This window comes from Novosphingobium sp., from assembly GCF_031424035.1.
Classification (GTDB): domain Bacteria; phylum Pseudomonadota; class Alphaproteobacteria; order Sphingomonadales; family Sphingomonadaceae; genus Novosphingobium.
In genome coordinates, this window is sequence record NZ_JANPGP010000006.1 from 1 (window position 1) to 56,813 (window position 56,813).

General features: G+C 64.4%; 51 protein-coding genes and 1 tRNA gene (1 of these 52 running past the window's edge). 19 read left to right on the plus strand and 33 right to left on the minus strand.

The window, feature by feature from the left end:
• Positions 1-128: 128 nt before the first annotated feature.
• The 13 genes from RMO89_RS00145 to RMO89_RS00205 form a co-directional block, all read right to left on the minus strand.
• Positions 129-1,508, minus strand: a complete 1,380-nt coding sequence (locus RMO89_RS00145; RefSeq protein ID WP_310530477.1) for an efflux transporter outer membrane subunit — start codon at positions 1,506-1,508, stop codon at positions 129-131.
• The gene (locus tag RMO89_RS00150) at positions 1,505-4,675 is read right to left on the minus strand and encodes a multidrug efflux RND transporter permease subunit (RefSeq protein WP_310530479.1); all 3,171 of its coding nucleotides are present in this window, start codon (positions 4,673-4,675) and stop codon (positions 1,505-1,507) included. The genes RMO89_RS00145 and RMO89_RS00150 overlap by 4 nt, the downstream gene beginning before the upstream one ends.
• A 6-nt stretch (positions 4,676-4,681) precedes the next feature.
• Positions 4,682-5,875: an efflux RND transporter periplasmic adaptor subunit gene (locus tag RMO89_RS00155; RefSeq protein WP_310530481.1), complete on the minus strand. Its 1,194-nt coding sequence runs from the start codon at positions 5,873-5,875 to the stop codon at positions 4,682-4,684.
• A 108-nt stretch (positions 5,876-5,983) separates the two neighbouring features.
• A complete protein-coding gene (locus RMO89_RS00160; protein ID WP_310530482.1) occupies positions 5,984-6,268 on the minus strand; it encodes a hypothetical protein in 285 nt (94 codons plus the stop codon).
• A complete protein-coding gene (locus tag RMO89_RS00165; protein ID WP_310530483.1) occupies positions 6,265-6,705 on the minus strand; it encodes a chemotaxis protein CheW in 441 nt (146 codons plus the stop codon). Before RMO89_RS00165 ends, RMO89_RS00160 begins: the two co-directional genes overlap by 4 nt.
• A gap of 30 nt (positions 6,706-6,735) precedes the next feature.
• On the minus strand, positions 6,736-7,107 hold the full coding sequence (locus RMO89_RS00170) for a response regulator (protein ID WP_310530484.1): 372 nt from the start codon (positions 7,105-7,107) through the stop codon (positions 6,736-6,738).
• Positions 7,108-7,127: 20 nt separating this feature from the next.
• Positions 7,128-7,679: a chemotaxis protein CheD gene (locus tag RMO89_RS00175; protein ID WP_310530485.1), complete on the minus strand. Its 552-nt coding sequence runs from the start codon at positions 7,677-7,679 to the stop codon at positions 7,128-7,130.
• A gap of 4 nt (positions 7,680-7,683) precedes the next feature.
• On the minus strand, positions 7,684-8,709 hold the full coding sequence (locus RMO89_RS00180; protein ID WP_310530486.1) for a chemotaxis response regulator protein-glutamate methylesterase: 1,026 nt from the start codon (positions 8,707-8,709) through the stop codon (positions 7,684-7,686).
• The gene (locus RMO89_RS00185; RefSeq protein ID WP_310530487.1) at positions 8,706-9,575 is read right to left on the minus strand and encodes a protein-glutamate O-methyltransferase CheR; all 870 of its coding nucleotides are present in this window, start codon (positions 9,573-9,575) and stop codon (positions 8,706-8,708) included. The genes RMO89_RS00180 and RMO89_RS00185 overlap by 4 nt, the downstream gene beginning before the upstream one ends.
• The gene (locus RMO89_RS00190; RefSeq protein ID WP_310530488.1) at positions 9,572-11,692 is read right to left on the minus strand and encodes a chemotaxis protein CheA; all 2,121 of its coding nucleotides are present in this window, start codon (positions 11,690-11,692) and stop codon (positions 9,572-9,574) included. The genes RMO89_RS00185 and RMO89_RS00190 overlap by 4 nt, the downstream gene beginning before the upstream one ends.
• Positions 11,692-11,949 (minus strand): STAS domain-containing protein, encoded by a 258-nt coding sequence (locus RMO89_RS00195; RefSeq protein WP_310530489.1) that lies wholly within the window; start codon positions 11,947-11,949, stop codon positions 11,692-11,694. The genes RMO89_RS00190 and RMO89_RS00195 overlap by 1 nt, the downstream gene beginning before the upstream one ends.
• Positions 11,950-11,971: 22 nt before the next feature.
• Positions 11,972-13,513, minus strand: a complete 1,542-nt coding sequence (locus RMO89_RS00200; RefSeq protein WP_310530490.1) for a methyl-accepting chemotaxis protein — start codon at positions 13,511-13,513, stop codon at positions 11,972-11,974.
• Between the two features lie 39 nt (positions 13,514-13,552).
• Positions 13,553-15,379: a methyl-accepting chemotaxis protein gene (locus tag RMO89_RS00205; protein WP_310530492.1), complete on the minus strand. Its 1,827-nt coding sequence runs from the start codon at positions 15,377-15,379 to the stop codon at positions 13,553-13,555.
• 305 nt (positions 15,380-15,684) lie between these two features.
• Between RMO89_RS00205 and RMO89_RS00210 the strand changes: the two genes are divergently transcribed.
• Positions 15,685-16,710 (plus strand): chemotaxis protein CheB, encoded by a 1,026-nt coding sequence (locus RMO89_RS00210; protein ID WP_310530493.1) that lies wholly within the window; start codon positions 15,685-15,687, stop codon positions 16,708-16,710.
• Positions 16,711-16,826: 116 nt separating this feature from the next.
• Here RMO89_RS00210 and RMO89_RS00215 read toward each other — a convergent pair whose 3' ends face one another.
• Genes RMO89_RS00215 through RMO89_RS00240 form a run of 6 tightly spaced genes read right to left on the minus strand, consistent with a single transcriptional unit; the run spans position 16,827 to position 21,979 of the window.
• Positions 16,827-17,207 carry a GtrA family protein gene (locus tag RMO89_RS00215; RefSeq protein WP_310530494.1) on the minus strand — a complete coding sequence of 127 codons (381 nt, stop codon included), beginning with the start codon at positions 17,205-17,207 and terminating at the stop codon, positions 16,827-16,829.
• Entirely contained in the window at positions 17,201-18,346 is a 1,146-nt protein-coding gene (locus RMO89_RS00220) for an FAD-dependent oxidoreductase (RefSeq protein WP_310530495.1), read from the minus strand. The genes RMO89_RS00215 and RMO89_RS00220 overlap by 7 nt, the downstream gene beginning before the upstream one ends.
• Complete coding sequence (locus RMO89_RS00225; protein WP_310530496.1) at positions 18,346-19,182, minus strand: glycosyltransferase family 2 protein; 837 nt, start codon at positions 19,180-19,182, stop codon at positions 18,346-18,348. Before RMO89_RS00225 ends, RMO89_RS00220 begins: the two co-directional genes overlap by 1 nt.
• Complete coding sequence (locus tag RMO89_RS00230; RefSeq protein ID WP_310530498.1) at positions 19,175-20,173, minus strand: hypothetical protein; 999 nt, start codon at positions 20,171-20,173, stop codon at positions 19,175-19,177. The genes RMO89_RS00225 and RMO89_RS00230 overlap by 8 nt, the downstream gene beginning before the upstream one ends.
• Complete coding sequence (locus RMO89_RS00235; protein ID WP_310530499.1) at positions 20,166-21,020, minus strand: sugar phosphate isomerase/epimerase family protein; 855 nt, start codon at positions 21,018-21,020, stop codon at positions 20,166-20,168. Before RMO89_RS00235 ends, RMO89_RS00230 begins: the two co-directional genes overlap by 8 nt.
• Complete coding sequence (locus tag RMO89_RS00240) at positions 21,017-21,979, minus strand: hypothetical protein (RefSeq protein ID WP_310530500.1); 963 nt, start codon at positions 21,977-21,979, stop codon at positions 21,017-21,019. The genes RMO89_RS00235 and RMO89_RS00240 overlap by 4 nt, the downstream gene beginning before the upstream one ends.
• Before the next feature lie 205 nt (positions 21,980-22,184).
• Here RMO89_RS00240 and RMO89_RS00245 point away from each other — a divergent pair, with 205 nt between their 5' ends.
• Positions 22,185-23,810 carry a hypothetical protein gene (locus RMO89_RS00245; protein ID WP_310530501.1) on the plus strand — a complete coding sequence of 542 codons (1,626 nt, stop codon included), beginning with the start codon at positions 22,185-22,187 and terminating at the stop codon, positions 23,808-23,810.
• Positions 23,811-23,995: 185 nt separating this feature from the next.
• On the opposite strand, the gene RMO89_RS00250 is transcribed toward RMO89_RS00245, so the two are convergent.
• The 3 genes from RMO89_RS00250 to yghU form a co-directional block, all read right to left on the minus strand.
• Positions 23,996-24,070: transfer RNA gene (locus RMO89_RS00250), tRNA-Gln, on the minus strand.
• 64 nt (positions 24,071-24,134) lie between these two features.
• Positions 24,135-25,118, minus strand: coding sequence for an alpha/beta hydrolase (locus RMO89_RS00255; protein WP_310530502.1), 984 nt, complete (start codon positions 25,116-25,118; stop codon positions 24,135-24,137).
• Positions 25,118-25,957, minus strand: a complete 840-nt coding sequence (gene yghU, locus RMO89_RS00260; protein WP_310530503.1) for a glutathione-dependent disulfide-bond oxidoreductase — start codon at positions 25,955-25,957, stop codon at positions 25,118-25,120. The genes RMO89_RS00255 and yghU overlap by 1 nt, the downstream gene beginning before the upstream one ends.
• An 87-nt stretch (positions 25,958-26,044) precedes the next feature.
• On the opposite strand from yghU, the gene RMO89_RS00265 reads away from it, so the two are divergent.
• Both RMO89_RS00265 and RMO89_RS00270 read left to right on the plus strand, forming a co-directional pair.
• The gene (locus tag RMO89_RS00265; RefSeq protein ID WP_310530505.1) at positions 26,045-26,983 is read left to right on the plus strand and encodes a VOC family protein; all 939 of its coding nucleotides are present in this window, start codon (positions 26,045-26,047) and stop codon (positions 26,981-26,983) included.
• 55 nt (positions 26,984-27,038) lie between these two features.
• Positions 27,039-27,620 carry a hypothetical protein gene (locus RMO89_RS00270; protein WP_310530507.1) on the plus strand — a complete coding sequence of 194 codons (582 nt, stop codon included), beginning with the start codon at positions 27,039-27,041 and terminating at the stop codon, positions 27,618-27,620.
• Here RMO89_RS00270 and RMO89_RS00275 read toward each other — a convergent pair.
• Complete coding sequence (locus tag RMO89_RS00275) at positions 27,614-28,879, minus strand: L,D-transpeptidase family protein (protein WP_310530508.1); 1,266 nt, start codon at positions 28,877-28,879, stop codon at positions 27,614-27,616. The two genes, RMO89_RS00270 and RMO89_RS00275, sit on opposite strands and share 7 nt — an antisense overlap.
• Positions 28,880-28,994: 115 nt before the next feature.
• Complete coding sequence (locus tag RMO89_RS00280) at positions 28,995-30,098, minus strand: branched-chain amino acid aminotransferase (RefSeq protein WP_310530510.1); 1,104 nt, start codon at positions 30,096-30,098, stop codon at positions 28,995-28,997.
• A 277-nt stretch (positions 30,099-30,375) separates the two neighbouring features.
• On the opposite strand from RMO89_RS00280, the gene RMO89_RS00285 reads away from it, so the two are divergent.
• Together RMO89_RS00285 and RMO89_RS00290 are read left to right on the plus strand one after the other, a co-directional pair.
• Positions 30,376-31,182: an SDR family NAD(P)-dependent oxidoreductase gene (locus RMO89_RS00285; protein WP_310530511.1), complete on the plus strand. Its 807-nt coding sequence runs from the start codon at positions 30,376-30,378 to the stop codon at positions 31,180-31,182.
• Positions 31,183-31,312: 130 nt separating this feature from the next.
• Positions 31,313-32,365 (plus strand): hypothetical protein, encoded by a 1,053-nt coding sequence (locus RMO89_RS00290; protein ID WP_310530512.1) that lies wholly within the window; start codon positions 31,313-31,315, stop codon positions 32,363-32,365.
• A 569-nt stretch (positions 32,366-32,934) separates the two neighbouring features.
• On the opposite strand, the gene RMO89_RS00295 is transcribed toward RMO89_RS00290, so the two are convergent.
• Positions 32,935-33,459, minus strand: coding sequence for a hypothetical protein (locus RMO89_RS00295; protein ID WP_310530513.1), 525 nt, complete (start codon positions 33,457-33,459; stop codon positions 32,935-32,937).
• Between the two features lie 48 nt (positions 33,460-33,507).
• Between RMO89_RS00295 and RMO89_RS00300 the strand changes: the two genes are divergently transcribed.
• The 8 genes from RMO89_RS00300 (at position 33,508) to RMO89_RS00335 (ending at position 40,740) form a co-directional block, all read left to right on the plus strand.
• Positions 33,508-34,287 (plus strand): TlyA family RNA methyltransferase, encoded by a 780-nt coding sequence (locus RMO89_RS00300; protein ID WP_310530514.1) that lies wholly within the window; start codon positions 33,508-33,510, stop codon positions 34,285-34,287.
• 129 nt (positions 34,288-34,416) lie between these two features.
• A complete protein-coding gene (locus RMO89_RS00305; protein WP_310530515.1) occupies positions 34,417-34,977 on the plus strand; it encodes a TspO/MBR family protein in 561 nt (186 codons plus the stop codon).
• A gap of 31 nt (positions 34,978-35,008) precedes the next feature.
• On the plus strand, positions 35,009-35,281 hold the full coding sequence (locus RMO89_RS00310) for an accessory factor UbiK family protein (RefSeq protein ID WP_310530516.1): 273 nt from the start codon (positions 35,009-35,011) through the stop codon (positions 35,279-35,281).
• A 48-nt stretch (positions 35,282-35,329) separates the two neighbouring features.
• Complete coding sequence (locus RMO89_RS00315) at positions 35,330-35,611, plus strand: hypothetical protein (protein ID WP_310530518.1); 282 nt, start codon at positions 35,330-35,332, stop codon at positions 35,609-35,611.
• A 48-nt stretch (positions 35,612-35,659) separates the two neighbouring features.
• Complete coding sequence (locus RMO89_RS00320) at positions 35,660-36,271, plus strand: DNA repair protein RecO C-terminal domain-containing protein (protein WP_310530519.1); 612 nt, start codon at positions 35,660-35,662, stop codon at positions 36,269-36,271.
• 2 nt (positions 36,272-36,273) lie between these two features.
• Positions 36,274-37,332, plus strand: coding sequence for a 3-isopropylmalate dehydrogenase (gene leuB / locus RMO89_RS00325; protein ID WP_310530520.1), 1,059 nt, complete (start codon positions 36,274-36,276; stop codon positions 37,330-37,332).
• 50 nt (positions 37,333-37,382) lie between these two features.
• Complete coding sequence (locus tag RMO89_RS00330) at positions 37,383-38,555, plus strand: glycosyltransferase (protein WP_409035493.1); 1,173 nt, start codon at positions 37,383-37,385, stop codon at positions 38,553-38,555.
• 91 nt (positions 38,556-38,646) lie between these two features.
• Complete coding sequence (locus tag RMO89_RS00335) at positions 38,647-40,740, plus strand: prolyl oligopeptidase family serine peptidase (protein WP_310530522.1); 2,094 nt, start codon at positions 38,647-38,649, stop codon at positions 40,738-40,740.
• Positions 40,741-40,765: 25 nt separating this feature from the next.
• On the opposite strand, the gene RMO89_RS00340 is transcribed toward RMO89_RS00335, so the two are convergent.
• On the minus strand, positions 40,766-42,055 hold the full coding sequence (locus RMO89_RS00340) for a phospholipid carrier-dependent glycosyltransferase (protein WP_310530523.1): 1,290 nt from the start codon (positions 42,053-42,055) through the stop codon (positions 40,766-40,768).
• Positions 42,056-42,363: 308 nt separating this feature from the next.
• Between RMO89_RS00340 and RMO89_RS00345 the strand changes: the two genes are divergently transcribed.
• Together RMO89_RS00345 and RMO89_RS00350 are read left to right on the plus strand one after the other, a co-directional pair.
• Positions 42,364-43,572 (plus strand): aminotransferase class I/II-fold pyridoxal phosphate-dependent enzyme, encoded by a 1,209-nt coding sequence (locus tag RMO89_RS00345; protein WP_310530524.1) that lies wholly within the window; start codon positions 42,364-42,366, stop codon positions 43,570-43,572.
• A gap of 79 nt (positions 43,573-43,651) precedes the next feature.
• Positions 43,652-44,977, plus strand: a complete 1,326-nt coding sequence (locus tag RMO89_RS00350) for a PAS domain S-box protein (RefSeq protein WP_310530525.1) — start codon at positions 43,652-43,654, stop codon at positions 44,975-44,977.
• On the opposite strand, the gene RMO89_RS00355 is transcribed toward RMO89_RS00350, so the two are convergent.
• Positions 44,974-45,423, minus strand: coding sequence for a DUF6628 family protein (locus RMO89_RS00355; protein WP_310530526.1), 450 nt, complete (start codon positions 45,421-45,423; stop codon positions 44,974-44,976). The genes RMO89_RS00350 and RMO89_RS00355 overlap by 4 nt on opposite strands.
• A gap of 142 nt (positions 45,424-45,565) precedes the next feature.
• On the opposite strand from RMO89_RS00355, the gene apaG reads away from it, so the two are divergent.
• Together apaG and RMO89_RS00365 are read left to right on the plus strand one after the other, a co-directional pair.
• Positions 45,566-45,985, plus strand: coding sequence for a Co2+/Mg2+ efflux protein ApaG (gene apaG, locus RMO89_RS00360; protein WP_310530527.1), 420 nt, complete (start codon positions 45,566-45,568; stop codon positions 45,983-45,985).
• 49 nt (positions 45,986-46,034) lie between these two features.
• Positions 46,035-46,820 (plus strand): LysR family transcriptional regulator, encoded by a 786-nt coding sequence (locus tag RMO89_RS00365; protein WP_310530528.1) that lies wholly within the window; start codon positions 46,035-46,037, stop codon positions 46,818-46,820.
• Positions 46,821-46,837: 17 nt separating this feature from the next.
• On the opposite strand, the gene RMO89_RS00370 is transcribed toward RMO89_RS00365, so the two are convergent.
• From RMO89_RS00370 to RMO89_RS00395, 6 genes are all read right to left on the minus strand, one after another.
• Entirely contained in the window at positions 46,838-47,305 is a 468-nt protein-coding gene (locus RMO89_RS00370; RefSeq protein ID WP_310530529.1) for a VOC family protein, read from the minus strand.
• Positions 47,306-47,410: 105 nt separating this feature from the next.
• Positions 47,411-47,683, minus strand: coding sequence for a glycine zipper 2TM domain-containing protein (locus RMO89_RS00375; protein ID WP_310530530.1), 273 nt, complete (start codon positions 47,681-47,683; stop codon positions 47,411-47,413).
• Between the two features lie 122 nt (positions 47,684-47,805).
• On the minus strand, positions 47,806-49,914 hold the full coding sequence (locus RMO89_RS00380) for a hypothetical protein (protein ID WP_310530531.1): 2,109 nt from the start codon (positions 49,912-49,914) through the stop codon (positions 47,806-47,808).
• Between the two features lie 147 nt (positions 49,915-50,061).
• On the minus strand, positions 50,062-53,613 hold the full coding sequence (locus tag RMO89_RS00385; protein ID WP_310530532.1) for a hydantoinase B/oxoprolinase family protein: 3,552 nt from the start codon (positions 53,611-53,613) through the stop codon (positions 50,062-50,064).
• Positions 53,614-53,652: 39 nt separating this feature from the next.
• Complete coding sequence (locus RMO89_RS00390; RefSeq protein ID WP_310530534.1) at positions 53,653-54,948, minus strand: cytochrome P450; 1,296 nt, start codon at positions 54,946-54,948, stop codon at positions 53,653-53,655.
• A 10-nt stretch (positions 54,949-54,958) separates the two neighbouring features.
• Entirely contained in the window at positions 54,959-56,416 is a 1,458-nt protein-coding gene (locus RMO89_RS00395) for an aldehyde dehydrogenase family protein (RefSeq protein ID WP_310530535.1), read from the minus strand.
• A gap of 289 nt (positions 56,417-56,705) precedes the next feature.
• On the opposite strand from RMO89_RS00395, the gene RMO89_RS00400 reads away from it, so the two are divergent.
• A protein-coding gene (locus RMO89_RS00400) for a TonB-dependent receptor domain-containing protein (protein WP_310530537.1) crosses the window boundary here: on the plus strand, positions 56,706-56,813 show its start. The gene runs 2,430 nt beyond the window's last position; only the first 108 of its 2,538 coding nucleotides appear in the window; its start codon is at positions 56,706-56,708; its stop codon lies beyond the right edge, outside the window.

Below are 56,813 nucleotides of genomic sequence, written 5' to 3' on the forward strand. Positions count from 1 at the left end.
TTTTCTTTTAATCTTAACCTGGCGCGCCCCCGGCCCGCCCCCCCCCCCGGCCACCCAGAGAATACAATCTGGTTGTTTGGCGGGGCGGGGGAGCGGGCCGGTCCCGCTTCCGCGTGAGCGGAAAACACTCAGATCGACCCATCACCCCCGACCGCGCGGTAAAGCGCGACGCGGTTGCTGGCGGCAAGTTGCTTGGTCCGCACCAGCGTCCGCCCGGCGTTATAGCTGGCAAGGCGGGCGGTGAGGTCTTGCAGGTAATTGTCGATCCCGCCGCGATAGCGCATTTCGGCCAGCCTCAGGTTGTCGTTCGCGGCGAAGCTGCCGGCTTTCGATGCGGCCAGCTGCGCATCGATCGTGCCGCGCCGCGCGAGGACATCGGCGACATCGGCAAAGGCGGTCTGGATCGCCTTGCGATAGCCTGCCAGCGAGGCATCGCGCTGGGCTTCGCTCACCCGGACATTGGCCTTGCCCGCGCCGCCCGAGAAGATCGAATAGCCGGCATTGGCCCCTGCCGACCACGAAAATGCGCCGCCCGAGAACAGCCCGCCCAGCGCGTTCGAGGCAAGGCCGAGAACCCCGGTCAGGCTGATGCGCGGAAACAGCGCCGCCCGCGCCGCGCCGATCTGGGCATTGGCGGCGCGCAGTTGCCATTCCGCCTCGACCACGTCAGGCCGGCGCAGCAGGACTTCGGAACTCAGCCCGGCGGACACCTCGGCGATCCGGCCAGAGGCAGCGTCGATCGATTGCGGCAGGTTCTCACCCGCCACCTCCGCGCCGACCAGCAGCCGCAGCGCGTTGAGGTCCTGCGCCACCAGCGTCGTCTGGTTGGCGACATCAGCCTCGGCAGTGGTCAGCGCAATCTCGGCCTGCCGCACGTCGGACAGCGGGGCGATTCCGCCCTGGTAGCGCAGATTGGCGAGGCGCCGGCTTTCGCGTGAGGCGGCGGCGGTGTCCCTGGCCAGCGCCAGCAGGCTGGAGTCGGCACCATAGGCAAGCCATGCCTCGGCCACGTCGGCGACCAGCACCAGCTTGGTCGCCCGGGCCGCAGACTCGCTGGCGAGGTAGCGGTTCTTGGCGGCATCACTCAGCGACTTGATGCGGCCGAACAGGTCGATCTCGTAACCGGTGATGGAAAGTTCGGCCCGCGCCTGGGTGGAAGCCCCCGAACCATTGTCGCTGCGCGACAGGCCGGCCCCGGCATCGAGCGTCGGCAGCAGCTCGGCGCGCTGGACCTGATACTGGCCCCGCGCCAGCGCGATGTTGGCAGCGGCAATCTGGACGTCCTGATTGTTGGACAGGGCCTGTGCGATCACCGCCTGCAAACGCGGGTCGGTGAACACGGTGCGCCACTGATAGTCGGGCAGCGCCGCCTCGCTCTGGCGAAGATAGGCGTCTCCGGCCGGCCAGGTGGGCGGCACAGTCGTTGCAGGGCGGTTGTAAGCCGGTTGCAGTGAGCAGCCAGCCAGCGCGGCAATCGCCAGCAGCGAGGTGCAATGGCGCAGGATCATGACGGCACCTCGTCGCTCGGCGCATCGTATTTCTTGCGCAGACCGCTCACCCCGTCGCGCGTTACCCGGCGGACCATGACGAAGAACAGCGGGATATAAAGCACGGCCAGCACCGTCGCCGTCAGCATCCCGCCGATCACCGCCGTACCGATGGCAATCCGGCTGTTCGCCCCGGCCCCGCTGGCAATCGCGAGCGGCAGGACGCCGAAAATGAAGGCGGCGCTGGTCATCAGGATCGGCCGCAGGCGGACCCTTGCGGCTTCCAGCGCGGCGTCGATAATGCGCTTGCCCTTCTTCACTTCCTGTTCGGCAAATTCGATCATCAGGATGGCGTTTTTCGCCGCCAGCCCCATCGTGGTGAGCAGGCCGATCTGCATGTACACGTCGTTCTGCAGCCCGCGCAGGGTCACCGCCAGAATCGCGCCGATCAGGCCGAGCGGGATCACCAGCAGCACCGCAAGCGGCACAGTCCAGCTTTCGTAAAGTGCTGCAAGGCATAGGAAAACCACCAGCAGCGATAGCGCATAGAGGATCGGTGCCTGCCCGGAAGACAGCCGCTCCTGATAGGAAATGCCCGACCAGTCTAGCGAAACGCCGCTGAACCCGTCGACGATTTTCTGGATCGCATCCATCGCCTCGCCCGACGAAGCCCCCGGCGCGGCCTGACCGTTGAGCGAGTAGTTCGACACGCCGTTGAACCGGCCGAGCGAGGTGGGCGCAACATCCCACGAGATGGTTGAAAAGGCTGAGAACGGCACCATCTGGCCCGAAGATCCGCGCACCTGCCACTGCGCCATGTCTTCCGGCTTGGCACGATATTGCGCGTCGCCCTGGACATAGACCCGCTTCACCCGGCCGCGGTCGATGAAATCGTTGACGTAACGCCCGCCCCAGGCCGCTGACAGCGTCGTGGTTACATCGCTCTGCGTCAGGCCCAAAACCGCCAGTTTCTGGGTATCGATATCGATTTTGAGCGTCGGCTGGTCGGGCAGCGAGGCGAGGCGGACATTGGCCAGCGCTGGGTCCTTGCGCGCTGCCTCGACAATGTCTTCCTGGGCCTTCTGGAATTCCGCGCGGGACAGTCCGCCGGAATTGAGCAGTTCGCCTGAAAAGCCCGATGACTGGCCGAGCCCGCGAACAGAAGCGGGGACAGTGGCGAAGAATTCCACGTCGCGCAGTCCCGAAAGCGCCTGGGTAGCGCGGCGGGCGATGGCATCGGCAACGTTCTCGGCGCCCTTGCGATCATCCCAATCAGCCAATGCCATATAGCCGCGGCCGTTGTTCTGGCCGCCCGCGCCCTGCCCGCCGCCGCCAGCTACGACCATCAGCGTGTCGATGTTCTTGCCCTCGGTTTCGCGCAGGGTCTTCTCGATCTCAAGCTGGGCGGCGCGGGTCCGTTCGATCGTGGCACCAGCGGGCAGCTGGAACTGGATCTGGATCATGCCCTGATCCTCGTTGGGCAGGAAGCCGGTCGGCAGGCGCAGGAACAGCAGTCCCATGGCAACGACGATGCCGGCGAAGACGCCCAGCCACAGCCGCTTGCGTTCGACCACTCTGACCGCGCGGACGTGGTACCAGCCCACCAGCTTGGCGAAATCGCGCTCGAACCAGATCCGCATCCGGGCCATGTTGCGGCCAACGAAGCCGTCCTTGTCCTCGTCCTCGTGGCGTTTCAACAGTGTGGAGGTCAGCGCCGGGCTGAGGATCAGGGCCACGCCGACCGACAGCGCCATGGCGACAACGATGGTCAGCGAGAACTGGCGATATATCACGCCTGTAGAGCCGCCGAAAAACGCCATTGGCAGGAACACGGCGGAGAGCACCAGCGCGATGGCGACGAGCGCCGTGCTGATCTCGCGCATCGATTCGATCGTTGCCTCGCGCGGGGTCATGCCCGGGTTTTCGGCCATCAGGCGCTCGACATTTTCGACCACGACAATGGCGTCGTCGACCAGCAGGCCGATCGCCAAGACCATGCCGAACAGGGTCAGCGTGTTGATGGTGAACCCGGCCAGCGCCATGAAGGCAAAGGTGCCCAGCAGCACGACTGGCACGGCGATTGCCGGGATCAGGGTGGCGCGCCAGCTCTGCAGGAAGACGAAGATGACGATGACCACGAGGACCACCGCTTCGAACAGGGTGATGACCACGTCCTCGATCGACTTCTCGATGAAGATGGTCGAATCCTGAGGGAAATCGGCGACATATCCTTCAGGGAAATCCGCCGAGCGGCGCGCGACTTCTGCCTTGACGCGTTCGGCGGTGGACAGCGCGTCGGACCCGGGGGAGAGGCTGACCGACAGACCCGAGCCGGGATGGCCGTTGAGCCGGCTGGTCACGCCGTAATTCTCGGCTCCCAGCTCGATCCGGGCGACATCGCGCAGCGAGACGATAGACCCGTCAGGCAGCGTCTTGACGACGATCTTGGCGAATTGTTCGGGCGTCTGCAGGCGGGACTGCGCGGTAATCGTGGCGTTGAGCATCTGCCCGGGCGGCGAGGGTGTGCCGCCCACTTCGCCGGCCGTGACTTCGGCGTTTTGCGTGTTGATCGCCGATATGACATCGCCGGGTATCAGGGAAAATCCGGCAAGGCGGGCGGGGTCGAGCCAGACCCGCATCGCATATTGCGTGCCGAACATCTGCGTCTCACCGACGCCTTCGATCCGCCCGATGGCATCCTGCAGGTTGGTGACCATGTAGTCGGCGACATCGATATTGGTCGACCGGTCGGTGGTGTCGGACATGCCGACGATCATCAGGAAGTCGGGGTTGGACTTGGTGACGGTCACGCCCTGCTGCTGCACCTGCTGCGGCAGGCGGCTCAGCGCCTGCTGGACCTTGTTCTGGACCTGCACCTGGGCAATGTCGGGATCAGTGCCCTTTTCGAAGGTCGCCGAAATGTTGACCGATCCGCGCGCGCTGGACGTCGAGCTGAAATAGAGCAGGCCGTCGATCCCGGTGAGTTGCTGCTCGATGATCTGGGTGACGCTGCTCTCCAGCGTTACCGCCGAAGCGCCGGGATAGTTGGCGCGAATGTTGACCTGCGGCGGGGCAATGTCGGGGAATTGCTCGACCGGCAGGGTATACAGGCTGATCCCGCCGATCAGCATGGTGATGATGGCAATGACCCAGGCGAAAATCGGCCGGTCAATGAATATCCGCGACATTTGCGGTCAGCCGGACTTGGGCTTGCCGGAGGCCGGCTTTTGCGGAGCGCCTTCGGGAACTGCCTTGACCGGCCGGCCGGCGCGCGCCTTGCCCAGCCCCTGCGTGATCACCTTGTCACCGGCCTTGAGCCCGGCGGAGACCACCCAGTCGCTGCCCTCGGTGCGCAGCGCGGTAACTGGCCGCGCCTCGGCCTTGCCATCCTTGCCTACCACCAGCACTTGCGCATTGCCGCGCGGATCGCGGCTGAGCGCGGACTGCGGCACAAGGAACACGCCCGACTGGCTGCCCTGTTCAAGCCGCGCACGGACGAACATTCCCGGCAGCAGCATCCCTTGCGGATTGGCGAAGCGCGCCCGCAGGGTCACCGTGCCGCTCGACGGATTGGCGGTCGCTTCGGCAAAGGCGAGGGTGCCGGCGATGGGATAGCGGGTGCCGTCATCGAGATGGATCCAGACCGTGGCCGAGGCCGGCGTCTGGCCATTTTGCGCCAGCTGGGCGCGCAGCTTGAGCAGGTCTGCCGCGCTTTGCTGAAGATCGACATAGATCGGATCGAGGACCGAGATCACCGCGAGCGGATCGCCCTGTCCGCTGGTGGCCAATGCGCCTTCGGTCAGCAGCGAGCGGCCGATGCGGCCGGTGATGGGCGCGGGAACGGTGGTGAAGCGCAGGTTGATCTGCGCCGTGTTGAGCGCCGCCTGGGTCTGCGCGACACCGGCGCGAGCCTGCCGCGCGGAGGCTTCGGCATCGGTGTAGTCCTGCGAGGCGACCGCGCCCGCTTCGGCCAGCGGCCTGTAGCGCGCGGCCTTGGCTGCCGTGGCCGAGGCGCTCGCCTGCGCGCTGGCAAGATTGGCCTGCGCTTGCGCGACCGAGGCACGATAGAGGCTCGAATCAATGCGATAGAGCGGCTGACCGGCGCGGACCAGCGCGCCTTCGGTGAACAGCCGTGCCTGAATGATCCCGGTGATCTGGGGCCGCACTTCCGCGCTGCGCGATGCAGCCAGCCGTCCCGGCAATTCAGCGACGATTGGCGCCGTTGTGGGCTGCATCACGCGGTAACCGACTTGCGGCGTGCCGCGGTCAGGGCCCCCCTTGGCGTCTTTCGATGCGCCGCAGCCCGCCACCGTCAGCAGGGCTGCGATGGAGAGAAAAGCTGTGATTGCGCCGCGGGGGGAGGGCCTTTGCAGGGATTCGAACGCCATAGGCGCTTGGAGCGGCCTTTGCGCCCGCTGGTCAAGGCCGAATTTGTCGCAATCTGTAGTTGGCGTGGCAGAACTAATCGCCTCGCCGCATTCCGATGCGATCTGCGTTCAGTTCGCTTCCGGTGCCGGCTGGGCGAGGCTGTGCAGCCGTCCCGCAAGGGCGTCGAGACCCATGCCGGAAAGCGCCGTCTTCGGGCAATCGGCTTCGAGCATCAAGGCGAGTGAGCGCTGCTTCTGCGCGATGAGATCGATGGCCTGCAGTTCCTCGACATGGTCCAGCGCGAACGACGGGTCGGCGCAGAGCTGCGCGCCGAGCCGCTCGATCTCGAGGCTCAGTTCGGCAAGCACCTGAGCGGCGGCGGCGGCATGAAGGCGGAATTCCTGCGCGCTCATGCGACTTCCGCCAGTTCCTCGCCTGCCGAAACCGCCTTGAGGTCGAGCACCATGACCATCTTGTCATCCGCCGTGGCCAGGCCTTCGAGGAAGGGCAGCATCGTGTCGCCTGCCGCAGCCGGGGGCGATTGCAGGGCTTCGGGGCCAGTGGTGACGATGTCGCTGACCGCATCGACGATCAGGCCGCGCGCCTGTCCATCGTGGCTGACCACGATGATCGCGTGACGCGGGGTCGGTTCGGTCGGCTTCCAGCCAAGCCTTGCGGCAAGATCGATTACCGGCAGCACGGTGCCGCGCAGGTTGACGACGCCGGCCACGTAATGCGGCACGCTGGGCAAGCGGGTGACCGGAGTCCAGGCCCGGATCTCGCGGATTGACATGATGTCGAGGCCGAAGATCTGGCCTTCCACTTCAAAGGTTATGAGTTCGCGCTGCATGGGCTTGCTTTCTGGGAAATCGGGGAGAGGTCAGTGCGCGACGCGGCGCACGGCGGCGATCAGCTTGGCCGGGTCAAAGGGCTTGACGATCCATCCGGTCGCCCCGGCTTCGCGGGCGCGCGCCTTTTTCTCGTCGGAGCTTTCGGTGGTCAGCACCAGGATCGGCCGGTCGCAGTGGCGACTGCCGGTCCGCAGCCGTTCGATCAGGCCAAAGCCATCGAGCCGGGGCATGTTGATGTCGGTAATCACGACATCGACATCATTGAGCGCCAGCCATTCAAGCGCGGAAATGCCATCGTCGGCCTGCTCCACTTCGAAGCCTCCGGCGGAGAGGGCGTGATTGAGCAGCGCTCGCATGGAGGCGCTGTCGTCTACGGTAAGGACGCGGGTTGGTTTCATCATTGCCTGTCTCGCTTAGCCTTTCAGAACAGTTCGACATCGCCGATTTCGGCGTTGCTGCGGGGTGCGGGGCGGGTATCGGGTACAAGGGCGCTTTCGACGACGCGGCATCGCGCCTTGCCGATTGCGGGACGGAAATCGACGCGCCGGGCCTGATTTCCGCCCAGTTCAGCGTGGATCAGGGGGATGCCTTCGCGGTCAAGGAAGCTACGGGCAAAGCTGGCGTTTGCCGAGCCGATCGGGGCCATCCCCGGCCGCAGGTTCGCGCCGCCATAAAGGTGCGCGCGCAGGCGCGGTTTCGCGGCGCCGTGGGCCAGCATCTCGTTGATCAGCAGTTCCATCAGGTAAACGCCGTAATGTTCGTCGATCACGCCGCGCGGATGCGAGGCGGGGGGTTCCGCAAGCAGGAAGTGGTTCATGCCGCCGACCTGGACTTGCGGATCGAACAAGCAGGTCGCCACGCAGGAACCGAGCACGGTGGTCAGTTCGACCCGGGGGCCGGCGCTGACCCGGGCCTGGCCCTGCATCACCGTGATGCGGGTGGCTGGCAACATTGAGGGAGATGGCGCGTTCATGGGATCAGGCCACCTTCTTCAGGGCATAGTGAGCAATGCGGCCAATCGGCGCGACAATCCCGGCGGCTCCCAGCGAAATCGCGGCGCGCGGCATGCCGAACACGGTGCAGGTGGCTTCGTCCTGCGCGATGGTCTGTGCCCCTGCCTGCGCCATGGCGAGAAGACCTTTCGCGCCGTCGCTGCCCATCCCGGTCAGGAGGATGCCGATAGCATTGGCGCCGACGCTCGAAGCCACGGAATCGAACAGGACATCGACACTGGGGATGTGGCCGGAAACCGGTTCACCAGCCCTGAGGCGCGCATGATACATGCCCGAGCCGGCGATCGACATGTGCCGATCCCCGCCCGGCGCGAGGTAGATGTTGCCACTGACCAGCGGCATGTCGGCCTCTGCGATCTGCACCTTGGCCGGTGTCGCAAGGTCGAGCGTGCGAGCAATAGCCGGGGCAAAGCGCGGGTTCACGTGCTGGACGATAACCGTCGGCGGACAATTTTCCGGGAAGTCTTTCAGCAGGGTCTGCAGGGCCTCGACCCCGCCGGTCGACGAACCGATGGCGATCAGGGCCGAGTTTGACCGGGCCGAGCGGCTGGCCCGCGCCGCGATTGCGGGAGCAACCGGCCAGCGGTTGTTGAAGCGGACCTGAGCCGCCTCGCGGACCAAACTGGCGAGCTTGCCATTGTCATCCAGCGGCAGACCGCCGGAACGATCGGACTTCGAATAGCAATCGACGGCGCCGAGCGCGAGCGCCCGCGCGGCCACTTCGTTGCCCGCCTGCGTGGAGCCCGAAACGATGATCACCGGCGTCGGGCGCAGGGTCATGATCTTCTCGAGGAAATCGAGCCCGTTCATTCCCGGCATTTCGATGTCGAGCGTCACCACGTCAGGATTGAACTGCTTGATCAGTTCCCGGCCTTCGACCGCATTGCCGGCGGTGCCGATGACGGAAATGTCCGGTTCTTCCGACAGCCGCGACATCAGGATGGCGCGCATGGTCGGAGAGTCGTCGATGATAACGACGCGAATGCTCATGCATTCCTCCTGCGGTAAATGGTGGGGCCTACGGGATCGAGGACATTGGCGGCGGGGCCGGTGACCCGTTCGCTATGGCCAATGTACAGGTGGCCTCCCGGTGCCAGCACTTCAGCGAAACGCGCGACGAGCCGCTCCTTGGTCGGCTGATCGAAGTAGATCATGACGTTGCGGCAGAAGATCGTGTCAAAGCGGCCCGACATCGGCCAGTCGCCGAGCAGGTTGAGCAGGCGGAACCGCACGACCGAGCGCGGCAGGTCATCGATCGTCGCCGTGTCGCCTTCGATGTGCGCCCAGGCCTGGGCGAGGTCGGATGGCACGGCCTTGAGATCCTTGGCGGAATAGGTCGCCGCTTCCGCCTTGCGCAGGGCATGGGGGGCAAGGTCGCTCGCCAGAACGCGCAGGTCGCGGCCGGCCATGCGCCGCGCGTTCATGCGGTCGGTGCCGAGCAGGGCCATCATCAGCGACCAGGTTTCCTCGCCGCTCGAACAACCGGCCGACCACAGGCGCACCGGCTTGTTGCATTCGAGCTGGCGCACCAGTTCGGGGCGGACCTTGCTTTCGAAGTGATCGAAGTGGTGGGCTTCGCGGTAGAAGAAGGTGTGATTTGTGGTCAGCGCCGCGACGGCGCGGTCCTGCATGTCCAGATCGTTGCGGATCAATTCGACAAAATTGGCAAATGTGCCGCTGCCGGTTTCGCGGACCAATGGGGCCAGCCGCGAATAGACCAGCATCGCCTTGCCATCGGGCAGGACATTGCCGGACGAGGCATAGACGATCTCCGCAACGGCACGGAAATCGGCTTCACCGTAAACCTCGGGACTTATCCCGGGCATCGGTTCGCGGAAGGCGGCGGCGAAATTCATGCGGCGATCCGGGTCGAAATGCCAAGATCGCGCGCGACCAGCCCGTCAACGTCAACAATCAGCGCCACGCGCCCGTCGCCCAGGATCGTCGCCCCGGCAACGCCGTCGACCGACCGGTAATTGGTGTCGAGGCTCTTGATGACGAACTGGCGCTGATCGCTGATCGCATCGACCAGCAGCGCCGCCTTGCCCACGGCCTGGGTATCCACGACGATCAGCACGCCATCGGTGGCCGCATCGCTGCAATTGTTGGCGCCGATGACCGAGCAGACCGGGATGATCGGAATGTACCGCCCGCGCACGTTGAGCATCTGCCGGGTCGAACCCATGCCCTGAATGTCACCCGGCAGTGCGCGCAGGCTCTCCACCACGTTCGCCAGCGGCACTACCAGCGTCTGGTCGCCAACGCTGACGATCATGCCGTCCGAAATGGCCAGGGTCAGCGGCAGGGTCAGCGTGAAGGACGTGCCTTTGCCCTGTTCGGATTCGATGGTGATGCGACCGCCAAGATCCTTCACGTTCTGGCGCACGACATCCATGCCGACGCCGCGACCCGAGACGTTCGAGACGGTCTGGGCGGTGGAAAATCCGGGGGCGAAGATCAGGTGATCGATCTCTTCGTCCGACATCTGAGCGTCGGCTGCGATCAGTCCCTTCTCTACCGCCTTGGCATAGACGCGGGCGCGGTCGATGCCCTTGCCGTCGTCGGCAATGCGGATGAGGATGCGGCCGGACCGCTGCTCGGCCGAAAGCGTCAGCGTGCCTTCGGGGTTCTTGCCCGCGGCCAGCCGGTCCTCCGTGCTTTCGATGCCATGATCGACGGCATTGCGGATCAGGTGGGTCATCGGTTCGCCGAGCCGCTCGATCACGGTCTTGTCGAGTTCGGTGGTCTCGCCAACCAGATCGAGGCGGACATGCTTGCCGGTGGACGAAGCCAGCTCGCGCAGGATGCGCGGAACACGGCTGAACACCGAACTGATCGGCTGCGCGCGGATCGACATCGCGCTTTCCTGAATTTCGCGGGTCAACCCTTCAAGCAGGGCGATTTCCTCGACGCCGGCAAGGCCAGCGGTTTCCAGCCGCTGGGCCATCATCGCCTGGGCAATGACCAGCTCGCCCACCGAATCGATCAGGCGGTCAAGCTTGCCGAGATCGATGCGGATCGACTGGGCCGGGGCAACATTGGCCGCCGATGGCTGGGCGGCCTGCGCGGAGCCGGGCAGGGGCGTGACGGCAGACGGGTTGTTTCCGGCATCAGGCGCGGGCACTTCCGCGTTCGCTGAGGCGGCGGGGGCGGCCTTTGCTGCTGGTACGGGCAGGCGCATGGCCGGCAGACGCTCATCGTCACCGATAGCCAGTTCGCAGTCGCCGCCGATGAAATCGAACACGTCGCGCACCGCCTGTTCATCGACTTCGGCGGGGACGGCAAAGATATAACCGAAATAGCCCTGTACGGGATCGAGCAGGTCGAGCGCCGGCACGTCAGACACGTCGCAGGCGAGGCATGTCGCGCCCAGCCCGGCGAGTTCGCGCAGCATCAGCAGGGGCTCGCTGCCATTGGCCATTGCCCCGGCGTGGAACCGCAGCTTGAGCGTCCACGGTGGTGCCGCTTCTGAGGCGGCAGGTGTGCTGCTGAGGGAATCGAGCATCGATTCAAAATCAATGCCGAAATCGTCGTCGAATGCCGGAAGGTCCTCGGCTGGTGGTTCGGGATCTGCGGTCGCTGCTGCAACCGGCGTTTCACCGCCCTGTGCGGCGATCATTTCGGCGATCAGGTCGGCATCGAACGGCGGTTCACCTCCCTCGCGGGCGACCTTGACGTGGTCGCTCAGCGTATCGAGCGAGCGTAGCGCCAGGTCGATCAGCGCATCGGTGAAGGGCAGGGTGCCGTCGCGCACGTCGGACAGTAGCGTTTCGAAGGTATGGGTGTAGGCCTGCAGCGCCTCGAACCCGAAAGCACCGGCGCCGCCCTTGATCGAATGGACTGCGCGGAACACGGCGTTGACGGTATCGTCATCGGCCGTGCCGTCCTTGCAGGCAGCAAGTCCCGTTTCGGCAGCAGCGAGCGATTCTTCGCACTCGACGAAGAAAATGGCCTGGATTTCCTCGGGCGTCATCAAGCCTCTCCGTCGAACAGGATTTCGGTAAGACCGGCAAGTTGCGCGGCATCGATCAGGGCGGCAGAGGGTTCGATCGTCGCTCCCTCGGCAGTGCCGCGGGCGCTGACGAGCAGCTGGAGCGCTGCCTGTCCGACCTGCTCCACTTCGGTGGCATCAATCGTCACGCGCTGCCCCGCCTGAGCGGCGACGAATTCGGGCAGCAGGGCAACGACCGAGGTCCGGTCACAGCGCGGGGGAAGTTTGATCGTGGTCATGTGCCGGCTCCGTTCAGGCAGTTCAGAACTCGGTCCAGTCATCATCGTGACCGGCCGGTTCGGCCTTCAGGGCAAGATTGCCGTGAGCGACTGGAGCAGGAGCGGCCTGACGGCGTGAGGCGGGACGCGGCGTCATGGTCGGCGCCGGGCGAGGGGTGTGCGCGGTCATGGCGTTCTGGTCCTGCCCGGTGCGGAACTGGCCAACCAGCTGGGCAAGATTGCCGGCATCGTCAGCAAGACTGCGGGCAGCGGCGGTCGACTGCTCAACCATCGCGGCGTTCTGCTGGGTCATGCGGTCCATTTCAGAAACCGCCCCGTTGACTTGCTGGAGGCTCGCGGCCTGACCCTCGGTCGAACTCGCGATCTCGGTGACGCGCTCGTTGATCTCGCCAACGCGGCCGACGATCTTCGAAAGCAGCTCGCCGGTTTCACCCACCAGCTTGACCCCGCCGGCGACCTGCTGGGTCGATGCGGTGATCAGCTCCTTGATGTCCTTGGCCGCATCGGCCGAGCGTTGGGCGAGTGCGCGCACTTCGTTGGCGACCACGGCAAAGCCCTTGCCGGCATCACCGGCGCGGGCGGCTTCGACTCCGGCGTTGAGCGCCAACAGGTTGGTCTGGAAGGCAATGCCATCGATCACGTTGATGATCTTGGTGATCTCCTGCGCGCCGCTCTCGATCTCGTCCATCGCCGCGATGGCCCGGCTCACCACGGCGCCGCCATCGGATGCTTCGGCATGGGCCGAGGCGATGGTCGCCTGGACTTCTGCCGTGCGGGTTGCACTCTGACCGACCGTGCCGGTGACCTGGTTCATTGCCGCCGCTGTTTCTTCAAGGCTGGCGGCCTGCTGTTCATTGCGCAGAGCAAGGTCGTCGGTCGCGGCGCGGATTTCGGATGAGGCGGTCGAGATCGACTGGATCCCGCCGACCACGCCGGACATCGTCTGCTGCAGGCTCTGCACCGCCGCATTGAAGTCCTGTTCGGCCTGGGCGAATTCCCTCGGCAGTTCGGGCATGCGCACCGTGAGATCGCCCTTGGCGAGCTGTGATAGCGATCCGCTCAACTTGTCGACGACATCGCGGATATCCTGCTCGTTCTTGTCGAAATAGGCCGACAGCGCGAGATCCATATCGAACAGCCCGGCCTTGACCAGCAAGGCGACCTGCTGCGCCCGCCGCCGCCGCCAGGGTAGCCAGCCGAGTACGCCAGGAGCGATCAGGGTGTGGATGGTCTGTTCAAGGACCGTGGCATAGCCGCCAATGTACCACTTGGGCTTCAGTCCGATCCGGGCATGGGTATTGCCGATCCGCAGCGCCCGTTCGAGATAGGCATCGTCGAGCCCTTCGGCGAACAGCTTCTGCCAGTGCAGCTTCTGAAGCGACTTGGCCTTCTGCATGTGGTCGCCGCCGGTGAACATCGCCGCCAGATCGGGAACCGACCGGATCTTGTCATAGAACTTCGACAGCGCCTTATCGAGGACACCATCAATCTTGCGGCCGACCGGGCGCAGTTTTGCATCCCGCAGGCCATAATAGTCGATCCGTTGTTCAATTTCGGGGTTCATTGCAGGCACTCCAGCAAGAGAATGGGTAAAGGTCGGTGATCAGAATTCGGTCCAGTCGTCGTCCGACGGCGCGGAAGCGAGGGCGAGATTGCCGCTGACCGCGGGTGCGCGGCGGGCCTGCCTGCCAGCCTTGGCGGCAGCGTGGACAATTGGGATGGCCGGTGCCTGCGCGCCGGTGCGGAATTGACTGACCATCTTTGTCAGTTCGCTCGCTTCATCGGCCAGGCTGCGGGCAGCGGCGGTCGATTGTTCGACCATGGCGGCGTTCTGCTGGGTCATGCGGTCCATTTCCGAAACCGCGCTGTTGACCTGCTGCAGGCTTGCGGCCTGATTCTCGGTGGAACTGGCGATCTCGGCGACCTGCTCGTTGATCTCTCCGACGCGGGCGACGATCTTCGAAAGCAGCTCGCCGGTCTCGCCGACCAGCTTGACTCCGCCCGCAACCTGCTGGGTCGATGCGGTGATCAGCGTCTTGATATCCATTGCGGCATCGGCGGAGCGCTGGGCCAGCGCGCGCACTTCGTTGGCGACGACGGCAAAGCCTTTGCCCGCATCGCCGGCACGCGCGGCCTCGACCCCGGCGTTGAGCGCCAGCAGGTTGGTCTGGAAGGCAATGCTGTCGATCACGGTGATGATCTGCGAGATTTCCTCGGAACTCTTTTCGATCGCCGCCATTGCGTCGACCGCACGGATGACGACTTCGCCGCCCTCGCTGGCCTCGCGGTGCGCTTCGCCGATTGTGCGCTGGACATCGCCGGCACCCTTGGCCGTGCCGTTCACGATGCCGGTTACCTGATTCATTGCCGCCGCGGTCTCTTCAAGGCTGGCGGCCTGCTGTTCGTTGCGCATGGCAAGATCGTCGCTGGCCGCGCGGATTTCGTTCGCCCCGGTGGCAACGCCCTGCGCCGATCCGGAAATGCGCTGCATCAGCTCTCCCAGTTCGCTGACGGTCTTGTTGAAGCTGGCGCGCAGCGTTTCGTATTCAGGCGCGAGCGGGGCATCGATGCGGTGGGTAAGGTTACCGGCGGCCAGTTCGCCCAGCCCATTGGACAGATGTTCAACGACCTTGCGCTGGTGCTCTTGAGCTTCGCGCTGAGAGATAGCGGATTGCCGGAAGACTTCGATAGCACGCGACATGGTGCCAATTTCATCGTCGCGGTGCTGGCTGATGCGCCCCGTTTCGAGATCGCCGGCGGCCATACGGGTCATATTCGTGGCAGTTTCATCGATCGGGTCGAGGATCTTGTTCAGCACGAACCACACCGCGCCGCAGACGATAGCGGTGACCGCCAGCGTCAATATGAGGATCAGCGCAATGCTCCACGTCAGGATCGAGGCGTTTTCCTTGCCGATCTTGGCTTCGTACGCTTCGGTCTGCTTGACCATTTGCAGCACCTTCGTGCGGTGCAATTCATAGATTTTTCCGAGCTTGTCATGGACCGCATCGGTCCGCGCCTTGTCGTCAGCCATGGCGGCCGGGCGAAATTCTTCTTCGAAGAGTTTCCAGAATTCATCGGCTTCGGCAGTCGAACCAGCGAAGGCCGTATGCAGGATCTCGTCCTTGTCGCTGCTGTTCCAGTATGCCTTGCGGTCTTCATAGATCTTCTTGAGCCGATCAAGGTCCGCCAGGTTCGCAGCTATCGACCCATGGCGGTCAGCGATCAGGGTGACTTTCAGCCAGGGCTCGATAATGAAGCTGGGGGGCGGGAGAATATCGGCCTTGAGTTCATCGACCAACCGCACTTCGCGTTCAAGCTCACCGCCCATCCGGATCTTGTTGATCGACCACGCACCAAAGGCGATCGTCACGGCAACAGTCGCGATAACGGCAATTCCGCCCAGCTTGCTTTTCTTCCGGATTTCCATGGCTGGCCCTAGATCGTCCCTTGTCCAAGCATTGCTCGTCTCTGCCGCAGCGCCTGTGCATTGCTGGCTTGGGGACCTGATTAACTATGGGAAGAATATACGGCGTTTCCTTAGGCCTAGGGGATTGAGCCTAAGCGCTCTGGGTAAGGCATCGAAGCTTGCCGGACGAAGGCAGCTGCGACTGAAAGGCAGGGCAAGGACGGGCGCGGTAGGCGATTACCGGAAAACGCGCAGACCCGGCGCAACAGATCCTGAAGCGGTGTTCCCGGACAATGCGCCCAACTCAAGCCGGAAAGCCCAGGATCATGCACGAAGCCCGCGTTCTAGTCGTCGACGATTCAGCGGCCATGCGCGCTCTGTTTTCCGACATTCTCGACGATGTGCGTGATGTCCGCGTCGTCGGTACGGCAGCCTCTGCGGCAGAAGCGCGCGAGAAGATCGATACGCTCAAACCCAACGTCCTGACGCTCGATGTCGAGATGCCCGGAATGAGCGGGATCGAATTCCTTGAGGAGATCATGGAATCGCGCCCGATGCCGGTCGTGATGCTCTCAGGCCTGACGCAGAGCGGCACCGAGGTGTCGCTCAAGGCCTATGAACTCGGCGCGGTCGAATGCTTTCCAAAACCCTTGAAAGCGACCCCGGACCAGTTCGCCAAGACCGTTGGCAAACTGGGCAAGATCGTGCTGGCAGCGGCCAATTCCAACCTGCGATCAAAGCCGCGCGCCAAGGCCACCAGTGACGCCGCACCATTCAAATGGAACGGCCATGTCGCCGCCTTTTCCGCTTCGATGGGCGGTATCGACGCCTTGTCGATCCTGCTGGCGAACTGGCCGGTGAACTGCCCGCCCACGGTGATCTGCCTTCAGGCCGAACAGCCACTGATCGAGACCTTCATTGCCCGGCTCGATACCGATTGCAAATGCTCGGTCCGGGCGCTGAAGGACGGCGCGCAGCTGGTGCAGGGCGTGGTCCATGTCACTGCCGATCAAGGCAGTCACGTCGTGTTTGAGGCCGGCACGCCGCCGCGCTTGCGCCTGCTGGCACGCGAACCGATCGATGGCGTGCGTCCTTCGGCCAACCTGCTGTTCGGCACCCTCGCCCGCGCCGGCACGCCCGCCGCAGCGGCGGTGCTTTCGGGGCTTGGCGAAGACGGCGCCAAGGGCCTCAAGATGATGCGCGATGTCGGGGCCGATACCTTTGTGCAGGACCCGTCCACGGCCATGGTCGCAGAAGCACCGGCAGCGAGTTTCGCGGCGGGTGGGGCGAAAAGCCAGCTGTCGCTGGACGATCTTGGCGCGGCGCTGTTAAGCGCCTGTTCTCAGGACTGAGCGGATAGGCTGCTGCAGTGCTGGCTGGGGCGGCAGGGCATTGCACCCGGATTTTCATCCCAGGCCATTCAATTGTGCAAGATCTTCACTGCTCCCTATCGCGACCATTTCGGGACCTAGCGCGGGCGCAGCATCAAGCGAACGAGCACAAAGTTGACCGTGAATGACAGTCCGGCGGCGATTACCAGCACGGCCAGCTGGCGCTGCGGCATGTCCGGGAGCAGCATGGCCAACAGCCAGACACTGACGAGCCGCGCCAGCAAGGCCCCCTGCGCCGCAAGATAGGCTTTGCCTAACCGTACCCATGACAAGCGGCGCGTGGCAAAGACCCACATCTCGAACAGCAGATAGTTCACCGCTACCCCGGCCAGGAAGCCCAGCGCCGCGCAAAGCAACAGCGGCAAGCCGAACACATGGCTGAGCACCCATGCCAGGCCGACATCCAGACCAAGGCCAAGCGCGACGACCAGAAAATAGCGCAGCGCCTCTTTCAGCATAGCGCCATCAGATAGCGGTCATGCGCCCCGACAAAGGCGGAATTGAGCCCGGGCAGCACGTCGAACAGATCGTAGATATTGTCGATCTTGCCGCCCATCACCGAATAGAAATCCGGACCGGCATGGTGGCGATGGAGCAGGATCGGCCGCCCGTCGTCGCGCTCGTTGTGAGTCAGCACCGTCTTCACGTCAAATAGCGAGCGTTCATATTCCAGGCTGCCCGCGCAGGGCAGATAGCGGCGCGTATCCATCATCATGTGACGCCAGTGGCTCGCCCGGGGAAGGTCATCGGCCACGGCATAGGCACCTGGCGCACCGGGCGCATCAGTCCAGCTCATGTGCGGCGTGTAGCGCACGTGGGTGAAGGAATAGAGGCCCTCGGCGGGATAGGGCATCATCGAAAAGAATGGCCCGTCCATCACCGTCACCCCGCGCCCGGCAAGCTCCTCTGGCGGATGGATCAGCGCCACTTCGGCCAGTTCATGCTTGATCGGCAAGGGATCGAAACCGCTTGCCAGAGGCAGCCGGTTCAGCCCGGCATATGTGACGTTGAACAGCACGCCACCGCTGAAGGTGCGGCCCGAATCGCACTCGACATGCACCGAACTTTCTCCCAGCACTACACGCTGCGCGCGCTCGCCATGGCGCAAGTCCACTCCTGCGGCGGCGAGGCGGGACTGCAAGCGGTTCCTGAGCACGGTCCAGTCAAAAGCGAATTCGGCGCAGGTGAAGACGCCTTCGATCAGGTCCGGATCGAATAGCGCGGTGTCTGTTTCGTCGGCCGGCTCGAAGCTGGCCCCCATATCCGCGAACATCGAGGCGAAGCGCGCCGGCGAAACCTTGCTGCGCCGCCGGGCAATGGCATAGAGCATGCGGAAATCGTCGACCACCGCCTCGCCGAAATCTGCGGCGAAGCGCGCGGAAAGCTGGCGCGATCGCAGCGCCGTGACGAAGCTGCGCGGATAGTGGAAGCCCGCGTGAACCCGGGCCTGGTTGACGCGGCTGGCACGGGTGAGCAGCTCCGGCGCTTCCTCGATTACCAGGATGCGGTCTGAAATCGATCTCAGGTAAAGCGCCAGGCAGCAGCCATAGAAACCGCCGCCGACGATGACGAAATCATATTGGCCGGACGCCGCCATCACTCTGCTCGGGCGGGCGGATCATAGGCGCCAAGCAGCGCCTGCATCATCACTGCCATCAGGTTCCATAGCGCCTTGATCCCCGAGATCTTGGTCGGCACCGCCTCGCCCGCCGGATAGATGCGACTGGTGGGCAGTTCCTTTACCCGGTAGCCCAGTTGGCTGGCCCGCACCGTCAGGTAGGCCAGCAGTTCATAGCCCTCGAACACATCGCGGAACGGCTGTACGCGATCATCCAGAAGGTAGGCGGCGCTATAGGCCCGGTAGCCTTGCGTGGTGTCGGTGAACCAGTGACGCGCGGCCAGGCTGAGCACTGGGGCGTGGATCAGGCGGATCGCCAGCCAGCGTAGCAGCGGCGTGTTGCGCGCCTCGCCGCCCCGAATGAAACGCGATGCCTGAACATAGCCGAAGCCCTGATTGAGCGCCTCGGCAAAGCGCGGCAGGCTTTCCACGCCATCCTTGCCGTTGCCATCGATAGTGATGATCCCGTCATAGCCTTCGAGCAGCGCCCAGGCGTAGGCGCAGCGCAGCTGTGCTGAAAGTTTACCTGGACCAGTCTTGGTCAGCAGGGCGCGCACGCCGGTCTCTTCCAAAAGCGGGCGGGACAGCGATCCGTCGCTTGATCCGCCATCGACCACGATGGTGTCGATCGTTGCGGGAATGCCGAGCGCCGCCATGTCGCGCAGCTGCCGGCCGATCCGTTCGCCTTCGTTGATCACCGGTATGACCACGCAATAGTGGCTGCGGCGCCCATGCAGCGAAGCGGCGTCAAAGGAAGGGACCTGCCAGCCCCGCTCTGCCAGTGCTTGGAAAATACCAGCCGAAGATTCAGCCATCTGCCTTGCCGCCCGTCGCCAGATCGCGCGGACTCGAGTCCGCCAGTTCGACGTTGCGGGTCGAAATCTTGTCAAAGAAACTGGTGTTGGCGATTTCATCGACAATCACCCGGTCATCGCCGCTGTGCTGGTGCTCATAAATCGCGATCATGGCGATCGCCAGCATCGACATGCCCCCGGCGATGAAAGCCGTCGACCCGGCCTGAACGATGGCGGTGGAGAACCAGCCTTCGGCCACATGTTCTCGCAACAGGAGGATCGCCACGGCATAAATGCCATAGGCAACAGCTCCCAGCATTACGCCGAAGCCTGCCGCTGCATAGGCCTTCAGGTATCGCGGCACACCACTGAGCAGGATTTCGAGGAACAGTTCGCTGCGGCTCGACATGCTGTGCCCGCCAGATGAATTGCGACTGGTCGCGCCATCGATGTCGAAATGGCGATAGCGCGACAGGGCATTGCGCGGTTCGAAGCGCAGGTCGAGCGCAGCGCTGCGGCGTGAGGTTACCGAATGAATCAGGTTGCGCGGCAGGATGATGGTTCGCGCCGTCTGCGCCGAGATGATGCTGCGAGAAATCAGGGAGAGCAAGGCATAGCTCCAGCTGGCAGCGGAACCGCTCGCCCGCCAGCCGATCAGCACTTCATTGCGGCCATGCGCATCGGCCAGTTGGCGACACAGGCCCGGAATCGACAATTCATCGAGATCAAGCACGGCCACGACATCGCCGATTGCCTCCAGCGCCCCGATCAGACGGCGACGATAGAAGCGCGTGCCATCGCTGGCGAAGATGATTCGCAGGTTGGGCAGCACGGCGAGCTGGGCGGAAAGTGGCTCAAGCCCCGCCTTTGCACTTTCGGGGAGAATGTAGAGCACTTCGAAATAGAGGAAGGCCTCTGACAATTCCTTAGCCAGTTCGGCAAGCCGAGGCACGGTCGCCGCCGGTCCGAACTCGTCAACGACGGCAATGGAAACGAGTATGTCGCTACGCATCGCCGGCAGCCCCCTCGGCCAAGACGAAAGCCCTGCGCGTGGCAGCGAGGCTTTTTTCCAGTTGTTCATGCGCGCCCGAAGCCGGCGCGCGCATTTCTATCGAATACCAACCAACATAGCCACGCCGTTGCAGACTGGCGACAATCACAGCAAGGCATTGGCTATCTGCGGGCGCTGCGGCAAGTCCCGGCTCGCTGATATGCACGTGTGATACGCGCGATCCTGCCAGGTCAAAGAGCGCGGCTGCACGGGGCACTTCGCCATTGGTGATCAGCGCGCCGATATCGAAGTTGAGCGTCACGCCTGGGTGACCTAGCTCGCCCACGAACCGCGCCGCCGCGTCCACCGTGGTCAGAAAGTTGGTGCCGTAGACGGCCGGGTTGGGTTCTATGGCAAGCCGGGTTCCGGCAGCTAGCGCCTTGTCGCCCAGCCGCCGAAAGATTTCGGCCGCCTCGGCATGAGCCCTCGCTTCGCCCATCGTGTCGGGATATGCGCGGTTGCCGGGCGATCCGAAAACAAGGTTTGGCGCGCCCAATTGCTCCGCCAGTGAAATCGCCTGGCCAAGCGCCGCCTCGATCCGCTCGCGCTCATCTGAGCTGCCAAACAGCTGCGCTCCAGCTACGCCGAAGAGCAGCGATTGCATCGAACACAGTTCCAGCCCGTGACGCGCAAGACTGGCGCGAAACCTTGCCACCGTGCCTGCAGAAGGCCGGAACGCATTTTCCTCACCGGCGAAGGCGAGGCCTGGGGCGATTTCCAACCCGGTGAAACCGTGAGCGCATAGCAGGGCATGTGCCGCTTCCGCCTCGTCAGGAGACCAGGCAATGTTCGATACCGCCAGCTTCATGCGACCGCTCCGGTTTCGGCGCGATAAAATGCCGCGAGATCGGCCAGCACCTCGTCGCTGCCGATCAGGTAGGGCCCTTCTGCCCCGAAAGTGGCCGCGTGATCGCTGCGCATGTCTTCGCACGTGATAGGCGGCCCGGTGTTTTCGAAGACCTCACCGGTGATCGCACAAGTAATGGCGCTGGCCTCCAGCGGTGCGGAGCAAAGGTGCAACGTGCCAATTCCCGCCGCGATCGTCCGATCAATGTCGGCCGCCAGCCGTGTCATGTTATAGTACTGGAACCGGCTGGCGCTGTTGGTGAAATTACGCGCAATGAAGCTGATCGCGGCGAATGCGCGGACCAGCGCGGGACCTTCCCCCGATGCGGCAAGCCCCGCCCGGTCAAGTGCGAACATTTGCAGTCCGGCATCAAATGCATACCATTTCTCCAGTGTCGCCCGGTCCTCCGCCGCAAAGGCGTTGCGGGTTTCCTGCAAGCGGTCTGGCTTGATGAAAGAGGGAAGTGGATGGATCAGGTCGAAAATGAAATTCTTCTTCAGGCCCGAACCGAACAGCGCGGGCAGGCGCAGGACATGGCAGTTCGGGAACTGGCCTAGCATGCGCTCCTCAAGCTCGCGGCGATGACGGCCATAGGCCTTGGCCGTTTCGAACCGCGCGGTGCTTTCGGTATATCCAGCCCCGGCATCGTCGAGCACGGCTATGGTGGAGATGAGAACGAATCGATCTGCCTTCACGTGCGACAGATTAAGCGCCAGCCCATCAAGATTGGCCTTGTCTGCATCCGGATCCTGATTGGCCGCCCACATTGTGGCCGGAGCAGCGGCGCAGACTACCAGATCGAAGGATTCACCCGAAATTCCGTCGATATTGCGCGAATGGTAGAGGCTATCGAACGACCACTGGTGTCGCAGGCTTGACCCCACAAACCCCGTGCTTCCCACCAAGGCCTTGCGGACCATGCAACCCCTTCCGCCGATAAAGATGGACTGCCCGAATGCTCGCCGGGGCGACTGCAGTCCTCGGCGGTTATGGTCGCCCGGCAGTGGCTGTCAACGCCTGCCTTGCCGCATTTGTCCGGGAGAACTTGCGGGGGGCATGGGTTCAATCTACTCCGAACCAAAGGCAGGGTGAATGGGACTTTGCGCCGTAATGGGGTGAACGGGGTTGGTAGGCAGCGAAGTTTCCGGAACAGGTGCCGGAGTTGGAACGGGCGGCGGTTCGCTTGTCTTGCGGCTGTGCGGCCCGGTCATTCTTCTGTCGTTCGCGGTGCTGCTGGCCACAGTCTTCCTGTTCCATTGGCAGGATCCCCGCTACACCGTCGATAGTTGGGCCTATTTCGAACTGTCGCGATCGTTGCGCGAAGGCAGTTATCATCTGGAGCACCTGCGCTCGTTCGTATCACCGCCGGACGCGCCATCAACCGCGTTTCCACCCGGCTTCCCGGCAGTATGGGCGATGGCTGACGTGTTGACAGGCACTGGCCTGCGCGCGGGAATCGTCGTCAATGTAGTCGCCGTGGCCCTGATCGCCTGGCAATGCGAAGTGCTGGTACGCCGCTTTGCGGGGCTGCCATTCGCCGGACTCGCGCTCGCCGGCCTGCTGCTACGCTTCCCCGGATTTTTCGATGAAGTGGTGGCTGGCCGGTCGATCCCACTGACCATCGCGCTGGTGCTGCAAGCCTTTCTGCTGATGACGCGCAGCCCCGCGCCGCGCGCCGTTCATGCTGCCTGCGCCGGATTGTGCAGCGGGATCACCATCCTGCTGCGCTTTGACATGTTGCCTTTTGCCCTGTGCCTTGCCGCATGGATGGCAATCGCCTTTTTTCGCGGGCAGCGCAGGGTTGCCGTGGCATTTGTTTTCGGGCTGGCGGCGATCTGGCTGCCGTGGCTTCTTGCTTCGCTGAATATCCATGGCCGCCTGCTGGCAAGCGACAGCAGCTGGGTGGCGATGGCTGCCGATCCGGATGCCTTCGCCACCGACTGGTTCCCGCAAGGCTCGTCCCCTCAGAGCGCGGCGCAGGATCCGCAGATGTTCCTGCACAAGGTCATCAGCCACCTTCTGCAATTACCGGGCGCCTTGATCCTGGCACCGGGAAGCATTGGCTATGGCCTATTCCTCTTGTTGACGGCCTTGCATGTGGCCTGGCGACCAAGGTTATATCCAACGGGTCTTTCGTTCGGGTTCAAGGGCTTGATGACGGCCCCGGTTATGGCCGGACTGGCCTTTACCATTGCCACGCTGTCCATGTTTCCCGGCTATGTGCTGACCGGGTATCTCGATGATCGCTATTTCTCGCTATTCTGGCTTATCTTGCTCGGCTGGCTCATCGTGCCCTTGTTGCGGCTCGGCAGGGCTCGGCCCATGATCATGGCAGGCCTCGCCTTCGCAAGCCTTGCCGGCGCCTGGAGCGGCATGGTCATGGGTTGGGACGAAATCTGGTCAAAGGCCGAGGCCCGCATGACTGAAGCCCCAACCGCAAGCCCGCAGCAGATCGCCGCCTGCCTGCGTAGCCAGCCACCCGGCCAGGACCGCGCTCTGGTCATCGATGCCACGCAGGCGGCGCGGCTCGCCGCCGAATATGGTCTGAAAACCAGCCTGGTGCCGCGCAATTTCCTCGAAGGCCGACTGTCAGAAAAAGACAAGGAGGCCTTCCTCGAAACTTTCCACATCGGGCTGGTGGTCGATAGCCCCCTGACCGAAGCGCCTGACCTGATCCCGGCCCGCTGGCTTGTCCAGGCACCGCGCACTTGCGGCCCGCAAACCTATGTGCGGATGGCCCCGGGGGTCTGAGTCAGAATAACGCCGCAAAGTGGCTTGCCATCAATCCATTGGCAGCGGCCCGACCATGCCAGTCTTACGCGCCGTTTCAGCCGCCTCGAATCGAACCAATGGGATACCTTTTGGGCCCAGCAAACGGGGCCGGTACCGGCACTTTCAAGCCGGCTAACAACCGATCTAATCATTAATTGCGAAACTGGCTGGGGCGGCAGGATTCGAACCTGCGAATGCCGGTACCAAAAACCGGTGCCTTACCACTTGGCGACGCCCCACCATGCGGGAAGCGCCGCCTAGCCAAGATTGGCGGCGAAGGGAAGGCCCTTCAAGACAGTCCGATCAGGTCAGGCCCAGCGCCTCGCGCATGAAGGCCAGGTGTTCGCCCAGCAATTCCTGCGCTTCGGGCGCGGTGTGGGCCATGCCGTGACACATCGCTTCCCACACGTGAAGGTCAGCGCGGACCCCGGCGCTGCGCAGCGCGCGGTGCAGGCGAACCGTGTCCGACAGCAGCAGGTCGCGGGTGCCCGATGTCAGCACTGTGGGCGGGAAGCCCTTGGTGAAATCGGCGAAGATCGGCGAGAGGTAGGGATCGGTCAGGTCATGCCCGCCCGAATACAGGCCCGGCAGCCATTCGCCCGGCCGCTTGAGAATCACGTCGATCTCGGCATTGGTGGTCATCGTGTCGCCTATCTGGCGCAGGTCGGTGACCGGCGAATGGAGCACGCAGGCGGCGGGCAGGGGCAGGCCTTCGTCGCGCGCCTTGAGGATCGTGGTGACCGCCAGATTTGCGCCGGCCGATCCGCCGTAGATGACAATGCGTTCGGGGGCGTAACTTTCGAGCAGGAAGCGATAGGCCTCGACGCAGTCCTCCAGGCCCGCAGGGAACGGATGGTCCGGCGGCATCCGGTAATCGACCGAAAAGGTGCGCAGCCCGGCCATGTCGGCAATCTGCGCCGCCGCCAGCCCCGCCGCCTCGCCACCGCCAACGATAAAGGCACCGCCGTGGATGTAGAGCACCGCCGCATCCTCCGCCGCGATGGCGATCGGGCGGATGTCATAGAGGTCCGCGTTCGAGAGCCGAATCACCTCGGAATCAAAAGCAATCCCGGCGCGCTGCATCTTCATCATCGCGGTCATGCGCGCGTTGCTTTCCGCGCAATGCCGCCGCCAGCCATCGAGGTCATCGAGCGCCGGCATTTCCTGTTCGCCGCCGAACATCGGATTGGCGAGAAAGGCGCGCGCCTCTTCGCTGATCGTGTCCGGCAGCGGAATTACACGGCCGGGCAGGCGGATCGCGCCGGGCGGCAGAGCCTCATCGCTCATCAGGTTTCCTCTCTCACAATGCCATCGAAGTCTGACGCTTCGTGCCGTTCGGGCATGACATTGCGATCATTGACCAGCAAGCCGCGCTGCACGGCCGGTCGCGCGCCGACCCTATCGATCCAGCGGGCGATGTTGGCGTATTCATGAAGCGACAGGAACTCGCCCGCGCCGCCATAGGTCGTGCCGGCCATCAGTCCCACGTACCAGGGGAACACCGCCATGTCGGCGATGGTGTACGCGCCCCCGGCGAAGTATTCTGCCTCGCCCAGCCGGCGATTGGCAACATCCAGCAGCCGCTTGGTTTCCATGGCATAGCGGTCGATCGCATATTCGATCTTCACCGGGGCATAGTGGTAGAAATGCCCGAACCCGCCCGAGATAAACGGCTGCCCGGCCATCTGCCAGAACAGCCACGACAGGCACTCGGCGCGGGCGGCGGGCTCGGCGGGGATGAAGGCGCCGAACTTGTCGGCAAGGTAGAGCAGGATCGATCCCGATTCGAACACGCGTACTGGCTCAGGCTCGGAGCGGTCGATCAGCGCGGGGATCTTGGAATTGGGGTTCGCCGCGACGAAGCCGGTGGAGAACTGGTCGCCTTTCATGATGTCGATCAGCCAGGCATCGTATTCTGCCGCGTAGTCCGCCCCGAGCAATTCCTCGAACATGATCGTCACCTTCTTGCCGTTCGGCGTTCCCAGCGAATGAAGCTGGAACGGGTGTCGGCCGACCGGCAGTTCCGCTTCGTGCGTCGGCCCGGCGACCGGGCGGTTGATAGCGGCGAAAGGGTTGTCAGACGGCTTGGGCGCCCAGACGCGGGGCGGAACATAGGCATCGGCCATGCGGTAAATCTCCTGTGCAGGGTGGACTATGTGCCGTCTCGAGCGCCAAGTTCAAGGGTAACGCACTACCAAATCGGGGAGGACGACGTGGCCAACCTGCCGCTCGCGCATATCAGTTGGGCAATCGCCGACAACGCCGACCGCGCGGCTTGCGACGCCTTTTTCATCGACCTGTTCGGGGCAGAGACTGCTTACGAAATGCTGGTGACGCCCGAGACGGCGAAATACCGCTTCGACCGCGAGGAGCGGCTGATGGTGGTGGGCGATACCATGCTCATCCCGATTGCGCCCGCCGGACCGGGGGCGGAGGTCGGCAATCCGCTCGGCGATATGCTGCGGCGAACGGCTGGCGTGAACCGCTGGATCGGCCTTGCCTTTCGCGTGGCTGACCTGAAGGCGGCGGACGCATGGTTCCGCTCGAAGAGCTTCGATCTGCATTACGACCGGGGGATGGAGAACAATTATTTCCTCATCACCAAGCGGCAGGCGATGGGCATACGGATCGAGGTGATGCAGGGCGAGCTGCCCAACGACCTGCGCCTGAAAGCCGGCTGGGCGCCGGAGAAGTGGCGCGACGATCATACGCTTGGGATCGAAGGCCTGCTGTCGGTCGATCTTGCCTGCGAGGATCTGGCAGCGGCGCGGACATTGTTCGCGGGGCGGTTTGGCTGGCGCGAGATTGGAGGCCGTGATTTGCCGGGCGAGGACCGCAGCGGCGCAGCCTTCCTGATGGGCGATGCGGTGCTGGAGGCGCTGTCTCCGCCGCCTGCGGGCGAAGCGGGCATTTGCGGCATCACCTTCAAGGTGAGGAACGCGGCTGCGACATGGAACCATCTGGAATCGCGTGGGTTCGATCTGATCGGCACGCCCGCGACGCGCTTCGCCATCGTGCCTGAGCAAGCCCATGGCCGGCTGATCTGGTTCAGCGATGTCCTGCCCGAAGGCTGGCCCGCACCCCATTCTTCAATCCGCGAACCGGCGCAGTTTCCTGCCGTTTCGGACGATGCCGCTGCCGCTGCGGACTGACGGCATTTGACCTTGCGCCCTTGCCGGGTTGGAATGGGGTAACGGGAGAACCACAATGGCCGACGCTGAAATTCCGCGCTCCAACCGCACTGTCGAAACGATCCGCGGCCAGTATCACAAGTTCATGCTGATCCCGCTGATCGAGCGTCATTCGCGCTGGTTCGATGCGGGGCCAGTGTCAATTGCGGTCGAGGCAAGGGCGCTGGGGGACTCGGCCGAACGCATGGTGCGCGGCCCTTCGATCCACGTGTTCAACGCCGCGCGGACCGAGGAATATCTGCGTTTCGACGTGTTTGGAAAGGTGCTGCATTACCACTACATCCACCCTGCTATGGGGCATAACACGCTGTGGGGCTATGATCCCGACACCAACGGCCCGATGATCCCCTGGACCTGCGCTGCGCTGCGTGATCGGCTGCCGGTGATGCTCCGCCGCGCCGGTGCCACGGCGCTCGCGGGCGAGGTCGAGGAGATGGGCTGGGACAGTTCAGTGCTGGAAGAAGCCGCCCGCGCCGCGACCGAGGCGCTGGCCCCGCGCGATGACGATCTGGTCCGCGCGAAAGAGGGGATGGACTGGATGTATCGGTGGAAGGAACTCCACCCCCAGTTCAACACGGTGGAGGAGGGCGGCTACTGAAGTGCGAGTTGCGAATCGGGGCGCGGCTGGACTGAAGTGATCTTCGCGTCGCGGCCATAGATGTCCTTGTGGAACACCGGCGCGCCATCCGGCTTCACCGTCACGGTCATGTAGGTGACATAGACCGGCACCTTTTGCGGCAGCGGCACGACGGTTGATTTCGGCTCGGCGGGTTTCACCGGAAGCGCCCCCGGCAGCGGCTTTTCCGCTTCGAACAGCTTGTCGATCTGCTGGCGGCTGCGCGCCCCATCCAGCAGGGCGGCGGCGAAGCCCAGCGCGTCCTCCACCCGCATGCAGCCGTGGCTGAAGGCGCGGACGTTCGCTCCGAACAGCCCCCGGCTTGGCGTGTCATGCAGATAGATGTTGTGCGTGTTGGGCATGATCACCTTCATCCGGCCCAGCGCATTGCCCGGCCCCGGCGGCTGGCGAAAGCGGTTCTTCTCCCAGACATAGCGCCCGCCCGCGCGCATCTGGCTTTCCTCGGCAATGCTCTGCGGCACTTCCCACCACGGGTTGAAGTTTACCGCCACCGCTTCGGCCATCAGCGAAGGCGTCTGCGTGCTCGCCTTGCCGGAAATCGCCGCCCAGCGTTTCACGTGGGCGCCATCGCGCCACAGGTTGACCTCAAACCCGGCGGCATTGGCCAGCACAAAGGTATCGCCAAGCTGGCGCGGCAGCCAGCGCCAACGCTCCATCGTGCGCATCAGGGCGATCTGGCGCTGCGGATCGTCCTCGCTGGCGAGCGAGCTGCGCAGCATGGCATAGTCGGGATGGGCCGGGCGCAGGCTGGCGAAAAAGTCACCTAGCCGATCCTCGCGCAGGGCAATTGTCAGTTCGGCCACCAACCCTTCGGTACGGTCCGTATCGATGATGTACCATTCTACCTTTGCCTCGGCAGGCGTGATGCCGAGGAGGTGCTGGCCCGCAAGCAACAGCGCCAGATCGCTCGCGCTGCGGTTGATCGCGCCGGGTTGCCCGCGCTTGATTGCCTTGCGCAGCGCCGTGGTATCAGGCTGGGGCAGGCCATCGAACGGGGTATTGCGTGCCTCGACCAGCAGATGTGCGACCTGAGCCTCGCTCCATACTGGCTTGTCGGGATCGGCGCCGGGAAGCTGGTCGGCACCCAGCAACAGGGCCAACGCCGGAGCGCTATGCCGCCAGCTCAGCAGTGACCAATCGGCGGTGCGGGGATCAAGCCGCCGCCACCCGCGCGGTGCAGGGCGCTTTTTCTTGCGGGATGATCTGCGCTGCGTCGCCAATTCCTGCCCCCTGGAATTGGCCGCATATTACCGCAGTTTCATGGCTTTGCCCATGCCGCATTTATGGCATCGGCTGGTAAACAGATGCAACGCGCCGCCGGTAAATGGCCGCGACTTAGTCCAGCCGCATGACCCAGCCGTGCGGATCGGGCGCCTCGCCGCGCTGGATCGAAACCAGACGGTCCTTGAGCTTGCTGGTGGTCTGACCCGGCCCGCCGCTACCGATGACGAATTCGCCCTGATGCGGATCGGTAACGCGGCCCACCGGAGTGACCACCGCTGCCGTTCCGCAGGCAAAAGCCTCGACCAGACGGCCGGAGGCGGCATCGGCGCGCCACTGGTCGATAGAATAGCGATCCTCGCGCACAGTGAGGCCTTCGTCGCGGGCCAGCGCGATCAGGCTTTCGCGGGTAATGCCCGGAAGGATCGTGCCGGTCAGCGCCGGGGTCAGGATCGAACCATCGTCGAATACGAAGAACATGTTCATGCCGCCCAGTTCCTCGACCCATTTGTGTTCGGCAGCATCAAGGAACAGCACCTGATCGTGCCCGCGCGAAAAGGCTTCTGCCGTGGGGACCAGGCTGGCGGCATAATTGCCGCCGCACTTGGCCGCTCCGGTGCCGCCCGGGGCCGCACGGGTATAGTCCGAAACCCAGAGCGAAACCGCCGGCGCACCGGACTTGAAGTAATTGCCCGCCGGGCTGGCGATGACGAGGAACTTGTAGCTCTTCGCCGGGCGCACGCCGAGGAACGCTTCATCGGCGAACATGAAGGGGCGCAGGTAAAGCGAACCGCCGGGAACGCTGGGGAACCAGTCGCGGTCAGCGGCGACCAGCTGCCGGCAAGCCTCGACGAAGACGTCTTCGGGCAGTTCGGGCATGGCGAGGCGGCGGGCCGAGGCGTTGAAGCGGGCGGCATTCGCCTCTGGCCGGAACAGCGCCATGGTGCCGTCCTGCAGGCGGTAAGCCTTCATGCCCTCGAAGATTTCCTGGGCATAGTGCAGCACCGATGCCGCCGGGTGGAGCGGGATCGCGGTCAGCGGGCCGACCTGGGCATTGTGCCAGCCATCTGCCTCGCTCCAGTCGATCGAGACCATGTGATCGGAGAACAGCTTTCCGAAACCGGGATCGGCCAGCGCCGCATCGCGCGCGTCTGCCGGTACTGGCGAAGGATGCGGTGCCCGCGTGAAACTGATCTGCGATGCGGCGAGAGTCGCCATAGATTCGATCCTTAATGTCAAAACCGGCGCCGCCAGTGTACGAAAATTACAAGAATGGCAAGGCACAAGCAATTTAGTGCGCGATATCGCCCTCCGAACTGCTGTCTAGGCGCTATTTTCTGGCGATGGAAGGGCTGCGAGGGTGGCTTGATACTGCGCGCACCATCGCTGTGACGGAGTTTCCCGCCTCGCCACTCCGAGGGGCGCGCCCGGCTTGCCAAAGCTGCGCCCAGCCGTCCTTATGCTGGCAAGATAAGGACGAGAGGATAGGACAAGCATGGACCTGCAACTTCAGGGTCGCCGCGCGCTGGTCACCGGCAGCAGCAGCGGCATAGGCGAGGCAATCGTGCGCTTGCTCACCGATGAAGGCGCCCGCGTTGTCGTCCATGGACGCAATCGCGAACGCGCCGAAAAGGTCGCGGAGGACATCGGCGCGGCCGGGGTGGCGATTGGCGAACTGTCCGAAGACGGGGCGGCTGCGGCGGTTCATGCCGAAGCGGTCGCGGCGCTGGGCGGAAATATCGAGATCCTGATCAACAATGCCGGCGGAAATTCCGAGGGCAATACCTCGAAGAAGCCCGCCGAGATTTCGGTCGAGGACTTCATGTCGAACTACCGCGCCAACACGCTCGGCGCGGTGGCCTTGTGCCAGCTCTGCGTGCCGGACATGGTTGCGGCGAAATTCGGGCGGATCGTCAACGTGTCCTCCGCTGTTGCCATGCAGCCCAATTTCATGGGCGCGGACTATTCGGCAGCCAAGGCGGCGCTGCTCAATTACACCGTCAGCCTCGCCGGATCGCTGCGCGGGGTCAACGTCTGCGCCAATGTGCTGACGCCGGGCGTGATCCTCGTCGATGGCCTCGTCCGTTTCGGCCGGATGAAGTTCGGGGATGAGAGCCTGACCGCCGATCAGGTCAATGAACGGCTCGCCGCCGAAGCCGTGTTCGAAGTGCCGCCGGCTGGCCGGTTTGGCCTGCCGCATGAACTTGCGATGGTCGCTGCGATGCTGGCGAGCCCGGCCAACGGCTTCATCACCGGTGCCAATTACCGCGTCGATGGCGGTCAGACCCGCGGGCTGAATTGAATACCTCTGCTTCGTCATCCCCGCGCAGGCGGGGATCCATCTCGGGCGCTGCGGATAACGAAACCTCGGAGATGGGTTCCCGCCTGCGCGGGAATGACGAGGGAATCTTGGCGAATAAGGAAACACGATCATGACCCAGAAAACCTACAAGGTCATCCAGTGGGCCACCGGCACGGTCGGCAAGACCGCGTTGAAATACTTCATCGAGAACCCGGTGACCGAGCTGGTCGGCGTACTCGTGACCAATCCGGACAAGGTCGGCAAGGACGCGGGCGACATTGTCGGCCTGCCAAAGACCGGCGTGATTTGCACCGACAGTGAGGAGGCGATCCTGGCGATGGAGGCGGACTGCGTGCTGTTTTCGCCGTCGATGATGACCCCGCCGATCGACATGGTTTGCCGCCTTCTGGCCAGCGGCAAGAACGTCGTCTCGCCCGCCGGGCCGTTCCTGCCGAACAAGTTCATCCCCGAACACGCCGCGCGTGTGGAGGCGGCCTGCAAGGAGGGCCACTCGTCATTCCACGGCTGCGGCATCCATCCCGGCTATTCAGGCGATATCCTGCCGCTGACGCTTGCCCGCCTGATGAACCGCATCGACTTCATCGAGGTCACCGAGATCATCGACAAGGTGCGCAACCCGATGATCTATACCGAGATCATGGGATTTGGCGCGGACTGCGACGAACTGCTCGCCAACCCGCGTCGCTCGCCCGAGACCTACAAGCACTTCTATTCGTCAATGACGGTGATTGCCGAAGGCCTCGGCGTCGAGATCGATGAAGTCACGGTCAAGTTCGAGGTGTCGAAGGCCAAGGTCGATATCGCGCACGAATTCGGGCTGGTGAAGGCGGGCACCTGCGGCGGCCAGCACTATGAATGGACGGCTTGGTCGGGCGGCAAGCCCCTGATCGTCTATCACTTCTACTGGCAGCTCGGCACCGAATTGGAGCCGCTGTGGGAAGTGGGCGAGGCGAAATACCGCGTGCGCATCCACGGCGATCCGCCGCTTGAATGCCATCTCATGGCGATGGAAGACGCCGATGGGCGACACCCGTTCCTCGGCATTCCGTGGACCGGACTGGTCGGCTGCACGGTCGTCCCGCAGGTCTGCGATGCGCCGGCGGGCGTAGTGTCGCACTTCGATCTGGGCGTGGTCAAGCCAAGGGGGCTGGTGCGGCGGTAGGGAGAAAGGGGTTCACGCAAAGGCGCGGAGAAGAAAGGGGAGGCGCAAAGATGTTGTGCCTGCGGCGAAGTCGCTTTCCATTGACAATGGTGCGGTAATTTCAACGTCAGATTGATCTTTGAGCCTGCGGCTCGGCGCTCCTCCTCTGCGCCTCGCCTTTTCTTCTCCGCGCCTTTGCGTGAACCAAAAAACATCCGCACCTCGAGAAAAAACGCAGGCCCAAAAAATGAGAAGGGCTGCGACTCCCAAGGAGTGCAGCCCTTCGCATGGTCAGCGGCCGGAAAGTGCCGCTCACGAAGCCTTTATCGCAAATCTGATGTCAGCGATAATGCTCCATGACGCGGATTACCGACCTCCCTGCTGAACCATGAGACATCGGTCACCTCCTTTCGCGCTGTTGAAGCCAAAGTCACCCCTCTCGGGGCTCGGCCGGGGCAAATCACCGCCGTCCTTGCGAAACAATGTGATTCAACATGGGGCGAACAACAAGACTTGAATGAAATTATTTTGCTGTCAGAATCCGTCGTTCCGGCCGGTTATCCCCAGCCTGTTTTTCTGCCCTGTCTGCCCTAGCGGCAGTCTTCGGCCACGCGGCTGATTTCCGGCCAGCTTGGCAGGTAGAGCGGCGCAGTTCCGCCAGCTTCGATCATGAAACGACCGCGGCTGAAGGCCATGGCATCGATCAGCGGATCGCCAGCGGGCAGCCGGGCGGTCAGCTTGCCGCCATCCGGTTCGGCAGAAAGAGTGCTGCGCGTCGATGTCGTGGTGACCACCATGGGCTGCGATGACGTGGCCGGACTGGCGAGGATCAGCGCGATCCGGCGGTCCGGCAGGCTGCAAGCGACCGAGAACAACCGGCCATAACGTGCGATCGAGGTCTGGCCTTCGCGGCTCCATGACCAGTCACCGGCAGAGCGCGGCATGTCGCGCCAGTCAGCTGACGGCGGGCGCGTGACGACTGGCGGCGGCGCCGGGCGGACCGGTCGTACCTGATCGGGCACGGGCCTTGGCAGCTGCTGGGGCTTCGGCGTCGACGCGCAGCCCGCAAGGGTGAACGCGAGCAGCGACGCGGCGATCAGGGCATTTGCCTTCATCGCCCCGGTATGGAAGGACGATACCCCAACCGCAAGCCCCTGAGAGACATGACCAACGCGCCCTCCCCACGTCCTGCCGCTAAGGCCAAGCTTCCTGCAAAGGAACGCGTCGACCAGATGCTGGTGACGCGCGGCCATGCCGAAAGCCGCACCCGGGCGCAGGCGCTGGTCCTCGCCGGGATCGTGTTCAGCGGCGAGACGAAGATCGCCAAACCCGGCCAGCAGCTTGCCGCCGACGCCCCGCTCGAAGTGCGCGGGCGCGATCATCCCTGGGTGTCGCGCGGGGGGATCAAGCTGGCCCATGCCATCGAGCATTTCGGGCTCGATCCGGCGGGGGCAGTGGCCATGGACATCGGTTCGTCCACCGGCGGCTTTACCGACGTGCTGCTCAGCAAGGGGGCGGACCACGTCTTCGCGGTGGACAGCGGCACCAACCAGCTCGCGTGGAAATTGCGGCAGGATTCGCGCGTCACCGTGCTCGAACAGACCAGCGCGCGGGTGCTGACACCGGCGATGATCGACCGGCCATGCAACTGGGTGGTCTGCGATGCCAGCTTCATCGGGCTGGCCAAAGTGCTCGACGTGCCGCTACAGCTCGCCGCCACGCCGTGCCAGCTGGTCGCGCTGATCAAGCCGCAGTTCGAGGTAGGCCGCGCCGAAGTGGGCAAAGGCGGGGTAGTGCGCGATGCCGCCCTGCACCAGCGTGTCTGCGACGAGGTGCGCGCGTGGATCGAAGAGCTCGGCTGGCAGGTGCAGGGCATCGTCGAAAGCCCGATCAAGGGACCCGAAGGCAATGTCGAATTCCTCATCTCGGCCAATCGCGGTTGAGACTGCTCGCCAGCCTTTCCCGTTACGGGATACCCCTGATTGCCTTGGGGAATTGCCAGAGCCATCGCACAGCGCCAAGATGCGGCAAAACACCGTAGCGAATCAGAACCATAAGGGTCGACCAAACGGATGAACACGATCGCTTCTCCCGGCCAGCTCAAGGCCTCTTTCCTGCGCTGGGCGCTGGTGCTGGTGCCGCTGGTCATGCTGCTCGGCTTCGTTTCGGGGCAGTTGGCGCAAAGTGGGCCGGACAATCCGTGGTTCGCTGATCTGGTGAAGCCCGGCATCTATCCGCCGCCCGCCACCTTCGGCATCGTCTGGTCGCTGCTTTACCTGATGATGGGAATTGCCGCCGCGATGGTCGCCGCCGCGCGGGGCGCTGCTGGACGCGGGATCGCTCTCGCCATTTTTGCCGCGCAACTCGTGCTCAACCTGGCGTGGACGCCGCTGTTCTTCGGTGCGCACCAGATGACCTCGGCGCTATATCTGCTCTTCGCGCTCGACATTGCGGTCGCCATCACGGTCTACCTGTTCTGGAAAGTGCGCACCGGCGCCGCCTTGCTGCTGCTGCCCTATCTTGCCTGGGTCTGCTTTGCGACGCTGCTCAACTATCAGTTTCTGAAGCTCAATCCCGATGCGGATGGCAGGCCGACGTCCAACGCAGTTCAGCGCATCGAGCTTGGCTCTTGAACCGCGCCGACACAAAGACCATCTAGCGCCCATGCAGAGTGAAAACCCCCTCTTCGCCGATCTCGCCAAGATGCTGAACAGCGCGGCGGGCACCATGGCCGGCATGGGCCGCGAAGCCCGCGATGCCGCGCGTGAGCGGTTCAAGGAAACGCTCGGCGGCATGGATTTCGTCAGCCGCGAGGAATTCGACGCGGTCAAGGACATGGCTGCCAAGGCGCGCGAAGAAACCGAGGCGCTGAAGGCCCGGATCGCCGCGCTTGAAGCTGGCAATGCGCCCAAGGGAAAGAAGCCGGCGGGAACCTGAAACGGCCCTTGATTGTTATGTAGGAAACAACTTCTGGATGTTTCCTGCATGTTTACCCAGCTCAACCCCCCCATTCCGCTCCACGTCCTGGGCAAGGGCGATGGCTATGCGATCGGCATGATCGACTATGGTCAGGAGCATAACCTGATGTGGGTCACCGCGATCGATGCCACCGGCGAAATCTGGTGTGCGCCCAATCCCAAGGTTCGCATGGGCCGCAACTGGACGATGGGTCGCGCGGAGAACCCGCTCGTCGCTGCATCGAAGCAAAGCTGCGCCGGGCCGGATAGCCGCCCCGAGTTCTCGCTCCGGGCAGAAACCGCCAACTGATCCTGCACAGCTTGCCAAGCCTGACCGCCCGCGCCACAGCCGGGCGCGATGGAACTGCGCTCCCCCGCCTTCGTCTGCGCCTCTCGCGCCCACGCCGAAACCGGCGCGGTGGTGCGGCTGATGACGCGGCAGGCGGGCATGGTCGCCGCCTATGTTGCCGGCGCTCGTGGGCGTACGCTGCGCCCGATCCTGATCCCCGGCAATCTGGTTGAGGCCGATATCCGATCGCGCATCGAAGGCGCTATGCCGTCGGCCAAGCTCGAACTGCTGGAAAGCAGGGGGCCGTGGCTCGGTGAACCGCTCGCCTCCGCCGCGATCACTTGGGCCTGCGCGCTCACTGCCGCGGCGCTGCCCGAACGCCATCCCTATCCCGCGCTTTACGATGCGCTCGGCGCGCTGCTCGATGCTGTGTGTCATGCCCCCTCGGCACGCGGCTGGGCCGTGGCGCTGGTTGGCTACGAAGCGCTGCTGCTGCGCGAACTGGGCTATGAAGTGCCGATCCAGCGCCCCGATCCCGACGATTTCCCTGCCGCGCTGGCCGCGCTTGACCGGCTGGGCCCGCGCATTGCGCGCTATCCGCTTGCCGATCGCCGCTCGGATGTTATGGGAGCGCGCGCCGTGTTGAGGGACCGGCTCGGCAAGATCGAACAGCAGGGGTAGCCATGAAAATCGCGGTATTCGCCGGTGACGGCATCGGACCGGAAGTCGTTGCTGAGGCCGTTCGCGTGCTCGAAGTGCTGGACCTGCCGGGCATGGAGCTGATCGAAGGCGATGTCGGCGGCGCTGCCTGGCGCAAGCACGGCCACCCGCTGCCGCAGCAGACGATCGATATTGCCCATGCCGCCGACGCCATCCTGTTCGGTTCGGTGGGCGATTTCGACTGCGACCACCTTGAGCGCGCGCTGCGCCCTGAACAGGCTATCCTTGGTCTGCGCAAGGAGCTGACGCTGTTTGCCAACCTGCGCCCGGCCACCGTGTTCAAGGGCCTGGAAGACCTGACTTCACTGCGCCCCGAAGTGGCGCGCGAGATTGACCTGCTGATCGTGCGCGAGCTCAACGGCGATGTCTATTTCGGCGAAAAGGGCACCCGCACGCTTGAAGACGGTCGCCGTCAGGGCTGGGACATGATGTCCTATGCCGAGGACGAAGTGCGCCGCATCGCCCATGTCGCCTTCCGCGCCGCGCAGGGTCGCTCCGGTAAGTTGTGCTCGGTCGACAAGGCCAACGTCCTCGAAACCTCGCAGCTGTGGCGCGACGTGGTGATCGAGGTGGCGGCGGAATACCCCGACGTCGAACTCAGCCACATGTATGTCGACAATGCCGCGATGCAGCTGGTCAAGAACCCCGGCCAGTTCGACGTGGTCGTCACCGGCAACCTGTTCGGCGACATCCTCTCGGATCAGGCGTCGATGTGCGTGGGGTCGATCGGCCTGCTCGCCTCGGCCTCGCTGGGCGAGACGCAGACGCAGTATGGCACCAAGGGGCTGTATGAACCGATCCACGGTTCCGCGCCCGATATCGCCGGGCAGGGCAAGGCCAACCCGATGGCGCAGATCCTCTCCGCCGCGATGATGCTGCGCCATTCGTTCGGGCTGGAGGAGCAGGCCGTGCGGATCGAAGCGGCGGTTGCAGCCGCACTGGCTGACGGGATCAAGGGCGGCGACCTTGGCGGTTCGGCGGGCACGCGCGCAATCGGTGACGCCGTGGTTAGCAGGCTGTAAACCATAAACCGTTTCTTGATATTTCCCACGTAGTCCTGCGGGGCATGGACATGACCCCGATTTCGCTGGAAAAGACCGCCATGGCTGCCGAAAGACCCCTCGAACTCGCTGTCGTGCTGCCGACGTATAACGAGCGCAAGAACATTGGCGGCATGGTTGAGCGGCTGGACAAGGCGCTTGCCGGGGTCGCCTGGGAAGTCGTCATCGTCGATGACAACAGCCCCGATGGCACGGCGGACGAGGCGCGCCGCCTCGCGTTGTCCGATCCGCGCGTGCGCTGCATCCAGCGCATTGGCCGCCGGGGTCTGGCTTCTGCCGCGATTGAGGGCATGTGCTCCACGGCTGCGCCGGTCGTCGCCGTCATGGACGCCGATCATCAGCACGATCCTGAACTGTTGCCGCAGATGCTGAGCGCGGTGACCTCGGGCGATTACGACCTCGCCTATGCCTCGCGCTTTGCCGAGGGCGCAAGCACCGAGGAATGGGGCCGACCCGACCGGGTGAAGGCGTCCGGCTTTGCCAACCGCATCGCCAACAAGGTTACGGGGATTGAACTTTCCGACCCGATGAGCGGTTACTTCATGCTGCGCGCCGAACTGCTGCGCGGCGATGCCCACAAGCTGTCGGGCGTCGGCTTCAAGATCCTGCTCGATATCCTCGCCACGGTCGAACGGCCGCTGCGGGTAAAGGAACTGCCGATGAATTTTGCCGCGCGGGCGGAAGGCGAATCGAAGCTCGACCAGACGGTGATCTTCGAATTCCTTATCGGGCTTTACGACAAGTGGCTTGGCCGCATCATCCCGACGCGTTTTGCCCTGTTCGGCACGGTCGGCGCGATGGGTGTCGTTGTCCAGCTCGGCGCGCTGTGGGTGATGCTGCACCTCGTCTTCGGGGAGCGCTTCGTTTACGGCAACTGGTCGGAATCGACGACGTTCAACGTCGCGAACACGGTCGCCGCCGTGGTCGCCATGTCGTTCAACTTCGTGCTGAACAACGAACTGACCTATTCGGACAAGCGCCTGCGCGGGTTCTTCCCGCTGCTCAAGGGCTGGGCGCAATTCGCGCTGACCTGCGCGCTGGGGCTGCTGACCAATGTCGGCTCGGCCTATGTGCTGAAAACGATGATCGGCCTGCCGGCCTTCGTTGCGGTGATTGCCGGTATCGTGCTGGGCTCGGTGTGGAACTTTGCCCTGTCGAGCAAGTTTGTCTGGGGCAAGTATTAGGTCTGCCAGCTTAGGCTGTTCGTCGGATAGCCATTGCTGGCTGCACAGGGGAGGCTAGGGTCTTGCGATCACACTTTTTTCGCGAGGCCCCATGCACCTTCGTACGCTCGCCGCAGCGCTTGCCCTGATGCCGATTTCCGCTCCCGCTCTTGCCGAAGACGATCCCCACGTCTGGCTGGAGGAATGGTCCACGCCCCGCGCGACGAAGTGGGTGGAAGAACACAACGCCCAGACCGACAAGCGGCTCACCGCCAGCCCGCATTACACCCCGCTGCGCGATGAAGCGCTGGCGATCCTCGGCGCGAAGGACCGCATTCCGACGCCGAACCTGACCGGCGATCTCGTCACCAACTTCTGGCAGGACCCCGAGCACCTGCGCGGCATCTGGCGCAAGACCAATCTGGCTGACTACGGCAATGCCGAGCCGAAGTGGCAAGTGCTGCTCGATATCGATGCGCTCGGCAAGGCAGAGGGCAAGTCCTATGTCTGGAAGGGCGCGAACTGCCTTGGCCGCAACGAAAACCCCTGCATGGTCGGTCTTTCGATCGGCGGCGAGGACGCGGTTGAAGCGCGCGAATTTGACGTGGTTAGAGGGCAGTTCGTGCAGAACGGCTTCCTGATCCCGAAGTCGATCCAGTCGGCTGCGTGGATCGACGGCAATTCGATGCTCGTCGCCACTGACTGGTCGGGCAAGGACCTGACCAAGTCGGGCTATCCCTATATCGTCAAGCGCGTGTCGCGCGGGCAGCCGATGGACAAGACGCAGGAAGTGTTCCGCGGCGAATCCGGCGATACCGGCATTTTCGTCAGCACCTTGCAGGACGGGCAGGGCCACACCCTGCCGCTGATCACCCGCGCGCTCGATTTCTTTCACTCCGAATTCCACTTGGCCACCGGCAAGGGCACTGTGAAAATCGGCATTCCGCAGAAGGCCTCGATCGATGCCATGGTCGGCGGCCGGGTGGTGATCAAGCTCGATGAGGACTGGAAGCACGGCGGCAAGCTGTTCCGCGCCGGCTCGCTGGTCTGGGTCGATCTTGCCGCGCTGCTGAAAGACCCGGCGAACCTGAAGCCGCAACTGCTGTGGGCACCGGGCAAGCGCGAAGCGCTTGAAGGCGTGACAGCCACGCGCGACCGGCTGGTCGTCTCCACGCTCGACAATGTGCGCGGCCGCATCACCGCCTTCGCCCCGGCAGCCGGTGGCAAGTGGCAGGCCACGCGGCTCGACCTGCCGGACAACATGGCGCTCGATGTGGTCACCGCGAACCTGACGAGCAACACCCTGTTCCTCAACGTCTCGGGCTTTCTTACACCGACGACGCTTTACCGCGCCGATGCCGCTACCGGTGCGCTCGCGGCGGTGAAATCGCTGCCGGCGCGCTTCGATGCGTCGCAGCATGTCGTCGAACAGTTCGAGGCGACGTCGACCGATGGCACCAAGGTTCCGTACTTCATCGTCCACCGCAAGGACATGCCGCTCGATGGATCCACGCCGACCCTGCTCAATGCCTATGGCGGCTTCCAGGTCAGCGAGACCCCGTTCTATTCGGGCACGCTGGGCAAGCAGTGGTTCGAGCGCGGCGGGGCCTATGTGCTCGCCAACATTCGCGGCGGCGGCGAATTCGGTCCGGCATGGCACGAGGCCGCGCTCAAGACCAAGCGGCAGGTCGCCTATGACGATTTCGCCGCCGTGGCGAAGGACCTGATCGCGCGCAAGGTGACCAGTCCGCGCCGGCTCGGCATTTTTGGTGGTTCCAACGGTGGCTTGCTGATGGGCGTGGCGATGACCCAGAATCCCGAACTTTACCGCGCCGTCTCGATCGAAATTCCGCTGCTCGACATGCTGCGCATCGGCAAGATCGCGCGCGGCGCTTCATGGCAGGGCGAATACGGCGATCCCGAAAAGGACCCGGCGGTTCGTGCGTTCTGGGAAAAGGTCTCACCCTATCACGCGCTCAAGGCCGGGGTGGCCTATCCCGAACCCTATGTCTTCACCACGACCCGCGATGACCGCGTCGGCCCCCAGCACGCGCGCAAATTTGCCGCCAAGCTGGAGGACATGAAGCTGCCGTACTACTTCTACGAAAACACCGAAGGCGGCCACGGATCGGGCGCGGACATCAAGCAGCAGGCCCATACCTCGGCGCTGCGGATGACCTATTTTGTCTCGAAGCTGATGGATTGATGGTGGACCGACTGCCGGCCCGGCTTTAGCGCCATGTCGGCAGCCACATCCACATGACATAGCTCTTCTTCCCGCCGGATAGCTCGGCGGCGGAAATGATTGGCAGGAACCACAGGAAAACCGCGAGCGCTGCGGCGACCGTTCCGCGCCCCAGCCAGCGCCAGCGATCCTCGCGCCGCCAGATCTGATCGAGCGCCAGCGCGAGGCATCCCATCAGGAAGGCCCCGGGCAGCAGGTAGTGGTAATAGAACTGCACCGGCTTGCGGTTGCCCACCCACATGCCGATCGCCACCAGATAGAGCAGCGCCATGGCCAGCGCATCGCGCCGCCCTTGCCTGAGGCCAGCATAGAGACACCAGCCAAGACCGAGCAGACCGCCCCACATCGCCACCGGATTGCCGATCAGCACGATCCCGCGCTGGGTGCCGTCAACGTTCTCATACAGATACCAGACCGAGCGGATGTCGAGCATCCACTGCCACCAGTGGCTCATGTAATTGTGCTTCTTGGTGACGCTGTCCTGCAGCTGCACCATGTAGCCTTGGTACTGGACGATGCCCCACGGATCGACCGGCCGCGTGGCATAGTGGAAGGCCGGCCAGAAGGTCGCGAAATAGACCAGCAGCGGCACCAGACCGAGCCAGACGGCGGCCTCGGCAAGGCTGATCCCGGGCAGCGGCGCGCCCTTGGCGGAAAACACAAAGCGCTTGCCGCGCTGGATGACGCACAGCACCGCCAGCCCAAGCCCCGGCAGCATGGCAGGCGCGACGACCGACCATTTCGACCCCATCGACAGGCCGAGAAACACGCCTGCCAGCGCCAGCCGCCAGCGCGCCTGATGTTGCCAGCGAAATGCCGCCGCGACTTGCCAGAAGGCGAGCATGGCAAAGGTCGCCATGAAGATATCGAGCATGGCGATGCGGCTCTGGATGAACCAGGTGAAGTTGGTCGCCAGCAGGAGGGTCGCCAGCACGGTTGCCAGCCGGCGCATCGACGCGGCCCAGACGAGGCGCGAGAAGGCGAACAGGCCGATTGTGCCGAACAGCGCCGGCATGATCCGCCAGGCGCGCGGATTATCGCCCAGCAGCCACATCCCGGCCGCGATAAGCTCCTTGCCGACCAGCGGGTGCTCCGGGTTGATCGGGCGTTCCATGGTCAGCAGCACGCGGGCCGCCTTCACGTAATGCACTTCGTCGAAATAGATCTTCGAAGGGATATGCAGGCGGATCCACAGCAGCGCCAGAAAGGCGGCACAGATCGCCGCGCACCAGCGCCAGGGGTCCTTATCGGGCGTGTAGAGGCTGGCGGGCTTCACGGCTTGCTGGATAGTTGGAGTGGCGGGGCTGTGCAACCATTTGAACAGGGGCGTTCTCGCAGAAAAGAGAGAAGTAGTGGTTCACGCAGAGGCGCAGAGGAGAAAGGGGATGCGCAGAGATGTTGCGCCGAGCCGGAGGCTCGCTTTTCAATTCAGCGGCTGTGCTTGACGCATGGTCAAAGTGGGAGAGCGGCCCCGCCGCAAGCGCGAGTCCTTTGCGTCTCCCTTTTCTTCTCTGCGTCTCTGCGTGAACCCTTACCCTAACCCAAACCTTGCCCCGCGCCCGCCACCTGCCTAAAGGCCGCAGCATGAAGCGCGATACCGGTCAGAACCGCTCGATCACGTCGAAATGGCGTTCCTCTACCCGTGCCGTTCGTGGCGGCACCTGGCGTTCCGAACAGGGTGAGACGTCGGAGGCCATCTTCATGACCTCGGGCTACTGCTATGACGATGCCCACACCCCTGCCGCGCGGTTCGCGGGGCAGGAACCGGGGATGACCTATTCGCGCACCCAGAACCCGTCTGTGCAGATGCTGGAAGAACGCATCGCGCTGATGGAAGGGGCAGAGGCCTGCCGCGCGCAAGCGTCCGGCATGGCGGCCATGTCCACCGCGCTGCTCTGCCAGCTTTCGGTTGGCGATCACATGGTCGTTGCCCGCGCCGCCTTTGGCCCGACGCGCTGGGTTACCGACAATCTGCTGCCGCGCTTCGGCATCGAATGCACCGCCGTCGATGGCCGCGACCTTGACCAGTGGAAGGCAGCGATCCGGCCCAATACCAAGGTGTTTTTCTTCGAAACCCCGGCCAACCCGACGATGGACATTGTCGACATCGCCGCCGTCTGTGCGCTGGCGCGGGAGCATGGCATCCGCTCGGTGGTGGACAATGCCTTCGCTACTTCGGCCCTGCAGCGTCCGCTCGATCACGGCGCGGACGTCGTCGCCTATGCCGCGACCAAGCTGATGGACGGACAGGGGCGCGTGCTCGCCGGCGCGGTTTGCGGCACGGCGGAGTTCATCAACGGCACGCTGCTGCCGTACCAGCGCAACACCGGCTGCACGCTTTCACCGTTCAACGCGTGGATCGTGCTCAAGGGGCTGGAGACGCTCGAACTGCGCGCGGTCAAGCAGGCCGAGAATGCGCTGGAAGTCGCCCGCTTCCTCGAAGCCCGCGTGCCGGTGCTCAATCACCCCGGCCTGCCCAGCCATCCGCAGCACGAACTGGTCAAGCGCCAGATGCGGCTGGCCGGATCGGTGTTTTCCTTCGAAGTCGATGGCGGCCGCGAAGCTGCGCACAAAGTTCTCGATGCGCTCGAAATGATCGATATCTCGAACAACATCGGCGATACCAAGTCGCTGATGACGCATCCGTCCTCTACCACCCATTCCAGCCTGACGCCGGAAACCCGGGCGCTGATGGGGGTGAACGAAGGCATGCTCCGCATCAGCGTGGGGCTGGAGGATCCGGCCGACGTGATGGAAGATCTCGATCAGGCGCTCCGCACGATCGGATTGTAAGGCGGGGCGGTTCTTTTCGCCTTGTCAGAGGATCACTCCGCGCTACATCTTGCTCCATGCAGCCTGAACCCTCCGCGCGATGAGCCCGGAAGCCCTTTACGCGGCGATCATCGAATCGAGTGACGCGGCGATCATTGCCAAGTCGCTCGACGGTACGGTCCTGACATGGAACGCCGGCGCCGAACGCATCTTCGGCTGGACGGCGGAAGAAATGGTCGGCCACACGATCCGCCGCCTGCTCCCCGAGGACCGGCAGCACGAAGAGGACGAAATCCTCGCCCGGATCAGCCGGGGTGAACGCATCAGCACGTTTGAAACCGAACGCGTGCGCAAGGATGGCTCCAGGGTGCAGATCGCCGTGCTGATCAGCCCCGTGGTCGGCAAGGACGGGGCAATCGTGGCCGCCAGCAAGATGGCGCGCGACATTACGGCGGAAAAGCAGCTGCGCGAAACGCTGCAGACCACCGAACAGCGGTTCCGCCTGATGGCGGACAACATTTCGCAGCTCGCCTGGATCGCCGAGGCGGACGGGGCGATCCATTGGTACAACCAGCGCTGGTACGACTATACCGGCACGACCCTCGAAGCGATGGATGGCTGGGGTTGGCAAAAGATCCACCACCCCGATCACGTCGAACCTGTGACCGAGCGTTTCAGGCAGTGCATCGCCAGCGGTGAGGAATGGGAAGACACCTTTCCCTTGCTGGGTGCCGACGGTGAATACCGCTGGTTCCTGTCGCGCGCCGTGCCGCTTCGCGACGATAGCGGGCAGATCATGTGCTGGTTCGGCACCAATACCGACATTACCGAGCGCCGCGCCGCAGAGCGGCAGATCGATCTGCTGCTGCGCGAGGTCAATCACCGGTCAAAGAATATGCTGGCGATCATCCAGTCGATGGCGCGGCGCACGCTTGGCACCGAATCGCCCTTCGTCCCCAAGCTGGAGGCGCGGATCGCGGCGATGGCGGCCAATCAGGACCTGTTGGTCGATCGCGACTGGCGGCCCGTGCCGATCGTGGCACTCCTCGATTCACAGCTCGGAATGCTCGGTGATGCGCGCGCGCAGGTGCACTACGATGGTCCGGCGCTGAACCTGCTTCCCGCTGCGGGCGAAGCGATTGCCATGGCCGTGCACGAAATGGCGACGAATGCCGAAAAATACGGTGCGCTATCCGTATCAACCGGACGGATCGATATCGAATGGACCCTGAGCGACGGGCAGTTCACCATGCGCTGGACGGAAAGCAGCGGGCCGCCAGTCAAGCTGCCCGAACGCGAGGGCTTTGGTTCGAAGATCCTCGTCTCGGTGCCCAAGGGCAAACTGCGCGGCGAGGTTGACGTAGACTATCCGCCAGAGGGCTTCGTCTGGTCACTGTCCTGCCCCGCGACCCATGCGGTCGATTAATCGGGAACGCATTGCGCTCGGTTGAGGCGCGGCAATGGCCGGCCGAGATCGCCGAGCGCCGATGCGATTGCCAGTGCGGCCGAGAGCGGATGGCAAACGTCGTGCCGGTCGGCGAGTATCCGCAGATGGGCGCGCGCGCAGTCGGGATTGTGGCTCGCGGTGGCCAGCACGCCGATCAGCCTCGCTTCGTCCATAGTCATGCGCAGCGCGCAGCTTGGCGCAACGGTGATGCGGCGGCGCGAGCATTGCGCCAGTTCCGCAACGAAGGCGCGCAGCAGCACCAACGGCCGTCGGAAACCGTGACCGAATCCGTCGATGGCGAGAAGCGCGGCCTGGGCATCGCGCAGGCCATGGGCCGCCATCCGCCGCATGATCCGCAGGACAAGCCGCAGATCCTCCTCTTCCGGCAGGGGTAGGGGAAGCTGGCATCGGGGATGGTCGGACATGCGATTCTGGCTCCTGCCGGTTGCTGATCGGTTCAAGCTAATGCTATTGCGAATTAGTAGCAATAAGAAAGTCCGGTGTTTAGTCGTCTATCTCGAACCGACCGCCATTGCCCCTCCGGTCAAACGGCGTTAGTCTGCCGCCATGGAGAAATTCTTCCAGCACGCCGCCATGACCGACGGCATCACCGTCCGCGTTGCGGTGAACTTCCTGCCCGAACAATCGCGGATCGAGGCAGGGAAGTGGTTCTGGGTCTATCATATCCGGATCGAGAACCATTCGGATCAGGTGGTGCAACTGCTCTCGCGGTGCTGGAAAATCACCGACGGGCGCGGCATGGTCAACGAAATCGAAGGCGAAGGTGTCGTCGGCGAACAGCCAGTGATCCCGCCGGGCGGCAGCCACGATTACGTCTCGGGCTGCCCGCTGACCATGCCCAGCGGCTCGATGGAAGGTCATTACGTGTTCCGCAGCGAAGATGGCGCGCCGTTTGAAGCAGCGATCCCGTTCTTTCCGCTCGCCGCTCCGGCCACGGAAAGCTCGGAACGCCGCGCGCCTTACTAGCCTTTCCCCGCGCTTGCCCTGAAAGCAGCTTGCCCATAGGGAAGTTGGCATGAAGCGCACGCACCTGCCCCTGAACGCCTTGCGCGTGTTCGATGCTGCCGCCCGGCACCTGTCGTTCACCCGCGCCGCAGACGAACTGGCGGTGACCCCGGCAGCGGTCGGTCAGCAGATCCGCGCGCTTGAAGACCTGCTTGGCGTGGTCCTGTTCCGCCGCACCAGCAAGGGGCTGGAACTCACCGACGAGGCGACGGCAGGGCTTGAGGCGTTGCGCTCGGGTTTTCTGCAATTCGAAGATGCAGTCCAGGCCATGCAGGCCGGACAGGCCAGCCATGTGTATACCATCGCCGCGCCGCGCGATTTCCTCGCGGTCTGGCTCGCGCCCCGGCTGGCCGCGTTCCGCGCCGGAAACCCCGAAGTGCGTTATGTCCTGCTCGATGGCGAGGACATCGATTTCACCGAATCGAACCTCGACCTTGCCGTGCGGTGGACCGAGGGTCCGGGCGATCTCGAAGGCATCCAGCTCGGCTCGGCGGAACGCGTGATCGTCGGCGATGGCCCGTGGATCACCTGGCCCGGCGATCCGGCGCCGCAGGGTGAGGGCGATGAGGAACCGCCGGTCCATGTCGGTGATGCCGGCCTCGCACTGGCATCGGCAGCAGCCGGCCTTGGCAAGGCCCGCGTCCCCGCGCTGCTCGCCCGCGAATGGCACGCGGCCGGGCGGATCGCCTCGCTAGGGGCCAGTGAAGACTGCCGCCGCGCCTACTGGCTCGTCGCCCCCTTGCCGCAGTGGCGACAGAAAAAGGTCAAGGCGCTGGTTGCAGCGCTGACTGCCTGAGGCTCAGGGCTGGCTGCTTACTTCTTGCCCGCGTCCTTCAGCTCCATGCCATTGCCCGGCATGCATTGCTGCAACTCGATCAGGTTGCCTTCGGGATCACGGCAATAGAGTGTACGGACGTGGCCCATGTCGACCCAGTTCTTGCCACCGACTTGTAGGCCAGCAGCGATCAGGCGCGGGAAATCCTCCTCGATATTGTCGGTATCGATGCAGATATGCGTATAGCCCTTGTCCGCTGCGGTAAGGGCCAGAGTATTGCGCGGGGCGGGATGAGCGTACTGGAACAGCTCGATATAGCAGGTGCCCGATTTCATCATCGCACCCTTGGCCATTGAGCTTTCAAGGTCGACGATGTAGTCGAGCTTGTCCTCGTTGGCCCAGTCAAACTCACCGACCATTTCGAAGCCAAGTGCATCGGTGTAAAACGCGATCATCTTGGCGATGTCGTGGCAGTGGATGCCGACATGGTGGATTCCGCGGATCATCGAGCTCTCCCGAAGCGTTTCTCGCAGCACTTATCGCGAGCCGCTTCGGGGAGCGCAATGGACGCCAGCAACAGGCCGCTTGCCTGCTGCGGAAGTGATTCCGGCTTAGCGGCGGCGGCCGCAGTTGCGGTTGTACTTCTTGCGGGCGATTTCGTGGCCGGCAACGCCGCCAACGCCTGCACCGATCACCGTGCCGGTGGTGCGGTTGCCGCGTCCGCCGATGACATGGCCGAGCACGCCGCCGGCGACTGCGCCAACGACTGCGCCTTCGGTCTTGGTCAGGCGCTTGCAGGCGCGGGCTTCAGCCGTGCCGACAGTGCCGAGGGTAAGAGCCATGGCCGCCATTGCGACCGCTGCCTTGTGGATCCCGAAATTCATGATGATGCTCCTGTTTTTTGTGATTTCGCCGCTCAAACGCGTGAAAGCGCCGCTCGGCATGAACAGGAGGTGGCGGTTGCGGCGAAGCGGGCTGTAGCCAAGGCAGGGCGAGGCGGCGTCCTTCAGCTGCCGCCGCCGAATGTGCGGTTGATCGAGAAGGTCAGTTTGACGTGGGCGTCGCGGTGGCGGAATTCGGTGATAAACGGCACCGGATTGCTGCGGTTCGGGGAAAAGAAGGTCCGCATTCGCTGGGAAGAGCTATCCAGCGCGTTGTCGACATCGAGGCGCAGCGTTGTGCGCTTGTCGGGACGAAACTCGGCAAAGGCGCTGACGTAAGGTTTCTCGTTCAGCAGCACGTCGACCTCGTCGGTGCGGTAAAAGGCGAAGGTCGAGCGGTGGTTCCAGGTTGCACCGTAGGACAATTTCGCCAGATCGCGGCGCAATTCGATGCGGTAGTCCCATTCGGGCCAGAACCCGCTCCACGCGCGGATCCCGCCAGTCAGCGGATCGCGCACCTTGGTTTCCTGCACGCCGCCCTCGACCTTCAGCCGCGTCGCCTTGAGCCCCAGTTTGTCGAGTGGGGCATCGAAGGTGAACCGGGCGAAGCGGCGCGTGCCATTGCCGAGGTTACCAGGCGCGTCGAAGCCGTCGGGCGTCAGCACGCGGTCTTGCAACTGGCTGACCCAGTCATGCCCGAGCACCAGCTTGACCAGACCGCGGCCGAGCACTGGCCGTTCGGCCGTCAGCCGCGCTTCCCACGAACTTTGGGGCTTGAGTTCGGCATTGCCGCCGTTGAAGCGCCCGTTGGCCAGTTCGGCTGACGATATGAAGTCATAGAAATCGAGCTGCGCCGCCTCGCGCCGGAGCGAGACCTGGACATGCGAGCCGGACTTGTCCTTCCAGTCGAGCGTCATGCCCGGCTTGAAAAAACTGACCACGCGCCTGGCCGAGGTATCGCCGCCCACCGTCAGGCGCGAGGTTTCATAGGCGAAGGACGTGTCGAGCCGCAGGGCGCTGGAAAGCTGGCGGCCCAGATTGAGGTAGGTTTCGGCCCGCACTTCATCGACCGTGGCGAAATCGATCGGCAGGTCGATGCGGTTGCGCGCCCCGCCGGTGCCGAGCAGGTAAAGCTCGGTCGCGTTTTGCAGCTTGTTATAGGCCAGTTCCGTCCCGGCCTCGGTGGAAAAGCCCAGAACCGAGGGGTGAGTCCAGCTCAGCCGGCCCAGCGCCTCGTCATAGCGGGCGACCTGAATCTGTTCGTAGCCGCCAATTGTCGCGCCGTTCACGCGGTTGAACGAGGCGTCGTAATTGTCGCGTTCCCGCCGGTTGGCCAGCGCGACGAACTTGATCGCGCCGCCCGCCAGAGGCCGGGTGACGTCGCCGCCGATCTCGTAGCCGGTGTTGCGGTAATCCTGGGTCAGCCGGTCGTCGCGCACTTGCCCGCCGGTTGGGGTGACGTGGTTGGTCTGCCGCAGGGTGAAGTGGCTGGGAGCGTAGCGCAGGTTGAGATGCGCCGAGCGATTGGTGCCGCCCTCGTGCGACCATGCCGCCGAGACAAAGGGGTTGCGCTCGTCGATGGTGTTGACCTTGTCGCGCAGTTCCAGCCGCGTCCCGTCGCTGGCCCGGCGAATGTCGTCATAGCCCAGCTCGACATTGGCGCCGCGTCCAAGTCCGGCTGAAAGGTTGAAGGTGGAGGCCCCGCTGCGGATCAGCGCCGATGCCTCGACAATCGGGATTGCCGTGCCGTCGTGCAGCCGGGTCGCGCCCACCTTGACGTTGCCATCGAACCCGCCTTCGCGGCGCAGGACAACGTTGAGCACCTGGCTCTTGCCGGCATAGTCAGAGCCGTAAAGATCGCCCGGGCTGACTTCCACGCGCAGCACCTGCCGCGCGGGAATGCGGGCGAGCATCGCGCCAAGCGTCTCGGTCTTGGATGAAGGCCGCGCGCCATTGACCACGATATTGCCCGCCGCGCCGGAAAAGCCGCGCACTTCGGTGTTGGTCTCTTCCAGCACGAAACCGGGCACGCGGCGCACGATGTCGAGCGCGTTCGAAGGGGCGAACTGGGCGAAATAGTCTGGCTGGTAGACCGTGCTGCGGCCTTGCTCTGCCTGGGCAGGAGCCACGCCCTCGGCACTGTCCTCTGCCAGTGCGGGCGCGGTGAAAGCCAGAGCGGCGACAAGCGCGAATCCGCGACGGAGCGGCAGAGCCGCGGGGCATAGAGATTTCATAAAAAAGGCTTTTCCGCTTCCCAAAATCGCTACCGGGAAGCTTGCGGAGGTCTCCCCCGCGATGCGCGCCCGAACAGGTGCCCCTCCTGCACGGCCGGCGTTAGGCGCGGGGTGGCGGCCGGGCTATCCGCTATCGATGAAAGGCGCTTACCCGCCGACCAAGGGTGGGCCGAAACCGCCGCCGCCGGGAGTCTCGATGACCACCGCATCGCCGGAGGAAACCTCCGCTTCATCGGTGCCGCCGAAGGGATCGATGCGGCCATCGGCGCGCTCGATCCATTGCCGCCCGCAGGCCGCATCGCCGCCGCCTGCAAGGCCGAAGGGCGCAACCTTGCGGCTGGAGGAAACCAGCGTGACGGTAATGTCTTCAAGGAAACGCAGCTTGCGCCGCACGCCGTCACCGCCGGGCCATCGGCCCTTGCCGCCCGACCCGCGCCGGACGGAGAACTCCTCCAACCGCACCGGCAGCCGCAGTTCCAGCACTTCGGGATCGGTGATGCGCGTGTTGGTCATGTGGGTGTGGACCGGCCCGGCCCCGGCAAACCCCGACCCGGCGCCCGCGCCGCCGCAGATCGTCTCGTAATACTGGTGGCGGGCGTTGCCGAACAGGAAGTTGTTCATCGTTCCCTGCCCGGCGCCGAGCGCACCGAGCGCGCCGAACACGGCATTGGTAATCGCCTGGCTGACCTCGGTATTGCCCGCCACCACCGCGCGGCCGGGCGCGGGCGAAAGGAAGGTGCCGGCGGGAATGACGATCTCAAGCGGGCGCAGGCAGCCTTCGTTGAGCGGCAGGGCATCGCCGGTCAGGCAGCGGAAGGCATAAAGCACGGCGGCGCGGGTCACGGCGGGCGGCGCGTTGAAATTGCCTTCACGCTCGGCGCTGGTGCCAGTGAAATCGATGCGCGCCGAACGCGCCGCGCGGTCGAGCGTGACCGCGACTTCAATCGATCCGCCCTGATCCGCGGTCAAGCTGAACCGCCCATCCGCCAGCCGGCTGATGACGCGGCGTACGCTCTCTTCGGCATTGTCCATGACGTGGCCCATATAGGCGAGCACGCAGGGCCAGCCCCAGCGCGCCACGAGTGCGGCGATCTCGCGCGCGCCGGTGGCGTTGGCGGCGAGCTGCGCCTTGATGTCGGCGACGTTCATGTCTGGATTGCGCGCGGGCCATGCGCCCGTGGCGAGAACGGCGCGGAATTCGCTTTCAAGGAACCGTCCGCCGCGCGCCAGCAGCATGGGGTCGATGACCACGCCTTCCTCTTCGAGCCGCACCGAATCGGGCGGCATCGATCCCGGTGTGCGCCCGCCGATGTCGGCATGGTGCCCCCGGTTGGCAACGAAGGCGCGGATGTGCTCGCCCGCCTCGTCGAACACCGGCGAGACCACTGTGACATCGGGCAAGTGCGTGCCGCCGTTGTAGGGATTGTTGAGCACCACCGCGTCGCCCGGGCGCAGGTCCGCGCCGTGGCTGGCGATCACCGTGCGCACCGCCTCACCCATCGAGCCGAGGTGCACCGGCAAGTGCGGCGCATTGGCAACAAGATTGCCCGCCGCATCGAACAGTGCGCAGGAGAAATCGAGCCGTTCGCGGATGTTGACGCTCGACGATGTCGCCTCAAGCACCGCGCCCATCGCTTCGGCCAGCCCCATGAACAGCTGGTTGAACAGTTCGAGCAGGACCGGATCGGGGCGCGACAGGTCGGGCTGCGCGGCAGGGGCGGCTTCGACATGGGTGAGCAGCAGGGCGCCGTTCGCCAGCACTTCGCCGCGCCAGCCGGGTTCGATGACGACCGTGCCGATGGCCTCGCGGATGAGCGCCGGACCGGGGAGGATGTCGCCGCTGCCTAGCGCGTCACGATCGAACACCGGCGCCTGCCATTCGCGTCCGCCGGTCCAAAGCGAGACATTATCGATTGGTGCGGCGCTTGTGCCTTTGGGAAGCGCCGGGCGGCGCAGGTCGGGTCCGGGTTCTACTGCTTCGACCGCGAGTTCGGCGACGACCAGCGCGCGTTCGGGGGTGATGAAGCCGAAGCGGCGCTGATGCGCTTCCTCGAAGGCGGCGCGCATCGCTTCGATCTTGCCGAGCGGCACGCCGAGTGCGGCATCGGTGCCTTCGTAGCGCAAGTGGACGGTCGCGGTGGCCGTGGCGGCGGGATCAAGCCCGGCCCGTGCCTCTGCCTCCAGCGCGGCAAGGCGGGGGGCGAGGTCGCTGCCCAGCGGCAGTTCAAGCGCCGCCTGCCGGATCGCTGAGCGTTGTGACAGTCCGATGCCATAGGCCGAGAGCACGCCCGCCAGCGGATCGACCAGCACGCGGGTCATGCCCAGTTCCTCGGCCACGCGGCAGGCGTGTTGCCCGCCCGCGCCGCCAAAGCATTGCAGGGTGAAGCCGCCGGCATCCTCGCCGCGCGACAGGGCGGTGCGCTTGATCGCGGCGGCCATGGTGGCGACGGCGATGGTGAGAAACCCCTCGGCCAGTTCTCGCGGCGGGCGGCCAGCGGCCTTTGCCAGCTCGTCGAACTTCGCGGCGACGGCACCGGCATCGAGCGGTTCGTTGCCGGCCGGGCCGAACACGGCGGGGAAATGGGCGGGCTGGATCTTGCCGCAAAGCACGTTGGCATCGGTCACGGTCAGCGGCCCGCCGCGCCGGTATGCGGCAGGTCCCGGATTGGCCCCGGCGCTCTCCGGACCGGCCCGCAGGCGGGCGCCATCGAACGAGAGGATCGATCCGCCGCCCGCCGCGACCGTATCGATTGCCAGCATCGGCACCCGCAGTTCGACCCCGGCAATGCGGGTGTCATACTGGCGCTCGAAGGTTCCGGCATAGAGCGCAACATCGGTGCTCGTGCCGCCCATGTCGAAGGCGATCACGCGGTCCTCGCCTGCTTCTCCGGCTGATTTGGCCGCGCCAACCACGCCGCCAGCGGGACCGGACAGGATCGCATCCTTGGCGCGAAATTGCTCGGCTGCGGCCAGGCCTCCGTTCGATTGCATGAACGACAGCGGCACGCCGGGAAGCTCACCCGCGACCTGCTCGACATAGGAGCGCAGCACCGGGCCGAGATAGGCGTCGACCACCGTGGTCCGCGCTCGCGCGACAAGGCCGAGGAGGGGCGAAACCTCGTGGCTGGCCGAAACGTGGGTGAAGCCGGCCTGTCGTGCCAAAGCGGCAATGCGCGCTTCAGTCTCGGGGAATTTCCACGCGTGGATCAGCGCCACGGCGCAGGTTTCTAGGCCTTCCGCGCGTTTGGCCTTGAGGGCATCCAGCAGCGCCGCTTCATCGAGCCTGTCCAGCGCCGCGCCATCCGCGCCGACACGCCCGCCAACTTCCAGCACGCCTGCGTAAATCGGCTCGGGCAGGCGGATTTCCATCGCGAACAGGTCGGGGCGGGTCTGGTGGCCGATGCGCAGCAGGTCGCCGTAACCGCGATCCACCAGCAGCAGGACCTTCGCGCCCTTGCGTTCGAGCAGGGCATTGGTCGCCACGGTTGTGCCGAGGCGGACTTCGGCGACCTGCTCAGGCGGGATCGGGGCATCGGCGGCAAGTCCCAGAACGGCGCGGATGCCGGCGGTGGCGGCATCGCGGTAGTGCTCCGGGTTCTCACTCAGCAGCTTGTGGGTGAGGATCTCTCCGCCCGGCGCGCGCGCGACGACATCGGTGAATGTCCCGCCGCGATCGATCCAGAAATGCCATCCGCCCATGACCTTGCGGTGAAGCGGGCGGGCGGGGGCAAGTCAAGCTTAGTCAAGAACCACCGGCAGCGCGGTCATCCCCCGCATGTCGAGCCCAGCAAAGATCGGCTTCGGTGCCGCCGGATCATATCGCAGGTTCGGCCAGCGATCCATCAGGCCACCTATCGCCGCGATCATCTCCTGCTTGGCGACGTCCATGCCAAGGCAGCGGTGCGGGCCGAGGCCGAAGCCGAGGTGGTGCTGCTTGGGGCGGTGAATGTCGAACGCGTCCGGATTGTCGAAAGCGCGTGGGTCACGATTGGCGGCGGCAAGCCACAGGTTGACGCGGGCGCCTTCTGGAATGGTCACGCCGTCCACTTCGATGTCCTGCGTGGCCACGCGGTAGAAATTGCCCGAGGTCGCTCGCCAGCGCAGCACTTCGTCCACGGCGGCCTCGATCTGGTCACGGTCGGCGAGGCATTCGTCCCACACCTCGCGGTGCGTGAGCATCGCATCGATAGTGATGCCGAGCTGCCGCCAGGTCGTGCCACCGCCGGCGAAGATCACCAGCTTGGCGAAGGAGAACAGTTCGTCCTGCGTCATCTTGCGGGTGGTGCCATCAGGCAGCTTGATATCGTTTTCGAGGAGGCCGGAGACGACATCGTCCTGCGGCTGGGCGCGGCGCGAGGCGACCATTTCGGTGAGGATGCCATCGACCACCTTGCGCGATTCCGCCACTTCCTCGGGCGTATGGTCGCGCGCGCCAAAGCTGCTGCGCGTCAGGTGAAAGCGGAAGGCCAGCTCGTCGCTGCCGGCAAGGCCAAGGCTGCGCGTGACGACGAACATCGGCAGCCAGGCGCAAAGCTCAAGGTTGAGGTCGGCGCGGGTTTTGTCCTCCAGCGGGGTGAGCAGCGAAGTGACGGCCTGGTCGATCCAGTTGGGCTTCCACCAGTCCATCGTGCGCGGGCGCAGGAACAGGGGCTGGGCGACGGCGCGGTTGCGCTTGTGCTCCTTGCCGATCATCTGGAGGATCGTCGGGCCGACCTGCTTGAGGCCGGGGCTTTCGGCCATGATTTCGGACGAGAAGATGAGGTTTTCGCGGAAGCCCCGCTCGCAGGGGTCGAAACCCAGCAGGGTCCAGTCCTCGCGCTCGACCGTCGTGCCGCCCATGATTTCAGGCAGGCCGAGCAGGCTGCGCGGACTGCCTTTCTGCACCGATCCCGCCTCGCGCAGCTCGTTGATCGCGTCTGAATAGTCGCGATCAGTGTCGAGCCCGGCATTGCCCGCCTGGCTGCTCACCGAGAACATCTCGATAAGGCGGGCCTGCTGGTCTTCGGGCCGTTCGATGGTTTCGCTCTGTGCCATGGTGCTACCTTCAGCTGAAATTGAGGACGCTGACCTGCTGGAAGGCGCGAATGCCCTCCGGCCCGCGCTCACGTCCCTGTCCGGACAGCTTGATGCCGCCCATCGATGCCCAGGCGCTGGTGACGCCGTTGTTGACGTTGATCGAGCCCGACCGCATCGCTTCACCCACCCGGACCGCCACGCGCTTGTCAGCGCCGTGGACCCAGCCGGAAAGGCCGAACTTCGAATCGTTGGCCATGGCGATGGCATGGTCGAGATCGCGGTAGCCGATCACCGAGACGACCGGACCGAAGACCTCTTCCTGCGCGGCGGGATTGGCGTTGTCGGGCAGGTCGAGCAGCGTCGGCTCGAAGTAGTGGCCGCCGGGAATGTCGGTCCAGCGCTTGCCGCCGTGAACCACCGTGGCCCCCGCCGCCACGGCATCGGCGACGATGCGTTCGCAGCGGGCGACGGCGGTTTCGTTGATCACCGGGCCGGTCTCGGTCGCCGGATCATTCGCCGGGCCGATGCGGATTGCCGCCAGCAGGCTTTTTGCCTTGGCGAGGACCTCGGCCTTGCTCTCCTCCGGCACGAAAATGCGGGTGCCGAGCGCGCAGCCTTGGCCGGCATGGCTGACGCAGATCACGCGGGCGTGCATCGGGGCCTTGTCGGTCGAATCAGGCAGGAAAATCTGCGCCGACTTGCCGCCGAGTTCGAGCACCAGCGGCTTGAGCGTTGGCGCGGCCTGCTGGGCGATGGCAATGCCGACGCCGACCGAGCCGGTGAACGAGACCATATCGACGCGGGGATCGCTGGACATCAGTTGCCCGCCTTCCAGCCCGCCCTCGATCACCACATTGAGCACGCCCGGCGGCAGGCCCGCGGTTTCCGCAGCCTCAGCGAAGATCATCGCCGAGATCGGCGTCAGCGGGTTGGGTCGCAGCACCACGGTGTTGCCGGTGACCAGCGCCGGGATCACCTTCCACAGCGCGGTGAACAGCGGCACGTTGTAGGCGGCGATGGCCGAGACAACCCCGTGCGGCAGATAGCGCCGGATCGATTGCATGGGCATTCCCGCCATGCCCAGCCGCTCGTGCATCGGCAGCGGGTTGTCCTCGATCTCGGGCATGCTCATGTAGACGTCGGGGATCTCGGCGGCATGGCGCAATGGCGTCTGCACCTGCGCAAACATGACCGAGGAGGACAGCGGGCAACCGGCCTCGAGCACGGCCAGCTCCTTTAGGCGGCCAGCGTGAGTGGCGAGCGCCTCGGCATAGCGGCGCATAATCGCGGTCCGCTCGGCGCGGGCCATGCCGCTCCAGTCGCCCTTGTCGAAAGCGCGGCGTGCGGCGGCGACGGCTTGTCCGGTCTGATCGGGGGAGAGGCCGGCAATCGTCGCCACAGTGCTGCCGTCCGACGGGTTCTCGACGACAAAGGCCGCGCCCTCGCCCTTGACGAATTGCCCGTCGATATAGCCGGCGTAGTCCATGCGTGCTCCCAAATTATTCGCAGTTGCGAAAAATAATTCGCATTTTCTCATTTTGTCAGAGCGTCGTCAATCGGCTTTGCAGTTTCGCGTGAAACTGGATCGAAGCTCTGTGTAGTCATGGCCGATTGCTCCCCCATGCAAGCTGGCGAGCGCAAAGACGCTTGACGCAGGGCTTAAGCAATGTTGTTATGATCCATCGTATTTCATAACTACGAATTTAATTGGGCCGTCAGAGCCCGTGAGGACCGACTTAAGGCAGATGCCGGCGTCACAAACTTGGGAGAAGACCATGAAGGCGATTTACAGGACAACTGGATCCATTTTTGCCGCCGTGCTCGCGCTTGGCATGAACAGTGCCGCGCTGGCGCAGGATGCCGGCGATGACGAATCGGCAAAT

Excerpts from the sequence above, each read along its gene's own strand:
- RMO89_RS00375 (WP_310530530.1), bottom strand. The coding sequence starts at position 47,683 with ATGAATTTCGGGATCCACAAGGCAGCGGTCGCAATGGCGGCCATGGCT.
- RMO89_RS00280 (WP_310530510.1), bottom strand. The coding sequence starts at position 30,098 with ATGGCGACTCTCGCCGCATCGCAGATCAGTTTCACGCGGGCACCGCAT.
- RMO89_RS00215 (WP_310530494.1), bottom strand. The coding sequence starts at position 17,207 with ATGCTGAAAGAGGCGCTGCGCTATTTTCTGGTCGTCGCGCTTGGCCTT.
- RMO89_RS00300 (WP_310530514.1), top strand. The coding sequence starts at position 33,508 with ATGACCAACGCGCCCTCCCCACGTCCTGCCGCTAAGGCCAAGCTTCCT.
- RMO89_RS00330 (WP_409035493.1), top strand. The coding sequence starts at position 37,383 with ATGACCCCGATTTCGCTGGAAAAGACCGCCATGGCTGCCGAAAGACCC.
- RMO89_RS00320 (WP_310530519.1), top strand. The coding sequence starts at position 35,660 with ATGGAACTGCGCTCCCCCGCCTTCGTCTGCGCCTCTCGCGCCCACGCC.
- RMO89_RS00225 (WP_310530496.1), bottom strand. The coding sequence starts at position 19,182 with ATGGCTGAATCTTCGGCTGGTATTTTCCAAGCACTGGCAGAGCGGGGC.
- RMO89_RS00355 (WP_310530526.1), bottom strand. The coding sequence starts at position 45,423 with ATGTCCGACCATCCCCGATGCCAGCTTCCCCTACCCCTGCCGGAAGAG.
- leuB (WP_310530520.1), top strand. The coding sequence starts at position 36,274 with ATGAAAATCGCGGTATTCGCCGGTGACGGCATCGGACCGGAAGTCGTT.
- RMO89_RS00365 (WP_310530528.1), top strand. The coding sequence starts at position 46,035 with ATGAAGCGCACGCACCTGCCCCTGAACGCCTTGCGCGTGTTCGATGCT.
- RMO89_RS00335 (WP_310530522.1), top strand. The coding sequence starts at position 38,647 with ATGCACCTTCGTACGCTCGCCGCAGCGCTTGCCCTGATGCCGATTTCC.
- RMO89_RS00150 (WP_310530479.1), bottom strand. The coding sequence starts at position 4,675 with ATGTCGCGGATATTCATTGACCGGCCGATTTTCGCCTGGGTCATTGCC.
- RMO89_RS00345 (WP_310530524.1), top strand. The coding sequence starts at position 42,364 with ATGAAGCGCGATACCGGTCAGAACCGCTCGATCACGTCGAAATGGCGT.
- RMO89_RS00255 (WP_310530502.1), bottom strand. The coding sequence starts at position 25,118 with ATGAGCGATGAGGCTCTGCCGCCCGGCGCGATCCGCCTGCCCGGCCGT.
- RMO89_RS00165 (WP_310530483.1), bottom strand. The coding sequence starts at position 6,705 with ATGCAGCGCGAACTCATAACCTTTGAAGTGGAAGGCCAGATCTTCGGC.
- RMO89_RS00385 (WP_310530532.1), bottom strand. The coding sequence starts at position 53,613 with ATGGGCGGATGGCATTTCTGGATCGATCGCGGCGGGACATTCACCGAT.
- RMO89_RS00295 (WP_310530513.1), bottom strand. The coding sequence starts at position 33,459 with ATGAAGGCAAATGCCCTGATCGCCGCGTCGCTGCTCGCGTTCACCCTT.
- RMO89_RS00205 (WP_310530492.1), bottom strand. The coding sequence starts at position 15,379 with ATGGAAATCCGGAAGAAAAGCAAGCTGGGCGGAATTGCCGTTATCGCG.
- RMO89_RS00310 (WP_310530516.1), top strand. The coding sequence starts at position 35,009 with ATGCAGAGTGAAAACCCCCTCTTCGCCGATCTCGCCAAGATGCTGAAC.
- RMO89_RS00190 (WP_310530488.1), bottom strand. The coding sequence starts at position 11,692 with ATGACGCCCGAGGAAATCCAGGCCATTTTCTTCGTCGAGTGCGAAGAA.
- RMO89_RS00195 (WP_310530489.1), bottom strand. The coding sequence starts at position 11,949 with ATGACCACGATCAAACTTCCCCCGCGCTGTGACCGGACCTCGGTCGTT.
- RMO89_RS00380 (WP_310530531.1), bottom strand. The coding sequence starts at position 49,914 with ATGAAATCTCTATGCCCCGCGGCTCTGCCGCTCCGTCGCGGATTCGCG.
- RMO89_RS00395 (WP_310530535.1), bottom strand. The coding sequence starts at position 56,416 with ATGGACTACGCCGGCTATATCGACGGGCAATTCGTCAAGGGCGAGGGC.
- RMO89_RS00315 (WP_310530518.1), top strand. The coding sequence starts at position 35,330 with ATGTTTACCCAGCTCAACCCCCCCATTCCGCTCCACGTCCTGGGCAAG.
- RMO89_RS00170 (WP_310530484.1), bottom strand. The coding sequence starts at position 7,107 with ATGATGAAACCAACCCGCGTCCTTACCGTAGACGACAGCGCCTCCATG.
- RMO89_RS00180 (WP_310530486.1), bottom strand. The coding sequence starts at position 8,709 with ATGAGCATTCGCGTCGTTATCATCGACGACTCTCCGACCATGCGCGCC.
- RMO89_RS00285 (WP_310530511.1), top strand. The coding sequence starts at position 30,376 with ATGGACCTGCAACTTCAGGGTCGCCGCGCGCTGGTCACCGGCAGCAGC.
- RMO89_RS00185 (WP_310530487.1), bottom strand. The coding sequence starts at position 9,575 with ATGAATTTCGCCGCCGCCTTCCGCGAACCGATGCCCGGGATAAGTCCC.
- RMO89_RS00305 (WP_310530515.1), top strand. The coding sequence starts at position 34,417 with ATGAACACGATCGCTTCTCCCGGCCAGCTCAAGGCCTCTTTCCTGCGC.
- RMO89_RS00145 (WP_310530477.1), bottom strand. The coding sequence starts at position 1,508 with ATGATCCTGCGCCATTGCACCTCGCTGCTGGCGATTGCCGCGCTGGCT.
- RMO89_RS00175 (WP_310530485.1), bottom strand. The coding sequence starts at position 7,679 with ATGAACGCGCCATCTCCCTCAATGTTGCCAGCCACCCGCATCACGGTG.
- RMO89_RS00235 (WP_310530499.1), bottom strand. The coding sequence starts at position 21,020 with ATGAAGCTGGCGGTATCGAACATTGCCTGGTCTCCTGACGAGGCGGAA.
- RMO89_RS00210 (WP_310530493.1), top strand. The coding sequence starts at position 15,685 with ATGCACGAAGCCCGCGTTCTAGTCGTCGACGATTCAGCGGCCATGCGC.
- RMO89_RS00155 (WP_310530481.1), bottom strand. The coding sequence starts at position 5,875 with ATGGCGTTCGAATCCCTGCAAAGGCCCTCCCCCCGCGGCGCAATCACA.
- RMO89_RS00200 (WP_310530490.1), bottom strand. The coding sequence starts at position 13,513 with ATGAACCCCGAAATTGAACAACGGATCGACTATTATGGCCTGCGGGAT.
- RMO89_RS00290 (WP_310530512.1), top strand. The coding sequence starts at position 31,313 with ATGACCCAGAAAACCTACAAGGTCATCCAGTGGGCCACCGGCACGGTC.
- RMO89_RS00270 (WP_310530507.1), top strand. The coding sequence starts at position 27,039 with ATGGCCGACGCTGAAATTCCGCGCTCCAACCGCACTGTCGAAACGATC.
- yghU (WP_310530503.1), bottom strand. The coding sequence starts at position 25,957 with ATGGCCGATGCCTATGTTCCGCCCCGCGTCTGGGCGCCCAAGCCGTCT.
- apaG (WP_310530527.1), top strand. The coding sequence starts at position 45,566 with ATGGAGAAATTCTTCCAGCACGCCGCCATGACCGACGGCATCACCGTC.
- RMO89_RS00160 (WP_310530482.1), bottom strand. The coding sequence starts at position 6,268 with ATGAGCGCGCAGGAATTCCGCCTTCATGCCGCCGCCGCCGCTCAGGTG.
- RMO89_RS00390 (WP_310530534.1), bottom strand. The coding sequence starts at position 54,948 with ATGGCACAGAGCGAAACCATCGAACGGCCCGAAGACCAGCAGGCCCGC.
- RMO89_RS00230 (WP_310530498.1), bottom strand. The coding sequence starts at position 20,173 with ATGCGTAGCGACATACTCGTTTCCATTGCCGTCGTTGACGAGTTCGGA.
- RMO89_RS00350 (WP_310530525.1), top strand. The coding sequence starts at position 43,652 with ATGAGCCCGGAAGCCCTTTACGCGGCGATCATCGAATCGAGTGACGCG.
- RMO89_RS00220 (WP_310530495.1), bottom strand. The coding sequence starts at position 18,346 with ATGGCGGCGTCCGGCCAATATGATTTCGTCATCGTCGGCGGCGGTTTC.
- RMO89_RS00240 (WP_310530500.1), bottom strand. The coding sequence starts at position 21,979 with ATGGTCCGCAAGGCCTTGGTGGGAAGCACGGGGTTTGTGGGGTCAAGC.
- RMO89_RS00370 (WP_310530529.1), bottom strand. The coding sequence starts at position 47,305 with ATGATCCGCGGAATCCACCATGTCGGCATCCACTGCCACGACATCGCC.